This is a genomic window from Winogradskya consettensis (assembly GCF_018332715.1).
GTDB classification, from domain to species: Bacteria; Actinomycetota; Actinomycetes; order Mycobacteriales; family Micromonosporaceae; genus Actinoplanes; species Actinoplanes consettensis.
Genome location: NZ_BOQP01000035.1, coordinates 54770 through 110646 on the forward strand (window position 1 = coordinate 54770; position 55877 = coordinate 110646).

Below are 55877 nucleotides of genomic sequence, written 5' to 3' on the forward strand. Positions count from 1 at the left end.
CGCCGCGGGCCTGATCGTGGCCGGCACCGCGTCGTCGATGCCGGTCTTCGTGGCGGGCCGCTTCCTGCAGGGCCTCGGCGCGGGCGGGGACACCGTTGCGCTGTACGTGCTGGTCGCGGCCGTCTACCCGACCGAGCTGCACATCAAGATCTTCGGCGCGTTCGCCGGCGCGTGGGTCATCCCGTCGATGGTCGGCCCGTTCGTCGCCGGCCTGGTCGCCGCGGCGCTGAGCTGGCACTGGGTCTTCCTCGGGGTGGTGCTGCTCGTCGCGATCGCCACGATCATGGTGCTGCCGTCCGTGCGGGGGAGGGACAAACCACCCGCGGAACGTACGCCGATGTCCGCCGCCGACTGGCGACGGCTGGCCCGTGCCGTGGTGGTCGCGGTGAGCGTGGTCGCGGTCAGCTCGTACCCCATTGTGCTGGTGGTTGCGGGGTTTGCGCTGGTGGGGCTGCTGCCGAAGGGCACCTACCGGGCCAAGCCGGGGCTGCCGGCGAGCGTCCTGCTGGTCGGGGTCGCTGCCGGGATCTACTACGGCACGGACGTCTACCTGCCGTTACTGCTCCAGGAGAGGTACGGGCTGCCGACCTGGCTCTCCGGCATCACCCTGACCACCGGCGCGCTGGCATGGGCGGGAGCGTCCGCGATCCAGGCCCGGCTGGCTGATCGGGTCGACCCGGGGGCCAGCGTTCGCCTCGGCGCGGTCCTGCTGGCGAGCGGCGCGGCGGTGGAACTGGTCACGGTCATCCTGCATCTGTCGCCGGTTGTTGCCGCTGCCGGGTGGCTCGTCGCGGGCGCGGGGATGGGGACGCTGTTCCCGCGGATCAGCACGCTCGTCCTCGCCTATTCGAAACCGGGCGAGGAGGGCTTCAACACGGGCGCCAAGAGCATCACCGACGCGGTCGGCGGCAGCGCTTCACTGGCGGTGGCCGGCCTGCTGTTCTCAGCGGCCCCGTTCATCGGCCCGTTCGCCTTCACCACCCTGCTCGGCCTGGCGGCAATCCTGATCAGCCGCCGGGTCATGGCCCCCATGCCGGTCGCCGCCTAGTGCTCTGTCCATGAATGTTGGCCGGGTTGGACACGCCCGGCCACGTTCATGACCGTGGCGGTGGAACAGGGCAGGCTGTCGGGATGGCAGATCCTGTTCGGGCACGTCGCTTGACGCCGGACGAGGGCCGCCGGTTGCAGCAGATCGTGCGGCGTGGCACCGGTTCCCCGATCCGATTACGAAGAGCCATGGTCATCATGGCCTCCGCCAGCGGAAACACCATCGCGGCGATCGCCCAGCTGGTGCAAGGCGATGAAGACGCCATCCGTCAAGTGATCCACCGGTTCAACCAGATCGGGCTGGACTGCCTGGACCCTCGATGGGCGGGTGGCCGTCCCCGCCGCATCAGTGACCACGACGAAGCGTTCATCGTCGCGACGGCCAGAACCAGACCCCAAGCCCTCGATCAGCCCTTCACCCGGTGGAGCCTGCGCAAACTCGTCGACTATCTGGCCTTCAACCACGGCCCGCACCGCGTCACCGTCGGCCGGGAACGATTACGGCAGTTCCTGCACCACCACAAGATCAGCCTGCAACGGACCAAGACCTGGAAAGAGTCCAACGACCCGGGCCTCGAAGCGAAACTCGCCCGCATCGAGGAAGTCACCAACGCCTTCCCGGACCGGGTGTTCGCCTTCGACGAGTTCGGCCCGCTCACGATCCGCCCGCACCTCGGTGCCACGTGGAAAGACCAGCGACACCCGGACCGGCTACCGGCGAACTATCACAAACTCCATGGTGTCCGGCAGTTCCACGGCTGCTACTCCGTCGGTGACGACACCCTCTTCGGTGTCGTCCGGCACCGCAAATCCGCTGGTAACAGCCTCGCTGCCTTGAAATCGATCCGTAAGGCCCGCCCGGACGGGGCACCGATCTACATCATCTTGGACAACCTGTCGGCGCACAAAGGCATCCGGATCAGGGCCTGGGCGGCCCGTAACCGGGTCGAGTTGTGCTTCACCCCGACGTATTCGTCGTGGGCGAACCCGATCGAGGCGCACTTCGGGCCGCTACGCATGTTCGTGGTGGCCGGCTCGAACCACCCGAACCACGTCGTCGCGACCCTGGCCCTGCACGATTACCTGCGCTGGCGTAACGCCAACGCCCGCCACCCCGATGTCCTGGCCGCCCAACGCCGGGAACGAGCCCGCGTCCGCAGCGAACGCCAACACCGCTGGGGTCAGACCACCGCCCGAACAGCGGCCTGACCGACCCGGCCAACAATCATGGACAGAGCACTAGCCGCGTCTAGCCGAGGTTGGCGACGGCCTGGTCGGTGATGGACTGCAGGGGGTTATCCGGCACGGCGGTCAAGGCTTCCGCGTGGGAACCGTGCATGATTCCGCCGGTCGAGAGGCCCACGGTCACCTGCAGGCTGTTGTTGGTGTCGCCGCCCTGGTGGTAGTAGCAGTTGCGGTGCTTGATGTTGTCGAACGCGCCGCAGGCGTTGTCGTCGGGCAGCGGTGTCGCGATCAGCACTCCGGTGCTGCGGCGGGGGACCGGGTGGCTGGACATTCGGACATTGAAGCAGGTGGGGTTATCTCAGCGCGGGGAAGACCGAGCCTGCGATGGCAGCCCCGACGAGTGCCCCGGCGATCACCTGGGCTGTGGTGTGGGCTGAGAGGTGGATGCGGGACCAGCAGGCGAGCGCGACCAGGGGGAGCGTGAGCAGGGCGATCGGGCCGTAGAGGGCGATCAGTGTGGCTGCGGTGCCGGCGGCGACTCCTGCGTGGATCGACATCTTCCACCAGTGGGTGACCGCGGTGTAGACGAGCAGGCCGGCGCCGCCGGCTCCCAGCAGGGCCAGGACGTCGCGGGGCGCGCCCAGCAGGAAGAGCACCGCCAGGCCGAGGGTGACCGAGGCGATGCCGAAGAGCAAGGGGGCGCGGCGGTGTTCGCGTTCCGGGATGTGGTGGTTGGTCAGGTGACCTTTTCGGACGCCGCGGAGGATGTACGCCATCGGGATGCCGACCGCGATGGCTGCTCCCGGGAGCCCCCACCAGCGGGACACGCCAGGGGTGTCGCCGGCGTGCCAGCCGACCACCAGCAGCAGCAGGGCCACCAGGACCGCCGGGGCCAGGACTTCGGTGGCGATCCGGGCTACTCGGTCGGCAGTCACCCGATGATCATGGCAGCTCGGCCGGGGGGCGGTCGGTCCAGGCCTGCTCGTAGCCGCTGAGCCAGTCGTGGATCGGCTTCAGGGGCTCGGCGTTGAGGCGGTAGAGCCGTTGCCGGCCCTCGTCGCGGACGTGCACGAGGTCGACCTCACGCAGCACCCGCAGATGCTTGGAGACCTGGGGCTGGGCCAGGCCGAGTCGTTCCACGAGGTCGTTGACCGGACGTTCGCCGGCCGCCAGGAGGTCGAGGATCTGCCGTCGCCGGGGCTCGGCCACCGCGTTGAACGCGTCTGTTGTTGTCGCTGCTCGTGCCATGGGTAGCAGCGTATGCTCATAACGGAATGCGAGGGAGTTATCCGGCCATCGATTCCATGGCCTTGGCGAGCGCGACGAGGTCGACGTCGCCGAGGTGGTCGAAGATGCGGCGCCGCACGCTGGATAGGTGGGCCGGCCAGGCTTCCCGGAGTCGGGCGAGACCTGCTTCGGTCAGTAAGGCGTTGGAGCCGCGGCCGTCCGTCACGCAGGGGGTGCGCCGGACGTAACCGAGCGTCTCCAGCTTGCCGGCGAGGCGGGTCATGCCGCTCAGGGACATGTCGCACGCCGCGGCGAGCTCGCTCATCCGCATGATGCCGCCCTCGGACTCGGAGAGGTGGCGCAGCACGGAGTATTCGCTCAGCGACATGCGCTGGTCGCGCTCGAGGTCGGTGTCGAGCATCCGGGGCATGACCAGCATCAGCCGCCCGAACGCCCGCATGACCGCCATCTCGTCGTCGCTCAACGGAAGGAGCGGATCGGGGTCGAGAGGCGGATCGGTAAGGGGTGCCGCGGACATGACAAAGATCCTACGACCTTGACACCTCTGCCGCGAGAGGTATTTCCTTGACGAAGCAAATTACTTTCTGTCGCGACGGAGTTCTCATGACGAAGATCGGCATCATCATCGGCAGCACCCGCCCGGGCCGTAACGGCGAGGCCGTGGCCAAGTGGGTGCTGGAGCTCGCCTCCCAGCGCACCGATGCCGAGTTCGAGCTGGTCGACCTGCTCGACTACAAGCTGCCGCACCTCGACGAGGCCATCCCCGCCTCGATGGCGCAGTACCAGCAGCCGCACACCCTCGCGTGGGCCGAGAAGATCGCGTCGTTCGACGGCTACATCATCGTGACCCCGGAGTACAACCACTCCACCTCGGGTGCGCTGAAGAACGCGATCGACTTCCTGTTCGCCGAGTGGAACAACAAGGCCGTCGGCTTCGTCGGCTACGGCTCGGTCGGTGGCGCGCGCGCCGTTGAGAGCCTGCGCCTCATCGTCGGCGAGCTCATGATGGCCGACGTCCGCGCCGCGGTGACCCTGTCGCTCGCGACCGACTTCGTGAACTACAGCCAGTTCACCCCGGGTGCGCACCAGGCCGGCGCCCTGGCCACCGTCCTCGACCAGACCGTCGCGTGGAGCAAGGCCCTCGAGCCGGTCCGCAACCCCGTCGCCTGACGTCGAGCATAGAAACGGCGGCCGTCGGGGCAGGCAGAGTGCCCCCGGCGGCCGCTTTTTATCAGTACGCGCTCAGCAGCCGACCCAGACCCGATTCTTCTTGTACGCGTACGAGCACGTGTCGAGCTGCTTCCCTGATTTGTTCCTGAGCGTCGCCTTGTCCCCGTCGTTGTTCCACACGTAGTTCCCGCTGCCCCAGTACCGGTTCTTGGCGGAGTTCGTGCCGCTGCCGGTGTGCAGCCAGATCCGGCCGCCATTGCCCGCGATGGTGACGTTGCCGAACTTGTAGACGTGGTTGGACGCGTCCCGGATCGTGTAGCCGTTCAGGTTCACGGCCTTCTTCCCGCTGTTGACCAGCGAGATCCACTCGGCGTTGCGGCTCGCGTTGCTGCGGGTGTCCTTGCCCGGCGAGTCGTACTGGGCGCCGTGGAAACGCAGCGACGGCGTAGCGGCCGAGGCGGGGCCCCCGACCGCGACGGATCCGGCGAGGGCGATAACTGCCGCAGCGAGGATGCTGACCGTTCTGCGCACCGTGCCTCCAGGGTGTTGTCGATGTGTTGACCGCATTCTGGCCCGGTCAGGGCCTCCGGCGAAGCGGAGCCGGACGGCGGGTCGGGTGGATCTCGGCTACCGGAGAGTCCGGTTCTGGTCATCCGTTCGGGTGCCGCGATGTTGGTGCCGGTGGCGTTCCCCCGCACAATGCTCTGGTGCTAAACCAGACATCTAGTGATTCCTGGCAGCATTTACTCCTAATGCCGCAGAAGTCTCGCTGGGCTCGGTTGTCGTTCGGGGTCCGGATGGCCACGGCGGCCCTCGCCGCCGTCGCGCTGTTGTCGGGCACGGCCGGCGGAGTCGTCGCGCTGACCAGCGCCGACCCGGCCCAGAAGACCGCAGCCCAGCAGGCAGCCCAGCACGCCGCCCAGGAGACCGCCGCCCGGGAGACCGCAGCCCGGGAGGCGGCGGCCCAGGAGACTGCGGCCCAGCGCGCCGCCCAGGAGGCGACTGCGCGAGCCGCCCGGGCGCTGTCGGGGCGGGCGGCCGGAGAGACAGGCCAGCCCACGCCGCCGGCCACGCCCGTGACCACGGGCCCCGGACCGATCGGCGCGGCCGGAACACTCGCGCAACAGGCCGGCGGGACCGAGGGACAAGCCGCAGGGCCCGAGGGGCAAGCCGCGGGGGCTGAGGGGTTCGCGCGACAAGCTGGAGGGGTCGAGGGATCCGCCCAGCAGGGCGGGGGAACCGGGGAGTCCGCCCAACAGGACGTATCGGTCGAGGTGCGCGAGCAGCAAGGCGCATCGGTCGAGGGGCAGCAGGCCCAGCCGGCAGCCGGGCAGCGACCGGCAGCGGCGACGCCGGAAGCGGTGGTACGCCAGGTGCGCGTCGCCCAGCCCATCCCGTTCGACACCACGACCGTCGGCGACCCGGCCCTGCCCCGCGGCAGCAAGCGCGTCCAGGCCGAGGGCGCCCCCGGGGAACGGGTGCTGAACTACCTCGTCACCCTGATCGGCAACCGCGAGACGAGCCGCCGGCTGGTCGACTCCACGGTCACGCTCCGCCCCCGGCACCGCGTGATCGCCGTGGGCAGCCGCCCCGTCCGCCCCGACGCCGGTCAGAACAACGCTGCCCGCCCCGATGTCGGTCACAAAGAGGACCAAAACGACCACGACGTCTCCCGCCCCGACGCCGGTCACAACCAAGCCGACCGCAACAACGCCGACCGCAACAAAGATGACCGCCGCCGGAGCGACGAGAGGCGTAGTGCGGTCTGTGCGGACACCACGAAGTCTCAGCAGGAGCGGGATCTCGACCTGATCAGCGATGCCGGCCTCGACGCGAAGCAGCTCACCGCCCGGTGCGACAAGCCGTAGGGCTGCATGATGGCGTGATGATCAGTGATGTGCGGCTGGCCGGGCTCGCCGAACGGCTGGTGGCGGTGCCGGGGGTGGCCGGGGTGGTGCTGGGTGGCAGCCGGGCCCGGGGCACGCACACCGCGGACTCCGACACCGATCTCGGCCTGTACTACCGCGGGCCGGTCGACGTCGAGGCGCTGAATCACCTCGCGCGCGAGGTGGGTGGCCCGGCGGCAAGGGTCACCGCGCCGGGCGAGTGGGGGCCGTGGGTCGACGGCGGGGGCTGGTTGACCGTCGACGGCGGCGCGGTGGACTGGATCTACCGTGATCTCGACCGGGTCGCCGGCTGCTGGGCGCGGGCGGAACGGGGTCACTACGCGTTCCACGCTCAGGTGGGACATCCGCTGGGAGTGGCCGATTTTGCGTACGCGGGGGAAATCGCCCTCGCCCGGATCCTGGCTGATCCCTCGGGTGAGCTGGCCCACCTGCGGGAACGTGCCCGGGTCTATCCGCCCGCGCTGCGCGAGGCCCTCGTGGAGGGCCTGTGGGAGGCCGACTTCCTGGTCGGTGTGGCGGGTAAGGCCGCACCGCGCGGCGATTCCGCCTATATCGCCGGGTGTCTATTTCGGGTCGTCGGTGTCTGCGTCCACGCGTTGCACGGCGCAGCCGGGCGCTGGTTGATCAACGAGAAGGGCGCGGTGGCGTCGGCGGCGGCGCTGCCCGGTGCCCCCGAGCAGTTCAGGGAGCGGGTCGACGGGCTGTTCGCCGGTGTCGACGGGGACCCGGTGCATCTGAGCGCCGCGCTGGCCACCGCCGCAGACCTCGTGCTGGAGACGGCCGACGCGTGCGCCATGATGACGCGATGACTGCTGCGGAACCCACGATCCTCGCCACCAGCGCCGGCTTCGAGCGCGGCAGGCACGGAGCCTTCGACATGCGACCCGGTGCGATCCACCATTTCGCGGCCGAGCTCTCCGGGGCGGGTGACACCGCCAAGTTCTGTTTCCTGCACCAGGCGCTCGGTGATCCCGCCGATTGGATCGGCGCGACGTATGCGGCGTTCGCCCGCACCGGTTACCGCGCGTCGCATCTGCAGCTCTTCCCGATGCCGAATCACGACGACATCCGCGCTCACCTGCTCGACCAGGACGTCATCTGGGTCAACGGTGGCAGCGTCGCGAACCTCGTCGCGGTGTGGCGGGTGCACGGCCTCGACGAGATCCTGCACGAGGCGTGGCAGGCGGGGGTCGTGCTCGGCGGCGTCTCGGCCGGCTCGATCTGCTGGCACACCGGCGGCAGCACGGACAGCTACGGCCGTGACCTGCGCGCGTTCACCGAAGGGCTGGGCTGGCTGCCGTACAGCAACGGCGTGCACTACGACAGCGAGGATCAGCGCCGCCCGAAGATGCACGAGTTCATCTCCGACGGCACGCTGCCCGACGGTTATGCGACCGACGACGGCGCCGGCCTGGTCTTCCGCGGCACCCGGATGGCCGAGGCGGTCGCGGACAAGGAAGGCCCCTTGGCATACGAGCTGAAGCGGGCAGCGGACGGCTCAGTGACCGAGACTCCGCTGCCCACCCGCGTCCTCAAGTACTAGATACGCTGCTCCCATCGCTGGTTGGCGGCGCCCAGGCAGTCCCAGATGTGGATCTGCTGGCCGTTGGCGGGGTTGTTCTCGCTCACGTCCAGGCAGCGCCCGGACTGCGGGTTGCGGATGCTGCCGTCGGTCGCCGCGGTCCAGTTCTGGGCAGCGGTGCCGTTGCAGGTGTGGAGCTGCACCTTGGTGCCGTTGGCGGTCGCGCCGCCGGCGACATCCAGGCACTTGCCCAGGGCCTTGATCGTGCTGCCCGGGGTGAAGGTCCACTGCTGCGCCGCGCTGCCGTTGCACGTGTAGAGCTGGATCTTCGTACCGTCGGCGGTGGCCCCGCCGGCCACGTCTAGGCATTTGCCCGCGAGGCCGGCGAGCGGCCCGGTGCCGGCGGCCGGTGGGACACCACCGCCGAGCTCCTTGATCCGCACGTTGCGGAACGAGGCGTTGTCGCCGTCGCCGTGGTTCTGCAGGCCGATGTGGCCGGCGAGCGAGCGGGCCGGGTCGGTGTTGGTGAAGTCGTTGATCTTGGCGCCGTTGAGGAACACCTGCAGGTGCTCGCCTTCCACGCGCAGCTCGTAGGTGTTCCATTCACCGGGCGGGTTCAGCGCGGCGTCGCGGGCGGCCAGGTCGGCGGCCTTGAACGTGTAGACCGAGCCGGTGGTGCGGTCGTCGGCGTCGGTGGCGTCGATCTGCACCTCGTAACCGTTGTTCACCGCGGACCACGGGTCGTCCGAGGCAGGGAAGCCCACGAAGACGCCGGAGTTGTCGTCACCGGCGAGCTTCCAGTCCAGCTTGAGCGAGTAGTCCGTGAATTCCTTCGTCTCGTACCAGTAGAGGCCGAGGCCGCCGGTCGAGCTGAGGGTCGCGTCGGTGTTGGTGAAGCCGCCCGGGCCCGCCTGCGACCAGCCGGTTGTCGTGCCGTTGTAGAGCGCGGTGTAGCCGGTTTCGGGGCGGCAGTCGGCGTTGGTCTGCCCGGCTGCGTAGCGGATGCCGCCGAGCAGGTGGGTGCGGAAGGCCGGGTCGGCGTACGACTCGATGGTGTGCCCGCCGCCGGTGTAGAAGGACCGGCCGTCGCCGAGCGTCTTGCACCAGGCGTGCGGATGGTCGGCACCCATGCCACCGCCGGTGTACGTGCCCTCGTCCAGCGAGGCGAGGACGTGCGCCGTCGACCGGGGGTTGGTGCGGTAGTTGTACCACTCGTCGGTCCGGTTCCAGCGCTGCGGCAGGTGCGCGGTAGCCGCGTGCGCACGGTCCTCGACGACCACGTCGGCCGGCTGGATCGCCGGGTGCGAGTCGAACCAGGCGCCGACCAGGTCACCGTAGAACGGCCAGTCGTATTCGGTGTCGGCAGCCGCGTGTACGCCCACATAGCCACCCCCGCCCCGGACATAGCTCTCGAACGCGGTCTGCTGCTCGGCGTTCAGCACGTCCCCGGTGGTGTTGAGGAAGACCACGGCGTCGTAGTTCGCGAGGTTCGCCGTCGTGAAGGCTGCCGCGTCCTCGGTCGCGGTCACCTCGAAGCCGAGCTCCTTGATGGCCTGGACACCCGCCGCGATGGAGTCGTGCCGGAAGCCGGCCGTCTTGGAAAAGACGAGGACGCCGGACGACGCCGGAGAGGCACTGTTGAGCGTGAACGAGTCCACGTCGAACAGGGCGCCGCTGCCCCCGGCGAACGTCAGGTAGAGCGGCCCGGTGCTCGCCGGCGCACCACTGATCGCGCCGGTCACGTCGATGAACGTCTCCCAGCTGCCGGTCACCGGGACCGTCACCGAGCCGATGATCGCGCCCGTCGGCGAGCCGGTGCGGAACTGCAGCGTGCCACCGGCCCTACCGGAGGAGACCCGGGCGGTGAACGACGTGGCCGTGTCCAGCCGGTACGGCTCGAACGAGATCCAGTCCCCGTTGTCCACATTGCCGACCGTCCTGCCACCCTCGGCCTGGGTCTTGCTGATCGGGTCGACACCCGAGGCGGCCTTGTAGTGCTCGGCCTGGCGGTGCCGGGGCTGCAGGGTGTGCTGGGTGTGTGTGGTCAGGCCGCCGGAGTCGGTGTACTGCGCGTCGAAGATCGCGAAGATGTTGGCCGCCGAGTCGTGCTCGCCGTCGACCGGGATCGTGATCTCGCCGGTGCACCCGTTCTGCGACGTGATCTGGTGGCCGTGGCTGTCGTGGCCGAGCACGTAGGTCATCGTCACCTTGGTGCAGTCGACCGCGTCGTCCTCGGGGTCGGTGATGGTGATGTCGAACGGGACGGTGTCGCCGTAGGAGAAGAGTGCGCCGTTCGCCGGGGCGTTGACGGTGACCGTCGGCGCGGTGTTGCCGACCGTGATCGTCACGCTCGACGTGCCCGTCAGACCCTCGGCGTCGGTCACGGTGAGCGCGGCTGTGTGCGTACCCTCCGCTGTGTAGGTCTTTGCAGGGTTGGCTTCGGTGGAAGTGGTGCCGTCGCCGAAGTCCCAGGAATAGGTCAGCGGGCTGCCCTCGGGGTCGGACGAGCCGGCCGAGGAGAAGGCGACGGTCAGCGGGGCCTGGCCGTTGGTGACGTTCGCCGCCGCTGCCGCGGTCGGTGCCCGGTTGGAGCCGGCCAGGTAGTCGAAGCGGTAGAGCGCCGAGTTCGCGTCGCCGTTGAAGTAGCCGGTGCCGTAATCGAGGACGTAGAGCGAGCCCTCGGGGCCGAAGGCCATGTCCATGACCTGCTTGCCCACCCAGGGGAAGGCCGAGATCTCGCCGGGCGAGCCGTCCGCGGCGACGTCGATCGGCTTGATCCAGCCGCGGCCGAACTCGGCGGCGAAGAAGTGGCCGTCGAAGGACTGCGGGAACTTCGTGGGGGAGTCGAGAGCCGGGTCGAAGTGGTAGACCGGACCGCCCATCGGTGACTCGGAACCGCCGCCGAACTCGGGTGGGGTGCCGCTGTCGCCGCCGTACTTGATCCAGGCCGGACGGGCCGCGGGCAGTGTCGCCAGGCCGGTGTTACGGAACGAGTTGTTGGCGGGGCCGCCCGCGCAGTCGTACTTCGCGCCGCTGGTGCCGGTGGCGAAGTCCCATTCGTTGTACGTCTCCGAGTTCGTGTTCGCGCCGGTGCAGTACGGCCAGCCGTAGTTGCCGGCGCTCGTGATCCGGTTGAACTCGACCTGCCCGCCGGGGCCCCGCGCGGGATCCGTCGCACCCGCGTCCGGCCCGTAGTCGCCCAGGTAGACGACGCCGGTCGCCTTGTCGACGCTCATCCGGAACGGGTTACGGAAGCCCATCGCGTAGATCTCGGGACGGGTCTTCGCGGTGCCCTCGGCGAACAGGTTGCCGTCGGGGATCGTGTACGACCCGTCCGCCCCGACCTTGATCCGCAGCACCTTGCCCCGCAGGTCGTTGGTGTTGCCGGCGCTGCGCTGGGCGTCGTACGCGGGATTGCGGTCCGCCCGCTCGTCGATCGGTGCGTAGCCGGCCGAGTCGAACGGGTTGGAGTCGTCGCCGGTGGACAGATAGAGGTTGCCGGCCGCGTCGAAGTCGATGTCGCCGCCGACGTGGCAGCACAGACCCCGATCGGCGGGTACGTCGAGCACGTCCACCTTGCTCGCGGCGTCCAGCGTGAAGTCGGGGTTCAACGCGTACCGGGAGAGCCGGTTGACGCCCTGCCACGCCGACCAGTCGCTGCCGGTGGCCGGTGCGTCGCCGCCGGGGGTGGTCAGCGGCGGGGCGTAGTACAGGTAGATCTGCCGGTTCGTGGCGAACCCGGGATCGACGCCGACACCCTGCAGACCCTCCTCGTCGTGCTGGTAGACAGGGATGGTGGCGACGAGGGTGGTGGTGCCGTTCGCATCGGTACGCCGCAGCGCGCCGTTACGTGCCGTGTGCAGCACCGAGCGGTCGGGGAGAACCGCGATCGCCATCGGCTCGCCGACCTCATCGACTCCACGGGCCAGGGTGACCTGCTGGTAGTCGGCGGGATCGGCGTCGGGAGCGTGGTGTGGAACAACGAGCAGGGCGGCGGTCAGCAGGGCAGCCGCGGGAAAAGAGAGCATGGGCGGGGATCCCTTCCTCTTTGTTACAGGCGTGTGACGCTAGTAACGGAAGGGGCGCTTTCGCCGGAAGAGCATCAACTTTCGTCTATGAAGCAAAAAGGTGCGCCACCCGGTGGGGGTGACGCACCTCATGGGTCAGGATGCGTAGTGCAGGATCACGTTGTGGGCGTGGTGGGTCTTCTCCGAGCCGCGGAACTCGACCTCGTAGGTGTGCTGGCCGACCGTGATCGCGATGGTGCCGGTGGAGAAGTACTGGCCGACGAAGCTCTTGTTGCTGACCACGCTCACCGAGCTGATCTTCGAGTAGGGGATGCTCGTGATCGCGAAGCGCTTCCCGGCGAAGGACTTGTCCTGGATGATCACCCGGCGGGTGGTGAGGCCGAGGAAGCCGGTGCCGACGCCGACCGCGTCGTACACGGCGATGATCTGCTCGCCCTCGAGCAGACCGGACTCGATCTGCTCGAACTGGCCCTTGCTGTCGTACACGGGTGCCGTCATGGCCACCAAGATTACTGAGCCACCGCTACTGCCGGCCCACCACGGTGCGATACGCGTCCTCAATGCGGGCCGCGAGCGTGACCTCACCGTCGGTGATCGCATCGCCGTCGGGTTGCCCCAGCAGGATCTGGGTGTGACCGGCGGTCCGGTTGATCCGGGGCCGCAGGCGCAGCGTGTCCGCCGCTACCTTTATTCTCTCCGTCAGATCGGCGTGCTGACTGTCGTCGCACGGGAGCTCGCGTTTGAGCTGAACGCCGTCCTGCGTCCAGCCGCCGAGCACCGCGAGCGCGTCGCTCAAGTAATCGGAGCGGACACCCCGTGATTTCCTGCTCCGCATGAACCGCACCTCCCTGGCGTCGTTGCAGGCTTGTGGCCAAACTGTCGCCGTGTCGTCATGGTCGGTGCTCTCAGTCTTGTCTTCGTCGTCAACTATGTCCACGCCCACATATCCGTGTTTGCGTGACGATCGGGACGCATCGTTCAACCTGTTCGGTTAACTTTTGTGGCACGCTCTTGGCTCATGCCCCTTGGACAGCCTGCCGGCGGCCGCCAACTACCGAGAGTAATTGTGGCTGCGGTGATCGTCACTGACGGACGTGTACTGGCATGCGAGCGCTCAGCTCCGCCCGAGGCGGCAGGCAAGTGGGAGTTCCCGGGCGGCAAGGTCGAGCCCGGTGAGAGCGACGCCGTCGCGCTGGCCCGCGAGTGCGCGGAGGAGCTGGGCGTGCGGGTGAAGGTGGGGGCCAGGGTGGGCCCGGACGTGCCGCTGGCGCACGGCCGCGCCGTCCTGCGCGTCTTCGAGGTGACGCTGCTGGACGGCGACGAGCCGCGCGCCCTGGAGCACACAGCCATGCGCTGGCTGGCGGCGGACGAGCTGGACAGCGTGCCGTGGCTGCCCGCCGACCGCCCGATCGTGGCCGAGCTGCCGGCGCTACTGGCCGCCGATCGTCCGGCGTAGCTCCCGCTTCAGGACCTTGAAGCTCGGGCCCATCGGGAGCTGCTCGACGAAGCGGACCTTGCGCGGGTACTTGTGCTTGCCGAGCCGCTCCTTGGCCCACTCGATCAGCTCGTCGGCGGTGAGAGCGGTGTTCTCGCCCTGGTCAGGCACGATGACCGCCATGATCTCCTCGCCGTGCACCGGGTCGGCGACGCCGATCACCGCGACCTGGACCACGCTGGGGTGTCGCGCCAGCGCCTCCTCGACCTCGCGCGGGTAGACGTTGAATCCGCCGCGGATGATCAGATCCTTCTTGCGGTCGACGATGGTGATGAAGCCCTCGGCGTCCTTGGTGCCCAGGTCACCGCTGCGGAACCAGCCGTCGACGACCGCCTCCGCGGTGTCCTCGGGACGGTTCAGATACCCGGCGAAGACGTTGTGACCGCGGATCACGATCTCGCCGAGCGCGCCGGTGGGCAGCAGTTCGATCCGGTCCTCGAGCTCCGGCCGGGCGATCTCCACCTCGACGCCCCAGATCGCGTGGCCGATCGTGCCGGGTCGCGTGCCGAACGCCGGCTGGTTGGTGGTGGCGGTCGGCGAGGTCTCCGACAGGCCGTACCCCTCGTAGATCTTCGCGTTGAACGTCTCGCCGAACTTCTCCAGGACCGCCACGGGCAGTGACGCACCGCCCGAAACGCAGAGTCGCAGCGCCGGGAGCTTGTCCGCCTTCGCGGCAGCCTCCAGCAGGGCGATGTACATCGTCGGAACGCCATGGAAGACGGTCACGTTCTCGCGCACCATCAGGTCGACGGCGGCCTCCCCGGTGAACCGCGCGAGCAGCACGAGCGTCCCGCCGAACCGGAAGGTGCCGTTCATGCCGACGGTCTGGCCGAACGTGTGGAACAGTGGCAGACAGCCCATCACCACGTCGTCGGTGCGCACCTCGTTGGCGTCGAAGACGTTCACTGTCGCGTTCATGACCAGGTTGAGATGGGTGAGCAGCGCGCCCTTCGGCTCCCCGGTCGTGCCGCTGGTGTAGAAGACGACCGCGATGTCCTCGGCCTCGCGGGACACATACGTCGGCAACGCCTGCACCGCGGCGGCGGCGTCCTCCAGCCGCTGCGGCGCCCCGGGCAGGTCCGGGGGCAGTGGGCCGACGCTCGCCAGCTTGGTGCCGGCCTTGTGCGCGGCGGTCGAGGCCGTCTGCAGCTGACTGGAGTGCGTCACCAGTAGGTCGGTGCCGCTGTCGCGCAGGACGTACGCCATCTCCTCGGCCGTGAGCAGCAGGTGCACCGGCACGACGCGGGCGCCGACCGCGAGGGCCGCGTAGTAGACCCGGGGGAAGTCGGTGAGGTTGGGGATGAGCACCGCCACGGTGTCGCCGGGGCCGATGCCGAGCTCGCGCAGGCCGGCGGCGTACGCCAGGGACTGCTGCCAGAGCTCGCGATACGTGGTGCGCAACGGCCCGTCGACCACCGCCACCTTGTCCGGATACTTCCGTGCACCCTCGGCCAGTACAGCCGCCAACGACAACATCGTCACGCTAAGTGCCCTCCGATCTTGGTGTACCCGCGCAGCAGGTCGCGAGAAATGATGAGTCGCTGCATCTCGTCGGTGCCTTCGTAGATGCGCATCAGGCGGACCTGGCGGTACCAGCGCTCGATCGGCAGCTCACGGGTGTAGCCCATGCCGCCGTGCACCTGCATGACCCGGTCGACCACGTTGTTGACCATCTGGGCGCCGAAGAGCTTGGCCATCGAGGACGAGTGCCGCATGTCCCAGCCCTGGTCGACGGTCCAGGCCGCGCGCAGGATCAGCCAGCGGGCCGCCTCGATCTCGACCTCGGAGTCCGCGATCATCCACTGGATGGCCTGGTTGTCGCCGATCTTGCGGCCGAACGTCTCACGGGTGTTCGCGTAATCGACCGCCATGCCCAGCGCCCGCTCGGCGATGCCGAGCGCCTGCGACGGGATCAGGTAGCGGCCCTTGCCGATCCACTTCATGCCCAACTCGAAGCCCTGCCCGATCTCGCCGAGAATGTTGCGGGCCGGAACCCGCACGTCCTCGAAGATCAACGAGGCGGGGCCGCCTTCGCCCATGGTCTGGATGAACTCGGAACGCCAGCCCATGTCCCGGTCGACCAGGAACGCCGTGGTGCCGCCGCCGCGCACGCCCTTCTCCCGGTCGGTTACCGCGACGACGATGACGAAGTCCGCGTCGTTGCCGTTGGTGATGAACGTCTTCTCGCCGTTGAGCACCCAGTCGTCGCCGTCCTGGCGGGCGCTGAGCTTGATGTTCGCCGCGTCCGACCCGGCGCCGGGCTCGGTGATGGCGAAGCAGGAGATCCGCTCGCCCTCGATCGTGGGGATCAGGTATTCCTGCTTCTGCGCGTCGTTGGCGTAGTACAGGATGTTGTCGGCGTCGCCACCGAACTTGAACTGGATGAAGGTCCGGCCGACCTCGGTCACGATCAGCGACTGCATGACCGCCGGCAGGTTCATCCCGCCGTATTCCTCCGGGGTCGACAGCCCCCAGAAGCCGAACTTCTTCGCCTTCTGCTGCAGTTCGCGCAGCTCGCTCAGCTCCAGGCCAGGCTGGTGGTTGCGCTCGCGGCGCAGCGCCTCCTGCTCGAGCGGCATGACTTCGCGGGTGATGAACTGGCGAGCTGTGTCACGGACAGCCCGCTCTTCGTCGCTGAGTGAAAAGTCCACGTGCTAAAACTAGCGGTGTAAGTTTTCCGGAGTAAAGAGTTTCAGGAGTGTTAAAACGGTGGCCCGTCCGAGACACACCCTGCTCTCCCGCGATCGCATTGTCGACGTGGCGAGCAAGCTGGTCGACGCTGAAGGGCTGGAGGCCGTCTCGGTCCGCCGACTCGCCACCGAGCTGGGTGTGGCCGGCCCGTCGCTCTACAACCACTTCCCCACCAAGGCCGACATCCTCGACGCGGTGGCCGACGCGGTCGTCGCCCAGGTCGACGTGTCCTTCTTCGCCACCCACGAGTGGCAGGACGCGCTTCGGCTCTGGGCACACTCGTACCACGCGGTGCTCTCCGCGCACCCGAACGTCGTGCCGGTGCTCGCCCAGGGTCCCGGGCGCCGCCCGGCCGCGCTGGCCATGGCCGACACCGTCTACGGCGGCCTCATCGCCGCCGGCTGGCCGCCCGCCCGGGCGACCCACATCGGCGCGCTGATGCGTTACCTGGTCACCGGCTCGGCCCTGGGCTCGTTCGCCCTGGGCTTCGACGAGGACCCGCAGTTGTACGCCGAGCGCTACCCCCACCTGCGCGACGCCCACCTGCTCGCCGAGCATCGCCGCAGCGTGGACGAGGGGGCCTTCGCGCTCGGTCTGGAAACCGTGATCACAGGGCTGACAGCCATGAAGGACGGAGTGCTGCGATGAACCGGGACAGCCTTTACCTCGGCGGCCGATGGGTCTCCGCGAACTCGGGGGCCACCATCGCGGTGGAGAACCCCGCCACCGAGGAGATCATCGCCCACGTGCCGGCCGGTAACGCCGAGGACGTGGAGCGCGCCGTGACCGCCGCGACCGCCGCCTTCGACGACTGGTCACGCACCCCGATGGCCGAGCGCGGCGCGATCCTCGGCAAGCTGCACGAGGCACTCGCCTCGCGCGCCGACGAGATCGCCCGGACCGTCGGGCTCGAGCTCGGCACGCCGCTCAAGGTCGCGAAGGCGGTCCAGGCAGGACTTCCTCTCGCCGTTCTTCGTGGGTACGCCGACCTGGCCGCGAATCCGGCCGCCGAGGAGACGATCGGCCACTCGCTCATCGCGCGGGAACCGGTCGGCGTGGTCGGCGCGATCACGCCCTGGAACTACCCGCTGCACCAGGTCGTCGCCAAGGTGGCCGCCGCACTCGCCGCGGGCTGCACGGTCGTCCTGAAGCCGAGCGAGCTGACGCCGCTCGTTGCCTACCTGCTCCTCGACGCGGCGGACGAGGCCGGCCTGCCCGACGGGGTGCTCAACCTGGTCACCGGCACCGGCGCTGAGGTCGGCGCGGCGATCGCCGGGCACCCGGGCGTCGACATGGTCTCCTTCACCGGTTCCACGGCGACCGGCCGGGCCGTCTCGCACGCGGCGGCGGACCGGATCGCCCGCGTCTCGCTCGAGCTCGGCGGCAAATCCGCCAACATCATCCTCGCGGACGCCGACCTCACGAAGGCGGTGAAGGTGGGCGTGGGCAACGCTTTCCTCAACTCCGGGCAGACGTGTACGGCGTGGACGCGCATGCTCGTGCACCGCGACCTCTACGACTCCGCCGTTTCGCTGGCAGCCGACGCCGCCGCCGGTTACACCACGGGCGACCCGTTCGACGCCGGCACGCGGATGGGCCCGCTGGTCTCGGCCGCGCAGCGCGAACGGGTTCAGGGCTTCATCTCGCGGGCGAGCGCCCGAATGGTCGCGGGCGATTCCGGCGTACCGCGCAAGGGTTATTTTGTGGCACCCACGGTCTTCGCCGACGTCGACCCCGGCAGCGAGCTCGCGCAGGAGGAGATCTTCGGCCCGGTCCTGTCGATCATTCCGTTCGACGACGACGAGGACGCCGTACGCATCGCGAACAACTCCCGCTACGGCCTGGCCGGCGGAGTCTGGGGTACGCCCGACCGCGCCCTCGCCGTGGCCCGCCGCCTGCGCACCGGAGCGGTCGACGTGAACGGCGCGTCCTTCAACCCGGTGGCCCCGTTCGGTGGCTACAAACAGTCCGGCATCGGCCGCGAGCTGGGTGTCCACGGCCTCGCCGAGTTCCAGCAGACCAAGGCGATCCAGCGATGAAGGCCCTGGTCGTACGCGCCGCGGGCCTGGCACCCTCGGTCGAGGACATCCGGCTGCCCGAGGTGGGGCCGGGCCAGATCCGGGTACGCATCCGCGCGGCCGGCGTCTGCCACTCCGACCTGTCCATGGTCAACGGGACCCTGAACCCGCCGTACCCGCTGGTCCTGGGGCATGAGGCCGCCGGCGAGGTCGTCGAGATCGGCCCCGACGTCAACCGGGTCCCGGTGGGCTCGCACGTCGCGCTGAACTGGTCGCCGCCGTGTCGCACCTGCTGGTTCTGCGAGAACGGCGAGCCGTGGCTGTGCGCCACCGCGAACATCGCCGCTCTGGAGAACGGCAGCACGCTCGACGGGACTCCGCTGCAGGTCGCGCTGGGGCTGGGTGCGTTCGCGGAGGAGGTCGTGGTGCCTGCTCACGCGGTGATCGAGGTGCCGTCCTCGCTCGCCTGGGAGAGCGCGGCGCTGCTGGGGTGCGCGGTTCTCACCGGCACGGGAGCCGTGCGCAACACGGCCGGTGTCAGGTCCGGGGACTCGGTGCTGGTCATCGGGCTCGGCGGCGTCGGACTGTCCGTGGTCGCGGCCGCGCGGGCTGCGGGAGCCTCGTCGGTGATCGCGGTCGACGTGTCCGCCGCTAAGAAGGCGCTGGCTGAGGCCGCGGGTGCCACGGACTTCATCGTCTCGGGCGACACGCTGTCCAAGGACGTGCGCGTGCTGACCGGTGGGCGTGGCGCTGACCATTCGTTCGAGTGTGTGGGGCGTTCGGCGACAATTCGGGCAGCGTGGCGGGCTACGCGGCGCGGGGGTCAGGTCACGGTCGTCGGCATGGGCCGCGGCGATGACATGGTTCAGCTGAGCGCGCTGGAGATCTTCAGCTCCGCGCGTACGTTGCGGGCCTCGGTCTATGGCTCTTCCGACCCGGACCTCGAGGTGCCGCAGCTGGCTCAGGATGTGCTGTCCGGGGCACTGAAGCTGGACCATCTGGTCACGGACCGGATCACCCTGGCCGAAGTCCCCGCGGCGTTCGAGCGGATGTCCCGGGGAGAGGGCGCGCGCTCCGTCGTGACTTTCTGACTGTCCGTCGGCGCACCTGGTCAGCCAGGTGCGCCGACGTGACGGTTCTTACGAATCTGAAGCCGCGCTCGTAATGCGGGCTATCGAAACATGTGTGTATCGTCGCGAAGGGGTCACTACCGCTAGGAGGGTGATGACTACTTCAAGTAACGAGACGGTGCTGCGGCGTACAACCGACGCTCTGGAGCACGTCTCGGGGATCTGTTTCAAGACCGGGCCGCCATCGCGGGTCGGTGTTGAACTGGAATGGACCACCCACTACAGCGACCAACCCGCGGCGCCGTTGCGGCTCTCCGATCTTCGGCGGGCGCTCGGGCCGCACGCACCCACGACGCTCGGCAATGCCGATCCTGTGCCGCTCCCGGGCGGCGGCACGGTAACCCTCGAGCCCGGCGGCCAGATCGAGATCTCCTCGGCGACGGCCCACGACTTCGCCACGCTGTACGACGTGGTCGGCAACGATCAGCAGTATCTGGTCGAGTTGCTGGCCCGCGGCGGGCTCTCCCTCGGTGAACGCGGTATCGACCCGCACCGCGCGCCACAGCGAATCCTCGACACCCCTCGATACGCGGCGATGGAGCACGCCTTCGACGAGGCCGGGCGCACGATGATGGGCAGCACCGCGGGCTTCCAGGTCTGCCTGGACGCGGGCACGGAAAGCCAGGTCGGCGCGCGCTGGGACACCGTGCACGCCGTGGGGCCCGCGCTCGTTGCCGCTTTTGCCACGTCCCGGGTGCATGCCGGCCGGGACACCGGCTGGGCAAGCGGGCGGATGGCCGCGTGGTACGGCATCGATCCTCGTCGGAGCGGTCCGGTGGGGGGCAGGGACGACTGGCCGCGTTATGCGCTCGAAGCACCACTTCTCTGCGTACGCAGGGACAGCGGTCGCTGGGAGGCACCCGCGGGCGTCACGTTCGCCGACTGGATCAACGGTGCCCTCGGCAGCAGCCGGCCCACGATCGACGACCTGGACTATCACCTGACCACCCTGTTCCCGCCGGTACGCCCGCGTGGGTATCTGGAGGTCCGCTATCTGGACACGCAACCCGGGCTGGAGTGGATCGCGCCCGCCGCGGTGCTCTGTGCGTTGTTCGCCGACGATGCCGTCACGGACGCCGCTCGTGACCTGGCCGCGCCCGCGGAGGGCCGCTGGGTGGAGGCGGCTCGCGACGGGCTGACCGACCCCGCGGTGGCTGCCGCTGCTTTTGATCTCGCCGATCTCGCCTGCCGTCGTCTGGACAGCACCGGGCTGTCCCGGGAGCTGCAGGACACGGTCGCCGACATCGTGGATCGCCGCCTGCACGGCGTCGGTTCCCCACGGAAGGACCTGCACCGATGACCGACAAGAACAAGGTCGCCGCCGAGCTGGAGCGGGCGCGCCGGCGGACCGTCCTGCTCACCGAGGCGGTCGATGACGCCGATCTCGTACGCCAGCACTCGCCGATCATGTCCCCGCTCGTCTGGGACCTCGCCCACGTGGGCAACCAGGAGGAGCTCTGGCTCGTCCGTGACGTCGGCGGGCGGGAACCGGTGCGCCGCGACATCGACGAGCTCTACGACGCCTTCAAGCACTCACGCCGTGACCGGACAGCGTTGCCGCTGCTCAGCCCGCAGGAAGCACGCAAATACGTGGGGCAGGTCCGGGACAAGGCCATGGACGTGCTCGACCGGGTCCGGCTGGACGGAAGCCGGCTCGCCGCGGACGGATTCGCGTTCGGGATGATCGTGCAGCACGAGCAGCAACACGATGAGACGATGCTCGCGACCCACCAGCTGCGGCTCGGCGCGCCCGTTCTCGAAGCGCCCGCGCCCCCGCGGGCCATCAACAAGATCACCGGTGAGGTCCTGGTTCCGGCCGGTTCCTTCACCATGGGTACGGACACCGAGCCCTGGGCGCTGGACAACGAGCGCCCCGCCCACGCCGTGCACGTCGACGCGTTCTACATCGACGCCGCCCCGACGACCAACGGGGAGTACGCACAGTTCATCGCCGCGGGCGGATACGACGAGCCCCGCTGGTGGAGCGAGCGGGGCTGGGCCCATCGCCAGGAGGCGGGCCTCACCGCGCCTCAGCACTGGCAGCGTGACGGCGACGGGTGGGCGTACACCCAATTCGGTCGCACGCAGCGGATCATCGACGACGAGCCGGTGGTGCACGTCTGTTTCTTCGAGGCCCAGGCGTACGCGACCTGGGCGGGCAAACGCCTCCCGACCGAGCCGGAATGGGAGAAGGCTGCCCGGTTCGACCCGGCCACCGGACGCTCGCGCCGCTACCCGTGGGGGGACGAGCCACCGGAGACGCGACACGCCAACCTGGGTCAGCGGCACCTCGCCCCGGCACCCGTCGGGGCGTACCCGGACGGGGCCTCACCGCTCGGTGTGCACCAGCTGATCGGTGACGTCTGGGAGTGGGTCGACTCCGACTTCTACGGCTATCCGGGGTTCAGCATGTTCCCGTACGAGGAGTATTCGCAGGTCTTCTTTGGCGGCGACTACAAGATCCTGCGGGGCGGCTCGTTCGGCACCGACGCGGCAGCCGTGCGGGGCACGTTCCGCAACTGGGACCACCCGATCCGCCGGCAGATCTTCAGCGGTTTCCGGTGCGCCCGTGATGCGGCCGATGTGTAGGCATCTGGCTTATCTCGGCACCCCGATCAAGCTTTCGGAGCTGTTGTTCGATCCGCCGAACGCCCTGGTGCGCCAATCCTGGGCACCGCGCGACATGCGCGGCGGCGGCACGATCAACGCCGACGGTTTCGGTGTGGCATGGGGAACCACCCGGTTCCGCAGTGCGATGCCGATGTGGTCGGACACGGCACTGCCCCGGCTCGCGGCGACAACCGTGAGCGGGGTGGTGCTTGCCGCCGTACGGTCCGCGACCGAGGGTATGCCCGTGGTCGAGACCGCCTGCGCACCCTTCCAGGAGGGGAACTGGCTGTTCAGCCATAACGGCGTGGTGCGGGGCTGGCCCGGGAGCATCGCCGGGCTCGCGAGCCGGCTGCCGACCACGGATTTGATGACGCTGGACGCCCCGACGGACAGCGCCGTGCTCTGGGCGCTGGTCCGGGACCGCCTGCGGGCCGGGGTCTCCCTGGCCGCCGCGGCTACGGAGGTGGTGGCGCAGGTCGAGGCCGCCGCTCCGGAGTCCCGGCTCAACCTGTTGCTGACCGACGGCTCGCAGATCGTGGCGACTACGGTCGGCCATTCCCTCAGCTTTGGTAGGAGGGCGGGCTCCGTCCTCGTCAGCTCCGAGCCGCTCGACGACGAGCCGGGCTGGGAGCCCGTGCCGGATCGGCATCTGCTCGTCGCAACCCCGTCCGAAGTCACCCGCACCCCGCTAGGGAGAGCCTGATCATGCTCGAGATCCACCTCGACGAGCAGGACATCGACCGCCAGCTGCGCGCCGACGTTCAACTCGGCCTGAGCGCCACACCGAAGTGGCTGCCCCCCAAGTGGTTCTACGACGCACGGGGCAGCGAGCTCTTCGAGGACATCACCCGCCTCCCCGAGTACTACCCGACCCGCTCCGAGCGCACGATCCTCGCCGAACGGGCCGCCGGGATCGCCGCGATCACCGAGGCCAAGACCCTGGTGGAGCTGGGCTCGGGCTCCTCGGAGAAGACCCGGCTCCTGCTCGACGCCCTGCTGTCCCGGGGCACGCTGGGTGCGTTCGTTCCGCTTGACGTCTCGCGTACGGCGTTGGCGGAAGCAGTCGCGGGCCTGACCACCGACTACCCGACCCTGTCGGTGCACGGCGTGGTCGGCGACATGACCGACGACCTGCGCCACATCCCGGACGGCGACAACCGTCTCGTGGCGTTCCTCGGCGGCACGATCGGCAACCTGATCCCCGCCGAACGAGCCGCCTTCCTGACCGGTCTGCGCGCGGTCCTCGGCGAGGGCGAGTGGCTCCTGCTCGGCACCGACCTGGTCAAGGACCCGGCCATCATCGTCCCCGCGTACGACGACGCGGCCGGCGTCACCGCCGAGTTCAACAAGAACGTCCTGCGCGTGGTCAACGCCCGCCTCGACGCCGACTTCGACCTGGACGCCTTCGACCACGTCGCCCTCTGGAACGCGGAGAAGGAGTGGATCGAGATGCGCCTGCGCGCCACCACGGCCCAGCAGGTCCGCATCAACGACCTGGACCTCACGGTCGACTTCGCCGCGGGCGAGGACCTGCGCACCGAGATCTCCGCGAAGTTCCGCCGTCCCGGCCTCGAAACCGAACTCGCCGCAGCCAGCTTCACCCTCCGCCACTTCTGGACGGACCCCCAGGGTCTCTTCGCCGTCTCCCTGGCCCAGGCTGTCAGCGGGTAATCACGCCGGGCGGCGGCGCAGGCCGTCGAGCAGCAGAGTGACGGCGCCGTCCGCGTCGACCTGGGAACCCGGATGGTCGAAGGCCGAACAGATGCCCTGCAGGGTCATCATTACGGCCCCGATCCCCACGTCGTCGCGGATGGAGCCGTCCTCGACGGCGGCGGTCAGCAGGTCGGTGATGGCCTGGCCCAGCGCCTGTCCGCCCTCAGCCAGCGCACCCGAGCGCGTGACCATGAGCGTGGCGAGCGTGCGAGCCAGGCCCTTGTGGGTGTGCAGGTGGATCACGAAACCCCGCAGGAACGCCGCCAAGGCCTCGTCTGCGGTCAGCGTGGCCCGCAGGTCGCGGGTGCGGTCGCACATCGCGGTGAGTTCTTCGCGGTAAACCGCCTCGGCCAGCGCCTCGCGGGTGGGAAAGTGGCGGTAGAGCGTGCCCGTGCCCACGCCGGCCAGCTGGGCGAAGTCGTCGAAGCGCAGGTCGAAGTCGCCGGCGGCGAAAACCTCGCGGGCCTTGGCGATCAGGGCGTCGCGATTTCGCTGGGCGTCGGCGCGGAGCGGCTTGGCGGTGGTCATGCTGGCCTCGCGGTGGTCATGCTGGCCTCACGTTGACAAGTGGAGGTCATCTCCATATCTTGAAAATGGAGACGATCTCCGATTGTAGACCACGAGGTGCGGCATGAAGATCCTGATGTTCGGCCGAGGCGTGATCACCGTGATGTACGGCTGGGCCCTGGAGCGCGCCGGCCACGAGGTCGAGTTCTACGTCCGGCCGGGCCGCGCAGCGACCTACGGAGACGCGATCGACCTCGACCTGCTCGACGCCCGCCGCCGGTTCTGGGGGCAGCCCGTCACCGAGAAATGGCCGGTGCGCTACCGCGAAACACTGGAACCCGAACACGATTTCGATCTGATCGTGGTGAGCGTGCAGCACTACGGTTTCGCGGAGGCCGCGGCTTTCCTGGGCCCGCGCGTGGGCAGGGCGACGGTGCTCGTCTTCAACAACCTGTGGGTCGAACCGCTGACGGCGATCGAGGCCCTCCCCGCTGACCAGGTCGCCTGGGGCTTCCCCGGCGCCGGCGGCGGCTTCGGCGACGACGGCGTGCTGCACGGCTCCCTGCTGCCCATGGTCTTCTTCGGCACCCTCGGCTCACCACCGACCGAGCGCGAGCGGGCCGTGCGTGCGGCCTTCCGCGGGGCCGGCTTCCGCTTCCAGGAGCAGGCCGACTTCCGTGGCTGGCTGATGCTCCACTTCATCCAGAACGCGGGCCTCCACACGCAGAGCCTGAAACTCGGCTCGCTGGCCAAGCTCGCGGCATCGCCGGGCGCTGTCCGCGAGGCGATGCTCGCCACCCGCGAACTGCTACCGCTCGTCGAAGCACGCGGCGTCGATCTGCGGCGGCATCGGCCCGACGCACTGCTGTTCAGGGCGCCTGCCCGGCTCACGGGACCGGCACTCGCCTGGCTGTTCGGCCACTTCGGACCGATGCGCCGGGTGATGGAGGCGCACGCCAACCCCGAGGAGCTGCGCGCGGTCTGCCGCGACACCTTGGCAGAAGCCCGCCGGCTCGGCGTAGCGGTGCCGCGGCTGGAGGCAGCTGAGCCCTACTTCGCCCTAGTTCCCTGAGTCTTTCAACCGTTCGCGGCGGGTGACGAGTGCGGCAGAACCTGGCCGCTGGCACAAAATTGCGTTGAAACCCGCAATGCCGCAATCGCCTGCGGCGTCAGGTGTCAAGCTCGGGCCAATCATGTCCGGCCCGGAAACACATGTTCTGCTGTCAGACACGATTACCCAAATTTGACATAAAGCACCGCATAAAGTTGTCGCATCCTGCCGCCCAGCGCAACATGTGACCTGCGCCCCTGCGCCCCTTAGTCCTTGATCCGTTGGCGGTAGGCGGCGGTAAGGAGTTCATCGGCTGCTGCCAGACCTGCGCACATCGCCTCCTGGGCCTCGGGATCCCAGGGCCCGGAGGCGGTCAGCGGAATCTCGGTCATGAAGCGCCGCTCGGCTTCCGCAATCAGCGCGACGACAAGGCCGGGATTCGTCCTGGCGGTCGCATACAGGTCCGGGCCGTTGCAGATCGCCACCGCCGGCCAGCCTGCGGTGCTCGAACAGCGCGGGGACCTGGAGGGTATGGGCGGCCTGCGAGTACACGGCTGCTGTATACGGACCGGTGGGGTCGAACGGGCTGATCCGTGCGGCGGCCGTGCCGTCGGGGGAGCGGAGGGCGATCGCCCAGTCGCCGGTGCCGCACGGGGTCCATCCGTCACGCAGCAGGTGCTGTTCCACTTCCCGGTGGGTGCTTGTCTTCACTCAGCGGGGGGTGAGCAGTGTGGTGATCGTGCGGGTCAGGGCGGCGCGGGCGGCTTCGGGTTCGAGGCCCATGCCGTCGCGGAGGGTGCCCCAGGAGGGCCACATGCTTGCTGCGGTGAGGGCGTTGAGGAGGTCTTCGTCGGTGCCGATCGCGTCGGGGAAGAGCGTCTGGAGTTCGGCGCGGACCCGGTTGATGTGGGTGCGGCGGTAGGACTGGAGGGTCTGGGAGAACGGTTCTTTCAGGGCGGAGGCCTTGGCGGCGGGGGCGATCTGTTCGAGGAGACGGGCGCGCTGGTGGCAGTAGGCGTCGATGCGGCGGTCGAGGGGCAGGTCGGCCGGGATCGGTTCGTGGGCTTCGTCGCGTTGGTCGAGGATCTGCTGGCCGCTGGCGGCGAAGAGGGCCTCCATGTCGGCGAAGTGGCTCCACAGGGCGCGCAGGGAGACACCGGCCTGTTTGGCGATGCGGTCGGCGGTGGGGCGCAGGTCGCCTTCGCGGATCAGGGTGACGTGGGCGTCGACGATGGCCGCGCGGGTTCGTTCCGAGCGGGCGGTGCGGCCGTCGATCCGCTGCGGGGGGCGGGGTGAAGCTGCTGGCATCAGGCGCTCCGGTAGCGATTGAGTTCGCGGCGGGCCAGGGAGCGCTTGTGGACCTCGTCCGGACCGTCCGCCAGACGAAGTGTGCGGGTTGTCGCCCAGAGGCGGGCGAGCGGGGTGTCCTGGCCGACGCCGGCCGCGCCGTACGTCTGGATGGCCTTGTCGATGATCCACTCGGTGGTCGACGGGACGATGATTTTGATCGACTGGATCTCGGTGTGGGCGCCCTTGTTGCCGACGGTGTCCATCAGCCAGGCGGCCTTGAGCACGAGGAGCCGGGCCTGCTCGATGCGGACCCGGGACTCGGCGATCCATTCCTGGACGACGCCCTGCTCGGCGAGGGGCTTGCCGAACGGGGTACGGGTCAGCGCGCGGGTGCACATCAGCTCGAGCGCGCGCTCGGCCATCCCGATCAGCCGCATGCAGTGGTGGATGCGCCCGGGGCCGAGGCGTGCCTGGGAGATGGCGAAGCCCGAGCCCTCAGAACCGATGAGATTGCTGATGGGTACGCGTACCTCGTCGAAAATCACCTCGGCGTGCCCGCCGTGGTCGCCGTCGTCGTAGCCGAAGACGGTCATGCCACGCTGCACGGTGACGCCCGGGGTGTCGCGGGGGACCAGGATCATGCTCTGCTGGACGTGGCGGGCGGCCTCGGGGTCGGTCTTGCCCATGACGATGAAGATCTGGCAGCGGGGGTTCATGGCGCCGGAGATGTAGAACTTCCGGCCGGTGATGACGTATTCGTCGCCGTCGCGGGCGATGCGGGTGCCGATGTTGGTCGCGTCGGACGAGGCGACCTGCGGTTCGGTCATCGCGAACGCCGAGCGGATCGTGCCGTCGAGCAGCGGCCGCAACCACCGGTCCTGCTGCTCCTCGGTGCCGAACTCCGCGAGCACCTCCATGTTGCCAGTGTCCGGGGCGGCGCAGTTCAGCGATGGCGGCGCGATGATCGGGCTGCGGCCGGTGATCTCGGCGAGGGGGGCGTACTGCAGGTTGGTCAGGCCGGCGCCGTGCGAACCCGGGAGGAAGAGGTTCCACAGCCCGGCCAGCTTCGCCTGGGCCTTCAGCCGCTCCAGCTCGGCGGGCGGCGCCCAGTCCCCCTGGTACGCCTGCTCGTACCCGGCCTCCGCGGGGTAGACGTACTCGTCCATGAAGGCGAGCAGCCGCTTGCGGTAGTCCTCGGTCTTCTCGTCGAACGCGAAGTCCATCAGTGTCCTTCCAGCGATTCGTGTCCCTGGGCTACGAGTGGCCCGACCATCTCCCCGACGGTGTCGAAGCCTTCACCCAGGGTCTGACCGTGGACGTAGCGGTAGTGCACGCCTTCGAGGATGACGGCGAGCTTGAACGCGGCGAAGGCTACGTACCAGTGGAGGTCGGAGACATCGCGACCGGAGCGTTTGGCGTAGTGCGCGGCCAGGTCGTCGAGGGTGGGGTGCCCGTCGACCGAGAGCATCGTGCGACCGCTGAGCAGCGGGCGGCCCGCGTAGACGAGCATCAGGGCGACGTCGCTGAGCGGGTCGCCGAGGGTGGACATCTCCCAGTCGAGCACGGCGTTGACCCGCAGGTCGTCGCTGATCAAAACGTTGTCGAGGCGGTAGTCGCCGTGCACCACCGTGCCCGGGCCGCCGGCGGGGATCTCCGCGGCGAGCCGGGCGTGCAGCTCCTCGATGCCCGGGACCTCGCGGCTGTGCGAGGCGTCGAGCTGCTTCTTCCAGCGGCGTACCTGGCGTTCGTTGAAGCCCTCGGGGCGGCCGAAGTCGGCGAGGCCGATCGCCGCGGGTTCGAGTGCGTGGAGATCGGCGAGCGTGTCCACGAGCGACAGGACGAGGGCGCGCACGGCGTCGGGGCCGAGCTGGTCGAGCACGGCGGCGTCGCGGTGGATCGTCCCGTCGACATGCTCCATCAGGTAGAACGGCGCGCCGATGACGTCGGTGTCGGTGCACAGCCGCACCGGCGCAGGCGCGGGGAAACCGGCGGCGGAGAGCGCGGCGAGGACCTTGTGCTCACGGGACATGTCGTGGGCGGTGGGCAGCACGTGGCCGAGTGGCGGGCGGCGCAGCACCCAGCGGTCGGTGCCGTCGGTCACGGCGTACGTGAGGTTGGAGCGGCCGCCGGCGAACATCGTCGCCGTCAGCTCCCCGGTGCCCAGGTAGTCGCGCAGCCGGTCGAGGTCGAGACCGCGCGGCGAGGCCATCAGGAGCCGGCCGGGAAGAAGTTGCGCTGGATCTTGTTCATGCCGCCCAGCCAGCGGTCGGTCTCGGTGGCGCGGCGCTGGTAGTACTCCGCGACCTCGGGATGCGGCAGGATCAGGAAGCTGTCGCCGTCGAGCGCTTTCGCCACGACCTCCGCGACGTCCTCGGGCTCCAGCGCACCGGCGGCGAGCAGGCTCCGGCTGGCGCTCTCGCCGTCGCCGGACATCATCGCCGTGTTGACACCCTGCGGGCAGAGCGCCTGGACGGTGATGCCGCGGTGGGAGTAGGTCGCGCGCAGCCATTCCGCGTAGCCGAGCGCGGCGTGCTTGGTGACGGAGTAGGGGGCACTGCCGAGCAGGGTGAGCAGGCCGGCGGCGGAGACGGTGAAGATGATCCGGCCGCCGCCGTTCTCGAGGTATCGCGGCAGGAGCGCGCGGGTGGCGTACACATGGGACATGACGTTGACCTGCCAGGCCTTGTCCCAGTCGGCGTCGGGTGCGTCCGCGTCGCCGGTGGTGAGGATGCCCGCGTTGGCACAGAACAGATCCACGCCGCCCAGCTCGGTGTAGGCGGTGTCGACCAGGCGCTGGACGTCCGCCTCGTCCGCGACGTTGCCCGGCACGGCGATGCCGTTGATCTCGGCGGCCACCGCCTGCGCGGCAGCCGCGTCGAGGTCGTTGACGACAACCTTGGCTCCGTCGGCTGCGAACCGCCGGGCCAGCGCGCGACCGATGCCGCCGCCCGCACCCGTGACCACAACGTTCACTGTCCCGCTCCTGTCAGGGTGATGCCGCCGTCGATGACGAGGGTCTGGCCGGTGATCCAGGCCGCGTCGGGGGAGCAGAGGAAGGCGACCGCGCCGGCCACGTCCTCGGGCACGCCGAGCCGGCCCAGCGGGTAGGTCGCCGCGACCTGCTCCTCCCGGCCCTCGTAGAGCGCGGTGGCGAAACGGGTCTTGACCACGGCGGGAGCGACCGCGTTCACACGCACCGAGGGGGCCAGCTCGACGGCCAGCTCCTCGGTGAGGTGGATCAGCGCGGCCTTCGTGACGCCGTAGAAGCCGATGCCGGGGGCGGGGCGTACGCCGGAGATCGACGAGATGTTGACGATCGACCCGCCGCTGTCGGCCAGCCCGCCGCGCAGCGCCTCCTGCACCCAGCCCAGCGTGCCGAGCACGTTGACGTCGATCATCTTGCGGGCCGCGCCGAGGTCGATGCTGCCCAGCGGACCGTACGCCGGGTTGATCCCGACATTGTTGACCAGCACGGACACCGGCCCGAACGCCCCGAGCACGGTGTCGATCACCGCGGCCCGGTGGTCGGCGTCGTCGCCCTTGCCGGGCACCCCGATCGCGACGTCCTCCCCGCCCAGGTCCTTGACCGCGTTCTCCAGCGCCTCGGCGTTGCGGCCGGTGATGCAGACCTTGGCGCCTTCCGCGACGAAGCGCTGGGCGATGGCGAATCCGATCCCCCGGCTTGCGCCGGTCACGATGGCGACGGCACCCGACATTGTCATCCGCGCGAACCCCCAAAAGATATTGCACTTATCGTGCCAAATAGTATCGGGCACGCACCCCGCCGCCAACCCTGCAACGGTTGGCGGCGGGCCGCAAGCCTTACGACGCGGCAGGGATACCGTTCTGCGGCGGGGCGACAGGAGCGGTGGTGTACGCGGTGACAGCCCCCGCGTCGTCATCGGTCGTGAACGGCGTCCCGAAGTAGATCTGCTTGCCGCCTTCGACCTTGCTGAGCTGCTCCCCGGCGTACCCGGAGTGATCGCCCTTGGCAAACCGCACCGGCACCAGGCCGGGGCCCTGGAACCCGCCCTTCTCGACCGCCGCGATCAGCCCGTCACGTGTCAGGTCCTTGCCCGCGGCCTGCAGGCTCTGCACGAACAGGTACGCCACCGACATGCCGTAGACGGCGTTGTTGTCGAGCTCGGCGCCCGCGTTGTACTGCGTGTTGACCTTCGTGAAGAGCTGGATCCACGGGTTCGCCGTGTCGGTGGCGAGCGGCAGATAGTTCGCCGAGATCAGCCCCTCGGTCAGCGGTGCCGCGGCGCCCAGCGACTTGGTCAGCGTGCCCAGATCCGCGCCGACCTGGGAGACCACGAACTGCGGCTTGAACCCGATCTTCGCGGCGGTGCCGATGCTCAGCGCGGTGAAGCCGGGCACGGTGGCCAGCATGACCACCTGACAGCCGGCCTGCTTGAGCGCGCCCATCTGCGGTCCGACGTTCGGGTTGCTGGTGACGTACGACTGCTTGGCCGCGACCGGTCCGAGGACCTTCTCGATCCCGGCGAGGCTGTCCTGCCCGAAGTCGTCGTCCTGGCCGAGGAAGCAGACCTTCTTGCCGGCCTGGGTCTCCTTGACGTGCGTGGCGAGGATCTTGCCCTCGACGGTGTAGTCGACGTTGAACCCGAACGTGCCCGGGTACTTGTCGGGCTGGTTCCAGCTGCGGCTGCCCGACGCGACGAAGAGGTCCGGCACGCGGTTGGTCTTCAGGAAGTCGAGCACGCCGGTGTGTGTCGGCGTGCCGAGCCCGTTGAGCACGGCGAAGACCTTGTCCTGCAGAACCAGCTCGCGCACGACCTGCTGGGTGGTGGCCGGGTTGTAGGTGTCGTCCATGATCTTGTAGGTGATCTTCCGGCCGTGCACGCCGCCGTTCGCGTTGACGTAGTCGAAGTACGCCTTCGAGGCCGGTGCGATCTTCGAGTAGCCGGCTGCGGCGGGGCCGGTGAGCGGCATGTGCGTACCGATGAGAATGTCGGTATCGGTGACGCCGGGGGTGCTGGAACCGCCGCCGCCCCCGCTTTCACTGCAGGCTGTGGTTGCGGCTGCCAGGGCTATGACGGTGAGAACGGACCAGAGACGCTTCACGCTTTGCTCCTTTTCCTGAACGGGCGGAGATTGGCGATGCCGCCGGGGGCGGCGAGCATGACGACGATCAGGGTGACGCCGAAGAGCGCGAGCGGGAGGTTGCCCTCGAGTCGCTGGGCGTCGATGCCCTCGGTCGCCGTGTGGGCGAGGGCGGGAAGGGCGACGAGGAGCACCGCACCCCACGCCGCGCCGGCCAGACTGCCGAGCCCACCGATCACGATGGCCATGACCAGGAACAGCGACAGCGACAGCGGGAAGGCGCCGGGGGAGACGCTCTGGGCGAGCACGGCGAACAGGGCACCGCCGAGACCGGCACAGGCCGCACTGACCACAAAGGCCAGCACCTGGGTACGCGCAACGCTGACCCCCGCGAGCCGCGCAGCGGTCTCGTCGTCCCGGACAGCCTTCAGCTCGCGCCCGAACCGCCCGCCGACCAGCAGTTGCAGCAGCACCAGCACGACCAGCGCGGCGCCCCACGCGAGCCACGCCTGCCACTGCTCGACGGTCACCGTCTCGGGTGGCGGCTCAAGAGCCACCGAGAGGCCCTGATCGCTGTTGAACGTGCCGTCGAACGTGCTGGCGACGGCCGGGACGACCACTGCCACGGCGAGGGTGAGCCCGGCCAGGTAGGGGCCGCGCAACCGGGCGGCGGCGAGCCCGATGACCCCGCCGATCACCGTGGTCACCACGAGCGCGGCGGCGAAGGCGACGGTGAGTGGCCAGCCGGCGTTGACGCTCAGCGCCAGCGTGTACGCGCCGGTCGCCATCAGGGCACCATGGCCGAGCGACAACTGCCCGTTGAGCCCGGTCAGGACGGTCAGACCCGCGGTCACACACAGGTACGCGCCGACCGTGGCGAGCTGGTACGTCCGGAACGGCGGGAACACCAGGGTGAGCACCACGACCACGGCGACACCCGCGACGATCGTGGCGATCTTCATCTTGCCGCTCATACGGTTCTCGCCGCCGACCGCGAGAACAACCCGCCGGGCCGGCCGAGCAGGACCACCACCAGCAGGATCAGTACGGCGATCGGCGCGACCGTCGCCCCCAGATAACCGCTGACGTACGACAGCAGCAGCCCCACGATCAGCCCGCCCAGCACCGACCCGATCGCGCTGTCCAGCCCGCCGACCACCGCCGCGGTGAACGAGGACACGAAGACGATGTCCATGGCGTTCGGGTGCAGTCCCAGCTCGGTCGGGAGCACCAGCATCCCGGCGAGCGAACCGACCGCGGCGGCCAGCGCCCAGCCCAGGGTCAGCATCCCGCTGACATTCACGCCGAGCAGCCGGGACACGTCGGGGGCGAACGCAGCGGCGCGCATTCGCAGGCCGGTGTGCGTACGCGTGAAAAGAAGAGCGAGCAACGCGACCACGATGCCCACCGCCGCGAAGACGAACAGGTCGAAGCGGGACAGCAGCGCGACCCCGCCCACCGTGAACGCGTCCCGGCTGAACGGTGCCTCGGCCGGCCGGAACTCGCTGCCGAAGATCATGCCGAGCCCGCCCTGGATCACCAGCACCAGGCCGAGCGCGACCACCACCCCGTTGAGCGGCGACGAGTGGTCGACGAACCGCATCACCACCCGCTCGGTGACCGCGCCGAGAATCAGGCCCGCGGCGATCGCCACGGCGAACCCGAGCCAGTAGGAGCCGGTCGCCGCCGAGACCTCGAAGCCCGCGTACGCGGTGGCCACGGCCATCGCGCCCTGGGCGAAGTTGACGATGCGCGTGGCGCGCCAGATCAGCACGAGTGCCAGGGCGAACGCGGCGTAGACCGCGCCCCGGCTCAATCCGTCGAAGGTAAGGAACACGAACCGATCCAAAGCGAACTCCCCCAGTCAGAAACCTAGGTACGCGTGCCGCATCTCGTCGTTGATGTCGGTGCCCCGGGTGACCACCCGGCCCAGCGCCAGCACCACCGCCTCGTCCGCGATCGCGAGGGCGCCGCGCACGTTCTGCTCGACCAGCAGCACGGTCAGCCCGGAGCGGTCGCGCAGGGTGCCGAGCAGCGTCATGATCTGCGCGGTGATCTTCGGGGCGAGCCCGAGCGACGGCTCGTCCAGCAGCAGCAGCCGGGGCCGCCCGACCAGCGCCCGACCCAGCGCGAGCAGTTGCCGCTCACCGCCGGAGAGCTGATGACCGGGGAACTTGCGGCGCCGGGCGAGCGGCTCGAACAGCTCGTACACCTCGGCCGTGGCCTTGCGGACATCCGCCCGGTCCTTGCGCCACAGCCCGCCGAGCCGCAGGTTCTCGTCGACGGTCAGCTCGGTGACCACCCCGCGCCCCTCGGGCACGTGCGCCACCCCGCGGCGCACCATCTCCTCGACCCGGACCCCGCGCAGGTCCTTGCCGTCGAGCAGGACCCGGCCGTGGGTGGCCGGAAGCAGACCCGAGAGGGTACGCAGCAGCGTCGTCTTCCCCGCCCCGTTCGCCCCCAGCACCGCGGTGATCGACCCGGTCTCCACATCGAGATCAACCTCGTGCAGCACCGGCGCCGCGCCGTACCCCGCGGTCAGACTCTCCGTCCGCAGCAACGCCGTCATGCTCGGCCTGCCTTGTGCATGTGCTCATGGCCCTCGCCGTCGTGGCCGTCTGGAAGTTGCGCGTGGTGTGGCTCGGTGCAATCGCTCATGCTGCCGCCCCCAGATAAGCGTCAGCTACGGCCTCATCCGTGCGGATCTCCTCGGGAGTCCCATGGGCGACAGGCTTTCCGAAGTCGAGGACCAGGATCTCGTCGCAGACCGTCATCACGAGGTCCATGTGATGCTCGACCAGCAGCACCGAGCAGGAGAGCCCGGTGATGAGCTCGCCCAGCTCCTCGATCTCCTGCACGCCGAGCCCACCGGCCGGTTCGTCCAGCAGGAGCAGCCGGGGATCGGAGACCAGGGCGCGGGCGAGGGCGACGCGTTTGCGGATGGCGTACGGCAGGGAGGCCGGTTTCTCGTCGCGGTAGGAAGCGGCGCCGCAGCGTTCGAGGGCGGCCTCGGCCCTGTCCCTGTCGCTCTCGCCGACCAGGACGTTCTCCAGGACGGTGAGGCTGGGGAAGAGCCCGACGCCCTGCAGGGTGCGGGCGATGCCGCGCTTCTTGAGTTGGTGCGGGCGTGGGCGCAGCGGCCGGCCGTCCAGCGTGAGCTGCCCCGAGGTCGGGGCGACGAACCCGCAGACGACGTTGAACAGGGTTGTCTTGCCGGCGCCGTTGGGGCCGATCACGCCGACCGTCCGGCCCGGCGGGACGCGCAGGGAGACGCCGTCGAGCGCGGTCAGGCCGCCGAAACGGACGCTTATGTCATGGAGGGTGAGGCCATCGGAAGGGGGCTGGTGCGGCATCGGCACCGTCCTCTTTAGAGATCAATATTTACACTCGCAGTGTAATTTCTTGAGACGTGGTGTCAATGGCTACGAAACATTGCCGTTAACTCGCAATACGGGGCTGCTTTCCCCGCCATGTAACCGATATCCTTCGCGCGCCCGACATCGACCGGGCTGAAACAGCGCGGGGGAAGCAGTGACGAACAGCTATGGGCCGCCCGATCACTACCCGGCGGCACGGCGACTCCGCAGGCCCGCCATCCGGGCGAGCATCGCGCTCGGGCTGGTCTCCGCCGCGGCGATCGCCGAATGGGCCGGCTCGCTCATCCTGCTCGGCGTCGACCCCGCCTCGTACGACGCCGACCAGGACACGATCGACCTGCTCGGCGCCGTCTGGGGAGTGTTCTACCTCTATGCGGGCATCGAGTTCATCGGCTGGCTGCGCGTCGCCCACGACAGCATCGGCGAGCTCGGCATCAAGCTGAGCTGGACCCGCGGCTGGACCATCGGCGCCTGGCTCATCCCGCTGGCGAACCTGGTCATCCCGCTGCTCATGCTCAGCGAGATGGACCACGCGGCCGAACAGCGCGTGGACCCCGCCGCGAGGCGCCTGGGTCGATGGGTCTTCCTGCTGTGGGCAATCCTGTGGACAGCGGGCGATCCGTTCCTGGACCCGTCAGCCTGGGACGACTACCTGTCCAGCGAGGTGGTGGCGGTTATGCTCGGCCTCATCCTGGTGATCGACCTCGCGGCGGCGGTCTTCGCGGCACTGCTGATCTGGCGGATGACCGGAAATATCCGGATCTCCGTCGGGCTCGCCGGCCCCCACGGCGCTACGCCCGTCGCCTGGGACCCGACGGCCCCCTACGCGCATTACCAGCAGCCACCCGTGCCGCCGGCCTTTCCCCCGCCGCCCTCGCCGCCCGATCTCACGTCCGCGCCGGATCCCACGTCCGCGCCGGATCCCACGTCCGCGCCCGATCCCACGTCCGCGCCCGATCCCACGTCCGCGCCGGATCCGTGGTCGCCGTCCGTGCCGAGGCCGCGTCCTCCGGCCGACGACCAGATCTGACACTTCGGATGATCAACTCGGCTCCCGGGGTGTCGTAGCCTGCTGATCGTCGTGCTCCCGGCGCGGCGATCACGGGGGAGTCCTGCACGTCGTGCGTACCAAAATTGTCCGGTCTGCGATCGCAGCTGTCGCCCTCACCGGCACCGCCGCGGTCTGGGCCCTCTCGACCGGGTCGGCGTCAGCCGGCACTCAGCCCGAAACGATCGTGCTGGCTGCCGCCGACCAGCATCCGATCAGCGGTTACGCGTCGGACGATCTCGTCGTCGACGGCTTGCACAAGCACCTGCTGAGCAGCCAGACACCGGACAACACGGTCAAGGTGTTCAAATACGACGGCACTCTCGCGGCGACCCTGAAGCCGGGACCCGGGCTCGGCGTGCAGGCCCCGGTGCTGTCCGCGGACTCCACCAGGCTGTACGTGGCATTGGCGGCCGGCAACGAGATCGTTGAGTACGACGCCGCGAAGCTCACCGAGACCGCGCGCTATCCCCTCGGCTACGGGCACTCGCCCGAGCGACTGGCCTTCGCCGGGGGCAGGTTGTGGTTCTCCTACCAGGATCTCGGCTACAACGGTCATATCGGATCTCTCGATCTCGCCGACGGCGCAGTCTCGATCTACGAGACTCCGGACGGCAGCACCCTGACGAATGCGGCGCCGATCCTCGCCTCGAGCCCGGCGGCCCCGGACCGGCTCGCCGTCCTGGGCGGCTGGGGCAGCACCCGCGGCCCGCTGTACCTCTTCGACGTCTCCGGCGGCACGGCGAGCCGGCTGGCGAAGGCCGAGTACTACGACGACGCCGTGATCAACTACCGCGAGCTGCTGTTCAGCGCCGATGCCAGCCAGCTCGTCATCGGCGGCTACGGCGGCGTGAAGATCGTGTCGGCCGCGGACCTCTCCTCGATCGGCGTCATCGGGACATACCGCTTCCAGGGCGTGGACGTAACCAGCGGAACCGGCCTGCTGATCTCGGAGCGCCCGGACGCCGTCCTGCCCGAACTCACCCTCTATGCCCCCGGCACCACCACCCCGGTCCGGCAGTGGGATGTTCCGCTCAGCGGCGCCGCCGAGCTGCCGTCGATCTCCGATGTGGCCTGGGAACCGGGTGGCGGCCACGCCTTCGCGATCACCAGCGAGCGCCTCGGCACGCAGACGCTCTGGACGCTCCAGGACCCGGCGGCCACCCCGACCGGGATCAAGCTCACCGCCCCGGCGGCCGCTAACCGCGCGGCGACCCTCACCGTCTCGGGACTGTCCACCGGGATTCCGGCCGGGGCCGACCTCTCGGTGACCCGCAAGGACCTGGAGTCGACCGCAGGCAAAGCGCTACCGCCGGTGAAGGCCGGCACGGCCGGGGCCTTCACGATCATCGACAAGCCGCCGGTGGGTGGCAAGGTCACCTACACCGTTGCGTACGCCGGGAGCGCCACCCGCCGCCCGTCATCCGCGACAGCAACGGTGTCGGTCTCGCTCGCCACCCCGGCGTTGACCCTCAACGGCAACGGCAGCATCCACGCGTACGCCTCCACGTACTCCCTGACCGCCCATCTGGGTACGGCGTACAAGAACCGCACGATCGAGATCTGGGCCGACCCGTGGGGCCCCGACGCGAACCGCCTGCTCAAAAAGGCCACGATCGACGCCAAGGGCAACGTCACGGTCGCCTACCGCCTGACGCGCAACACATCGGTCAGCGCCGTCTTCACCGGAGACGGCCAATACGCTGCCCGCACGGTGAAGTCCACGGTCTACACCCGGCCGAACATCTCGCTGGCGGTGTCGTCGCACTACAAGACGGCGAAGATCGGCTCGACGTCGTACTACTACTTCCACACGACGAAGAACCCGCGCCTCACGACGACGATGACGGCCTACCCGAAGCGCAAGCAGAAAGTCCTGTTCGAGTACTACGCCTCCGGCAAGTGGAACAGCTGGAAGGAAACCTACGTAGCCGTCGACTCGGCGGGCCACTCGACCTACACCCTGACCGGGACCCACAAGATCGGCGTCCGTTACCGCGTCCGCTCGGCCTACATCTCGGGCTCAGCGGGCGACAACGTCAACTACACGACCTACGGCTCCTACGCATACTTCACCTTCACGAAGTAGCCGTCAGGCCACGTTGATCGGGCGGAACTGAACGCTGACCCGCGGGCCCACCGGCCTGGCGGTCTTGGGGATGGCGTGCTCCCAGGTGCGCTGGCAGGTGCCGCCCATGACGATCAGATCGCCGTGCCCCTGGGGGAAGCGCAGCGTCTCCGCCTGCCCCGCGCGGGGACGCAGCATCAGGTTGCGCGGCGAGCCGAACGACACGATCGCCACCATGGTGTCCTCGCGCGCCGAGCGGCCCAGGGTGTCGCCGTGCCAGGCCACGCTGTCCTTGCCGTCGCGATAGAGGCACATGCCCGCCGTAACGAAAGGCTCGCCCAGCTCGGCCGCGTAGTGGGCGGACAGCTGCTCCCGGGCCTCGGTCAGCGTCGGATGCGGGAGCTCCTCGTCGCGGCCGAACCAGCGCAGCAGCCGGGGCACGTCGACCATGTCGTCCCACATCTGCCGGCGCTCGGCCCGCCACCCGATCCGGTCGGCGAGCAGGGTCTCGAAGATGTCGTCGGAGCCGTGGACCCAGCCCGGCAGCACGTCGACCCAGGCGCCCGCGGTCAGGTGGTGCCGGACGATGCGATCGCCGAGCGGCTCGAGGACGGGCGAAGGCCCGCCCATCAGGTCGAGCATCGACGGCTGGTATGCGCTCACCAGGCCAATCTACCCGCCTTCGCACGTACGTGCTAATCCTCCTGGCGTGCCGCGCGCAGCGAGTCCAGGCGGTCCTGGGCGCGCTTGACCGCGGACCGGGAGCGCTCCAGGAACGCGTCGCTGCGGTCGAGCCGGGCCACTTCGCGGGCGAACGCGCCGTCCATCCGGTCGACGGGATCGGCAGGGTCCGTCCCCGGGGTGGTTTGCTGCTGGTCGAGGGCGCGCTCGCGGGCGGTCGCGACGTGCTCGCGGGAGTCGGCGAGCGAGTCGCGCTGGTCGGCGAGCTCCTCGCGTCGTTCCGCGGCGACCTCGCGTTCGGCGACGAGGCGTTCGCGGTTCTCGGTGGTGTCGTTGCGGCTGACCAGGTCTCGTTCGAGGCTGGTGAGGCGCTGCTCGCGGGCGTCGAGCAGGCGATCGCGGGCGTCGAGCTCGCGCGTCCGCTCATCCAGGTGGTGGTCGCGCGCATTCCAGTTGTCGTCAGGGAACACGCCTGATCCTCGCACGCGCGCAACGGTGGCGCCCGCGGAGTCGTTCAGCTGTCCCTGTCGGCGATCCTCAACCCTCTCTTGAGGGCGATCCTCAACCCTCTCTTGAGGGCGATCCCGGGGCCGGATGCTGGTAGGTGATGTCGGTCAGCGGGAACGTCTGGTCGTCACCGAACGGGGACGGCCCGCCGGACTGCGTGGACAGCATCTCGCCGACGTCGAGGTGGGCGTCCGGAGCCACACCGGCCGGCGGGGCCTCGGCGAGCTGGTCCCGGCGGAAGATCTTGCGGCCGAGCCAGACCAGCGGGTCGTAGCGCCGGTCCACCACGCGCTCCTTCAACGGGATGATCGCGTTGTCCGTGATCTTGATGTGTTCGGGGCAGACCTCGCTGCAGCATTTGGTGATGTTGCAATAGCCGAGCCCCTGATTGGCCTGGGCGTACTCCTTGCGGTCGGAACGCGCGTCCAGGGGGTGCATGTCCAGCTCGGCCGCGCGGATGAAGGAGCGGGGACCGCTGAACGCTTCCTTGTTCTCCTCGTGATCGCGTACGACGTGGCATGTGTTCTGGCACAGGAAGCACTCGATACATTTGCGGAATTCCTGCGACCGCTCCACATCGATCTGCTGCATCCTGTACTCGCCCGGAGCCAATCCTTCCGGTGGGCTGAAAGCCGGGGTCTCGCGGGCTTTCGTGTAGTTGAAGGACACATCGGTGACCAGATCGCGGATGACCGGGAAGGCCCGCAGCGGCGTGATCGTGACGGTCTCGCTCTCCTCGAACGTCGACATCCGCGTCATGCAGCCCAGCCGTGGCTTGCCGTTGATCTCCATCGAGCAGGAACCGCACTTGCCGGCCTTGCAGTTCCACCGGCAGGCAAGATCCGGAGCCTGGGTGGCCTGGATCCGGTGGATGATGTCGAGCACGACCTCGCCGTCATTCACGTCGACGTCGTAGTCGCGGATCTCACCGCCGGAGGAGTCGCCCCGCCAGACCCGGAAATGACGGCTCATGAGAGCTCCTCGTCGGTCATGTACTTGGTCAGTTCGCCGTACTCGAAGAGCTCCAGCAATTCCGGCCGCATGGCGGGCAGTGGTTTGCGTTCGAGGTGCACCTCACCCATGTCGTCCAGCGAGCAGACGAGGTTGACCTTGCGCCATTGCGGGTTCATGGTCGGGAAGTCCTCACGGGTGTGGCCGCCGCGCGACTCCTCGCGTTCCAGCGCGGCCTTCGCGGTGCATTCCGAGACCACGAGCATGTTGCGTAGGTCCAGGGCGAGATGCCAGCCCGGGTTGTACCGGCGGCCGCCGGTCGCCCCGACGTTCGCGACGCGCAATTTCAGCTCGTGCAGGCGTTTCAGCGCGTCCGTCAGCTCGCCTTCGCGGCGGATGATGCCGACGAGGTCGCCCATGACCGCCTGGAGATCCTGCTGGAGCGTGTACGGGTTCTCGCCGCTTTCCCGGTGCAGTGGCGCCAGGGCGGCGCCGGCCGCCGCTTCGACGTCGGCGGTGCGGACCTTCGGGCGTTTGTCGAGGCTCTCCGCGTACGCCGAAGCATGCTCCCCGGCCCTTTTGCCAAAGACGAGCAGGTCGGAGAGCGAGTTACCGCCCAGCCGATTGGAGCCGTGCATTCCGCCGGAGACCTCGCCGGCCGCGAACAACCCGCGCACCACACCGGCGGCGGCCGCGGTGTCCGGATCGACCTCGACGCCACCCATCACGTAGTGGCAGGTGGGTCCGACTTCCATCGGTTCCTTGGTGATGTCGACGTCGGCCAGCTCCTTGAACTGGTGATACATCGACGGCAGTCGCCGGGTGATCGTCTCCGCCGGCATCCGGGTCGACACATCCAGGAACACGCCGCCGGATTTGGTGCCCCGCCCCGCCTTGACCTCGCTGTTGATCGCCCGGGCCACCTCGTCGCGGGGCAGCAGCTCCGGTGGGCGGCGGTTGTTGTCCGGGTCGGTGTACCAGCGGTCGGCCTCCTCCTCGGTGTCCGCGTACTGCTTGCGGAACACGTCGGGGACGTAATCGAACATGAACCGTTTCTGGTCGGAATTGCGCAGCACGCCGCCGTCACCGCGCACCGATTCGGTGACCAGGATTCCCTTGACGCTCGGCGGCCAGACCATGCCGGTCGGATGGAACTGCAGGAATTCCATGTTGATCAGCGTCGCCCCGGCCCGTAGCGCGAGTGCGTGACCGTCCCCGGTGTACTCCCACGAATTCGAGGTCACCTTGTAGGAACGCCCCACACCACCGGTGGCCAGCACGATCGCCGGCGCTTCCAGCAGGATGAGTTCGCCGGACTCGCGGTAATAGCCGAACGCCGCGGCCACCCGATCGCCGTCCAGGAGCAGCTCGGTGATCGTGGTCTCGGAGAAGACGCGGATCCGCGACTCATAGTTGCCGGTCTCAGCGAAATCCTCCTGCTGCAGCGAGACGATCTTCTGCTGCAGGGTCCGGATCAGTTCCAGCCCGGTGCGGTCGCCGACATGCGCGAGCCGCGGATACTCGTGGCCGCCGAAATTGCGCTGCGAGATCTTGCCGTCCGGGGTCCGGTCGAAGAGCGCACCGTACGTCTCCAGCTCCCAGATCCGCTCCGGCGCCTCTTTCGCGTGCAGCTCCGCCATCCGGTAGTTGTTGAGGAACTTGCCGCCCCGCATGGTGTCGCGGAAATGCACCATCCAGTTGTCCCGCGAATTCGCGTTACCCATCGCCGCCGCGGCGCCGCCCTCGGCCATGACCGTGTGCGCCTTGCCGAACAGCGACTTGGAGATGATCGCGGTCCGCTTCCCGGCGAGCCGCGCCTCGATGGCCGCTCGCAGTCCCGCTCCGCCCGCGCCGATGACGACGACGTCGTACAGGTGCCGTTCGATCCGTTCTTTCATGTCCCCTTGCTCCCTAACTGATGAAGCGCAGGTCGGGCCACCAGCCGGCCGCGAGCGCCATGACGTAGAAATCGGTCAGCGCCAGGGTCCCGAGGGTCACCCAGGCCAGCAGCATGTGCCGCGCGTTGAGTTTGGAGACGAACGTCCAGAACCGGTAGCGGACCGGATGCTTCGAGAAATGCTTCAACCGCCCACCGGCGATGTGCCGGCACGAGTGACAGGACAATGTGTACGCCCACAGCATCACGACGTTGGCGCTCAGGATGACGTTGCCGAGCCCGAAGCCGGTGCCGAATGATCGGATCGCGTCCCAGGTGTTGATGACGGAGATGATCGTGGCGGCGTAGAAGGCATACCGGTGCAGGTTCTGGAAGACCAGCGGGAACCGCGTCTCACCGGTGTATTTCGCGTGCGCGTCCGGGACCGCGCAGGCCGGTGGCGACAGCCAGAAGGCTCGATAGTAGGCCTTGCGGTAGTAGTAACACGTCAGCCGGAAGAGCAGCAGGAACGGCAGCGTGAACGCGGCTTCGGGGATAAGCCAGAAACTCGGCAACGGGGTCCCGAACTCGGCGGAACCCTCGATGCACCGATCGGTCAGGCAGGGAGAGTAGAACGGCGTCAGATAGTGGTAGTCCGGCACGTAATACCACTTGTGCATGAACACCCGGACGGTCGCGTAGAGCACCCACGCGCTCAGCCCCGCAAAAGTGATCAGCGGCGCCAGCCACCACCGATCGGTCCGCAACGTCCTGGCGGCGATGGCGGCACGCTTCGCCCCAGGCCTGCTTACGGTCGTCGTCATTGACGTCTCCCTGACAGGTAACTCTGCCGGCGGGCGCGCACGAAGAACCGGTCCACAAAGTTTGCGTCCGCAATGTGTGGCACACGTTACAACGAAGGTCACGAACTTGTCTGCGTGAATCTCCGGTGACTCTGGGTTTCTGATCCGCTAGGACGCGCGCCATCGAGCGCCCAGGGCGTTATCGGCCTTGATCAATCCGGCCGGTCCCGGGCCGCGGCCCGGATCTGCAGCAGGTAGTCCTCGACCGGGGCATCGGGCAGCCGGGCCTCGCCCTCGTCGCGGTGGCGGCTGGCGACCCGCAGCAGGTAGCGGCTGGAAACTATTGAGTTCAGAACTGACAGCCGCCCCCCGGCCGGCCGGAAATGGTTCTTGAGCTACCGGCTCCTGATCGATATGCCTGCCCGGTGTGGCGGCCGCGGGGTCCTGCGTGCTGTCAGCCGGAGGCGTTGCCGGTGAGGTTCCAGGAGGACAGGTGGAGGGCGGGGGCCGTGAAGCGGACGCCTGACCAGCGGTCCGGCAGGGCGACCGATTCCGTGCCGACCGCGATGACGGCGCCGGGGCCGAGGGCCTGCGGGTAGGACTGGGTGAAGCGCATGTTGCCCACCGCGGTGGTCACCTGGCCGTCCTCGACGAGCCAGACGCCGTTGCGGGTCAGGCCGGTGATGACGAGGCTCTTCTGGTCGAGGACGCGGGTATACCAGAAGTCGGTGATCAGCAGCCCGCGCCGCATCCCTGAGACCAGTGCCCGAGCGCTGGACGCCGTCGGACCGGTCCCTGCGTCGGCCGCCGGATCATCAACGCCGGAGCCGGAGCCGGAGCCGGAGCCGGCGGCGAGCTGGAGGTTGACGGCGATCGGGCCCCAGGAGCGGGAGGCGGCCGAGGCGTGGCCCGTGGAGGTGGTGCCGGCTTCGGCGGCTGAGGTGCGGTCGTGGCTCACCGCGCGGGTGGTGCCGCCGTCGATCAGGGTGAGCGTGTCGCGGGGGGTGCCTTCCAGGTCGAACGGGAGGATCGCGCCGAGCGGCTCGTCGGTGATGGTGATCTTCTCGTCGAACTGCTGGGTGCCGAGCTGGGCGAAGGACTGGTGCTGCGCGAAGGCCTTGCCGTTGAAACCGAACGTCGCGAGGTTGCTGAGCAGGTCGGAGACGGCGGTGGGCTCGAGTACGACCTCGTAACGGCCGGGCGGGAGCTCGATGGCGCGGCCGGCGGCGCGGGCCTTGGCAGCGGCGCGGGCGCCCATGGGGACGCCCCGGAGGTCGGACAGGCGGCCGCTGGCGTGCCGGGACACCCCGTCGGCGCCGTCGAGCCGGGCGATGCCGTCCATGGCGGCCTCGGCTGTGCGGCCCTGGGCGGAGTGGCCGGTGGTGCTTGCGAACCCACCTGAGGTGTAGCTGGTGCGGCAGAATCCGGCGGTTTCCAGGCCGTCGGCGGCGTCGACGAAGTCCCGGACCCGGTCCGCGCGCTCCTGGGGGGAGGCCGCTGCGGTGGCCTCGTCGAAGCCGGCGTCCGGGCGCAGCTCGGCCGGTGGGGTGAGGCCCGGCCAGGTGACGTCGGGCGGCGACAGGCGGGCCGCGGCGATCGTGCGCTCCACCAGGGACTCGAGGCCGTTGATTCCGGTCACCGTGGTGGAGCCGCCCGCCGTCCGCCCGTCGAGGTGCAGCCGGAGCCGCACCGTCGTGGTGGCTTCGGCGACGTTCTGGTGGATCGCCGAGTTGGCGAACCGGGTCAGCGCGTCGGCCGAGTGCACGGCGACGACCTCCGCCTCGGCGCCGGGGCCGGCGACGCGCCGGACCAGCTCGACGACGCGTCCGGCCAGGTCCAGCTCGGCGCTCATCCGCGGACTCCTACTCGTACGTTGGTGAAGCGGGCCGGGGCCGCGGGGTGACCGGTGTGCCCGATCTGGCCCGGCTGACCCTTGCCGCAGTTGGGGGTGCCCCAGGCGATGCTCTCGGAGGAGAGCATGTCCATCGACTGCCAGAACTTGGGGCCGATCCCGGTGTAGGTGGGGTTGCGCAGCATGCGGCCGCGCTTACCGTTCTTGATCTCGTAGCCGATCTCGCAGCCGAACTGGAAGTTGAGCCGCTTGTCGTCGATGGACCAGGAGCGGTTGATGTCCATGAGGATGCCGTCGTCGGTGGCCGCGATGATCTCGTCGAGAGTGTGCGGGCCGGGCTCGAGGCCGACGTTGGTCATCCGGACCATGGGCAGCCGGGCCCAGCCGTCGGAGCGGACGCTGCCCGCGTAGTCGAGGCCCGCCATCGCCGCCGAGTCGCGGCCGGCGAGGACACCCACCCAGATGCCGTTGCGGACCGCGTCGCGCCGGGCCGCGGGGGAACCCTCGTCGTCGTAGCCGAAGCTGCCCAGCGCACCCGGGATCGTGGGGTCGATGGTGATGTTCATCAGCTCGGAGCCGTAGCGCAGGCTGCCGAGCTGGTTGAGGTCGAGCCAGGAGGTGCCGGCGAACGCGGCCTCCCAGCCGAGGATGCGGTCGAGCTCGATGGCGTGACCGACGGACTCGTGGATCTGCAGGGCGAGCTGCTCGCCGCCGAGGATCAACGTGGTCTCGCCGGCGGGGCAGAGCGGCGCGGTCAGCAGCTCGCGGGCCTCCTGCGCCATCCGGGCGGCGTTGTCGGTCAGCGCCAGCTCGTCGACGAGCTCCCAGCCGCGGGTGCCGTACTGACCTCGGTGGGACGGCCAGGACCGGCGCTGGATCTCGTTGTCGCCGTAGGCGCTGGCGGTGATGCCCGCGCCGCACTCCCGGATGTGCTGGTCGATGCGGTGGCCGTCGCTGGACGCGAACCACTTGCGGGTGTCCCAGATCTGATAGATGCCCTCCGCCAGGTCGGCGCCGGCGTCGCGGGCCGTGGCCGTCGCCGCCACCAGCAGGTCACCCTTGGTGGAGAGCGGCACCGACAGCGGATCGATCTCGCAGGCGCTGGCCCAGCTCGCCGTCACCGCGCCGGCCGGCACCAGGTCGATCTTCGGACCGGGCACCCGGGCGCTGGCGGCCGCGATCTCCGCGGCCCGGCGACCCGCGGCGCGCGCCGCGGCGTCGGAGAGGTCGGGGACGGCGTAGAAACCCCAGCTCGAGCCGACCAGCGCGCGCACCCCGATGCCGGCGCTCTCGTCGGAACTCAGATCCTCGACCTCGCCGTCGCGGGCACTCATCGTCTCGGTGCGGCGCAGCATGACCCGCGCGTCTGCATATCGGGCACCGGCGTCGAGTGCCGCCTGAACGGCAGCCCCCGCTTCGTCGAAGTGATCCACGCTCATGTTCCAAGGGTAGGGGAAGCGTCGGACATTTTTTGACTCATATGTGGTGCGGGGCGGCCGAACGGTACCGTCACGGGGAGATCGACATCCGGATCGAGGTGGGAGGATGGCGACCGACCACCTGCCCGCGCTCATTCTGCCCTTCGGCCCGCACGTGCAGCTCGCGCTGCACGTGCACGATCTGACGATCCAGGGCCGCCAGGCGGAGACGTTGCGCGCCGCGGACGCCGCCGAGGGTGTGGCGACAGCGCTCGGCGATCTGCGTACGGTCCAATCGATCAAACTCGGCCGCATGTACGCCCTGATCGCCCTCGGCCGCCTCCAGGAAGCGCTCACGGTGGGCGAGAGCATCGCCATGGCCGGCCCGCGCAGCACCGACGCCAAGATCCTTGCCGATACCGCCGAGGTGCTGATCCGGATGGGCCGTGTCGACGAGGGCCTGCATCACCTGGCGCGCGCCATGGTCGTTCTCGAGACCGCCCCGCGTGGCAGTGTCCGTTACGTGTCGGCGATGTCGTCGCTCTGTGATGCGGCCCGCGTGGCCGAGCTCTTCGAGCTGGCCGACGAGTGCCTGCGTATCCCCGACGGCATCCTGGACTTCAGCGACCTCTACCGCTCCTCCGCCGACCTCCAGCGAGCCGAGCTGCGCCTGGAGTGGGGCCTGCGACTGGAACAGGTCGGCCGCCCGGACGAGGCCACCCGCCTCTACGAGACCGCGGTGACGCTGCTCGAACGCTGGGCGGCGCCCGACGCCCCGCTCTCGAACGCCCTGCTCTCGCTCGGTCTGGCCAAGACCGGCCGCCACGATGAAGCCCTGAAGATCGTGCACGCCCTCCTGCTGCCGATGCGCCTGGACGGCCAGGACCACGAGGCCCGGCTGCTGCACCTGGCGCACGGCGTGGTGCTGCGTGACACCGGCGACCTGCCCGGTGCCCGGCGGGAGTTCGTCGCGGCGGACGAGCTGGCCGTCCTCCCGGGCGAGCGGCTCATCTACCGCTTCGAGCTGGCGGTCCTGGCCACGCTGGAGGTCCCCGGCGCGGCCGCCCGATCCATGCTCGCGGCCCTGCGCGGCCAGGTCGAGATGCTGTGGCGCCTCCGGCTGGACCGCCGCATGATGCTGCAACAGGCCTACCGCCGCGTGGAGCTCGAGGCGGCCCGCAGCACCGCGGACCTCGACGCGACCTCGGACGCCCTCACCGGCCTGGGCAACCGCCGCATGTTCGACCGCCGCATGGCCTCGATGGCCGGCACCAGAGCCCTGCTACTGATCGACGTCGACCGCTTCAAATCCATCAACGACGACTTCTCCCACGGCATCGGCGACCGCGTCCTCGCCGAGATCGCCGCCGTGTTGCGCGCCCACTGCCGCCACGACGAGATCGCCATCCGCTTCGGCGGCGACGAATTCGCCCTCTTCCTCACCACGGAAGAACCCGAGTCCCGCCAGGCCGCGGAACGAATCCGAAAGGTCATCCTCGCCCGCGACTGGAGCACCATCGCCCCGGGCCTGCGCGTCACCCTCAGCATGGGCCTGGCCGTCTGCCAAGCCGGCGAATCCAGCGAAGACCTCTACACCAGAGCAGACGCCAATCTGTACGCGGCAAAGCGCGCGGGCCGCAACCGCGTCGCCGTCGCCTGACTCAGCCCGGCGATGTGCTGGTGACGCGGCGTCGGCGTGGGCGATATCAGCACACTCCCGTCGAGCAGCTCGACGCGTTGGGGTGTCTCTCCCAGTTGCAGATGTTCGTGCTCGCTGAGTGGCAGGCGAAAAGGCAGCACGCCCCAGGCTAAAGGTTGAGGCCGGTGACGCGGACGAGTTGCATGACGGACTGTTCGACGTAGCCCTGGGCGGAGAGCATGTTGCTGTGCAGGAGGCCTCGCTCGGGGTCGGCGACCAGGTAGCAGGGGATGCGGGCCTGGGCGTATGCGTGCATCTTCAGGGTCCAGTCGACCGTGGTGCTCGCGGCTGAGGTGATTTCGCAGACGAGGCGGACCGAGGTGGCCTCGACCAGGGGGATGTCCGGGTCGATGGTGCCGGCGATGATCAGGTCGGGGACGGCGATGCGGCCGGGGCCGAGGCGGACGGGGACGCCGGTGATGACGTTGAGGTCGGCTCGGCCGGCTCGGAGGGCGTTGGAGAGGGCGTGGAGGATCATCTGGTGGCGGGGGGTGTCGCGGGGGCAGGTGAGGACGTTGCCGTCCCACAGCTCCGAGATGGCCGACGTCTCGCCGAGCTGGAGGTAGTCGACTTCGGTCGTCGGCAGGGCTTCCATGGGCAGGCTGCGGCCGATCAGGGCTGACGTCATGCGCACTCCCGGGTGACGAACTCAACTTCCACGGACAAATCACCAGATTTAGGTACGGTGAGCAGCGCCGGACCGGTCGGCCCCGCGATGTGATGCTCGTAGATTTCGGGGTTGTCGGTGCGCGAACCGAGATACCGCTCGGCGTACGCGGGCGGCAGGTCGGCCCAGTCGAGCACCGGATCGCGGGCGACGCCGCAGCGGAAGACATCGGGGCGGCGCTGCACGGCCAGGGCGGCGAGCCACCCGCCGAGGCCGGTGCCGCGGATCGCCACACGGTCCAGGTCGAGGTCAGGGTGTTTGCCGGTGAGTGCGTGCAGCCCCTCGATCTGGTCGGTCAGGGCGACGTCGGCCAGCCGGCGGTAGACGACTTTTTCGAAACTGGGGGCCACTCCGGGCGTACCCCGGGAATCGACACTGACCACGACGAAGCCGGCGTCGGCCCACCATTGTCTTTCCTGCCAGGCGGCGGGGTCCTGGATGACCTGCTGGCGGCCGGGGCCGTCGCCGAGCTCGACGAGGACGGGCAGGCGGGTGCCGCCGACCCGGCCCGTGGGGTAGAGCACGGCTGACGGCAGGCGGCGGTCGGTGACGCGTTCGAGGACGGGCTTCGGCGCGTACGGAAAGGGCTCCGGGGCCGATGGGAGCAGTTCGTTGTCGATCATCAGGAGGGCGCCGCCGACGATCGCGTGATGCCAGCCGGGCTCGGTGGTGAGCCGCCGGGACTTCGCGCTGCTGCCGCCGATTGACGTGCGGATCGCATAGATGTGCTGTTCAGCTGGTTCGCCCTCGGTGCCCTCGACGATCAGTTCCTGGGTGCCGCCGAGCACCCCCGCGACCCGCCGGACGTAGAGGCCGGGCGGGGTGAGCAGGCTGCCGTCGGCGAAGAGGCAGCGGGCGTCGAAGCCGTCGTGTGCGAGCTCGCCGCCGACCAGGACGCGACCGTCCGGCAGCAGCAGGGGAGTGCCGGGGATCGGTTCGACCCAGCGCGCGTCGGCCAGCTCGGCATGGACCTGGGTCTCGCCCGTACGCGTGTCGACGGAGAGCACGAGCCCGTGCTGCTGGCTGCGGCGGAGCACCGTGATCAGCGGGTTTCCGGAACTCCAGCGCACGTCGGCCAGGTAGGGGTAGGTCTCGCGGTCCCAGTGCACGTCGACCCAGCCGCCGTAGAGGTCCAGCAGGTGCAGGCTGACCGTCTTCGCGCTGCGTACGGCCAGGATGCGGCTGCCGTCAGGAGACCACCACCAGCCACGGGTACGCCCGAACTCCGCCGCAGTGGCGTCCGCGCAGCCCCAGGCGACGCCCGGCTCCCCCGCGAGCAGTTGATCACCCTCGGGCCCGGTCACCCGCAGCGCACCCGCCGGAGTTACATACCCGATGTGTCCCCCGTCGGGGGAGGGCTGGGGGTCGACGACCGGCTCCGAAGCGCTGAAATCGCTGGTGGACCGTAGCGCGCCCGCTACCGTCCAGGCCAGGACGGACAAATCACTGGAGCCCGCGAAGCTCGTCACAGGTCCGGGGTCGATGCGGGTGATGTCGCCACTATCAACCGTACGGACCCACAACGCCGGGTCCGGGTCGAAGGGCCCCGCCGAGCGCAGAAAAGCCACCCGCGCGCCGTCCCCGCCGACCGTCACGGCGTGGGGTGCGCCGAAGCGGAACCGGCCGGTGCGGGCGGCGAGTTCGGGATACTCCACGCCGCTTAGCATCCCTGATCACCAGCCACTCGCGCCCACCAAACCGGGGAGAGCCTCCCCGCGTAAAGTGGCGCGAGTGACGAACGCCCAGCCCGCACGCCGCCTCATGCTCGTGCACGCCCACCCCGACGACGAGGTGACCGGCACCGGCGCCACCATGGCCCGCTACGTCGCCGAGGGCGCCCAGGTAACGCTCGTGACCTGCACCTTGGGTGAGGAGGGCGAGATCCACGTGCCCGCGCTGGCCCAGCTGGAGGCGAAGCAGGCCGACCAGCTCGGCGGCTGGCGCGTCGTGGAGCTGGAACGGGCCTGCGCCGCGCTCGGCGTGAGCGACCATCGCTTTCTCGGCGGCGCGGGCCGTTACCGCGACTCCGGGATGATGGGTCTGGAGACCAACAACCACCCCCGGGCCTTCTGGCAGGCCGATCTCGAGGAGGCCGCGCGGCTCTGCCTGGAGATCATGCGGGAGGTACGCCCCCAGGTGCTGATCACCTATGACGACAACGGTTTCTACGGCCACCCCGACCACATCCAGGCGCACCGCGTCGCCATGCGCGCGGCCGAGCTCGCCGAGGCCGAGGGTTTCGGGCCCGAGAAGATCTACTGGACCGCCATGCCGCTCAGCGTCCTCGAGGGCGGCATCGAGGCGTTCAAGGGCATGGAAGACAACCCGTTCGCCGACGTCGAGAGCGTCGATGACCTGCCGTTCGGTCACCCGGACGACGAGATCGCCGCCCGCGTCGACGGCACCGACTACTACGAGCAGAAGGTCGCGGCGATGCGCGCGCATGCCACGCAGATCCCGGACAACTCCTGGCTCTACGGCATCGCCGGTGACTTCGGCGGTGAGTTCATGGGCGTCGAGTACTTCACCATCGTCAAGGGCGAGCGCGGCGAGGTGAGCGGCCCGCACAAGTGGGAGAGCGACCTGTTCAGCAACGTGGTCACGCCGTGACGTCCGTGTTCAAGGTCGGCGGGGTGCTCGTCTCGCTGGTACTCGTGGTGCTGACCGCCGCGCTCGAGCTCTATCTGACGCCGCTGCGCGCCGGGGGCGTACCCATCGGGGTTGCGGTCCTGGTCGCCGCCGTAGCCAACTGGCTGATCTCCTGGTTCGCGACCGAAACGGTCGGCCGCCGCTGGGCGGTCGGCCCGGCCTGGGCGCTCTGGACCGTGCTCATGTTCATCGCCGCCGGCACCCGCACCGCCGAGGGCGACTACCTCATCAGCGGCAACGACTGGGTGGCGCTGGTGATGATCCTCGTCGGCAGCCTGACCTTCGCGGTCTACGTCTATCGGGCGATCTTGAAGCCCGCCCCCGTCACGAACCAATGACAACCCCTCGCGTCGCTTGGCCGCTCTGACCAGCCCATGCACACTGGTTCTTTTCGCCGCTGACGACGAAAAGGACCACGTTGACCGCCGTTTCCGAGCAAGCCCCGGCCGAAGTGACTGAGGATTCCACGCCGCTCAACCGCAAACGGATCATCGTGGTGGGCACGGTCGCCGCTGTGCTGATCGCGGCGGCGGGTGTCACCGCCTGGGTCTACGGCGGCGACGTGCCGCGCGGCACCCGGGTCCTGGGCCTGGACCTGGGCGGCAAATCGCGCTCCGAGGCCGAGCGGGCGCTCGCCGAGGGCTTCGGTGCCAAGGTCAGCGCCCCGGCGAAGATCGACCTCGACGGCGAGCCGGTCACCCTGCAGCCCGCGGAGATCGGGCTCAGCCTCGACGTCACCCGCACGGTCAGCAAGGCGATGAAGGGCCACCCCACGATCGTCGGCGAGCGCTCCGTCGACCCCGTGATGCAGCTCGACCGGGCGAAACTCGAGACCGCCCTGCGCGACCAGCTCGACCCGGAAAAGGTCACGCTCAAGAAGCCCGCGCTCACGTACGCCGGCCTCAAACCCGAGCTCACCTATCCCGCGCCCGGCGAAGGCCTCGATCCGGCCCAGGCGGCCACCGCGGTCAGCACGGCGTGGCCGCTCGGCGAGACGGCGAAAGTGCCGCTCGTGCAGGTCGCGGCCACCACCGACGCGGCCCAGCTCGACGCGCTCGCCAAGGACCTGGCCGAGCCCGCGGTCGCCGCGCCGGTCACGATCAACGTCGCCGGCAAGTCGTTCACCCTGACCCCGGCCGCGATCGCGAAGGGCCTGATCTTCAGGTCGGACGACGCCGGCCTCCTGACCCCCACCATCGACGCCAAAAAACTGCACACCGCCGCGGCCAAGGAGTTCGCCAAGGTCGAGAAGGCCCCCACCGAGGCCGCCATCAAACTGGTCAAGGGCAAACCCAAGATCTCCGCGGGTACGCCCGGAGACCTCGTCGACCTGACCGCCCTCGCCCCGGCCCTGCTCGCCGTCCTGCGCGACCCGGCGCCCCGGGAGCTCGACGCGACCCTCAGCAAGCAGGATTCCGACGTCACCGCCGCGAGCCTCACCAAACTGGGCGTCAAGGAGAAAGTCTCGACGTTCACCACGAACTTCACCGGCGGCGCCAGTTCACCCCGCAGCCAGAACATCATGACCGTCGCCCGTGCGGTGGACGGCGCGGTCGTCCAGCCCGGCGCGACGTTCTCCCTCAACGGCCACACCGGCGAACGCGACTACGCCGCGGGCTACCAGGACGCCCCGGTCATCGTCGGCGGCAAACTCGAACCGGGCGTCGGCGGTGGCGCCTCGCAGTTCACCACCACCCTCTTCAACGCTGCCTACTACGCGGGCCTGCAGGACGTCGAGCACAAACCCCACTCGTTCTACTTCTCCCGTTACCCCGCGGTCATCGAGTCGACGATCTTCTACCCGACCCTCGACCTCAAATTCAAGAACACCACTCCGTACGGCATCTTCGTCGACACGTCCTACACCAGCAGCTCCGTGACGGTGACGATGTGGAGCACCAAGATCTACGACAGCGTCAAAACGGTCTACGGCCCCCGTCGCAACACCACCTCACCGCCCACGGTCCACCGCGAGCCGGGCCCCAAATGCATCACTAGCAGCGGACTCCCAGGTTTCACCCAGGACGCATGGCGCGTCATCCGCAAAGATGGCAAAGAGATCGAGCGCAAGAAGTTCACTTGGCGCTACGATCCCGAACCACGATTCATCTGCGGCGAAGAGCCGGAGTAAGCCCCGAAGGAGAACCGGCATGAGGCAGCGCTGGGTGTCGATCGCAACAATCGCGGCAGCCCTCTTCGCGATCAACGTGATCGCCAGGCTGATCAGCCACTTCGGCTACCCCGACAACGACACCGCCGAAAGCCGCATCTCCATCGTCATGTTCGCGGTCATCGGCATCGTCCTCGCCGTCCTCACCTACCTCCGCAGCCAACGCCTCCCCGCCGCCCAATGGCTCCCCGACCTCGCCGCAGCCGCCGTCGCCGGCATGCTCCTGACGATCCTCATCGGGCCCTTCGCCAGCGGTGACTACCCGTTCTCCTCCGGCGCCGGCAACTTCTTCTCCCAGATCTGGCTCTACAGCGGCTTCGCCATCGTGGGCACCCTGCTCGGCTACTGGGTCGCCACCATGCTGGGGCGGGACTACCGGTCCAAGTCCTTGAAAGCTTTCTCGCAGGCTCGGGCGGGTAGGCCTCGTCGGGTTGTTCGGCGATGAGTTTTCGGAAGCCCGTTGTGCTCGTTCTTTCACCGACCGGTCACTCTCTGGGCCGCCTGAGTCTGCTCGTTACGGCCTCGCGTGTACCCGTTCGTTGATCGCGCGACTTTGCTGGGCAGGCGGCTTGGCTGGTGGATCGGTCAGAGGGCCGGCCAACCGGGCGTGCCGTCCGCGGCCGCAGTGAGGCCGGCGCCTCGTAGGGCCATTCCACAAGTTTCGGATCGGTCGCGTTCGGGGCGCCGTCTTTAGCCCTTTTATCTGGCTTTTCTGGGGCTGGGTGGGACCGTTCTCAGGCTGTGATCTCCACTCCTGGGCCGGTGACCGAGGCCCGGGGCCGGCCCTGGGTAGGCCGGCCATCGTCCGGGGCGCCCTGCCAGGGCGCATCTGAGGGATCACGACGGCCTGCGCCGGGTTCAGCTTTCGTCTCGCGGCGCGCGATACAACGCCGTTCGCGGGTGCGGCGGTCGGTGGCTCGGGTTGCCGGCTCAGGGTCAGGGCGGACTTCAGTCAGGGTGGGGCGGGCGGCCAGGGGCCATTAGAGGGGGGCTTCGCGGGTCAGGTAGGTGTGGTGGGTCCGGAAGGTGAGTTTCTGGTAGAGGGCGACGGCGGCGGTGTTGCGTTCCTCGACCTGGAGGTAGGTGCGGGGGGCTTGTTGCTGGAGGGCCCAATGGCCGACTGCGCGCATGACGTGGGCGGCCAGTCCGCGGCGGCGGGCGGAGGGGGCTGTCTGGATGAGGGAGAGGCCCAGCCAGCGGTCGGGGCCGGTGATGACGCCGCGGGCGACCGCGATGGGGGTGCCGCCGGGGTCGAGGACCGAGGCGAAGACCGCTTCCCGGACGCCGGTGATGATGCGTCGGCCGGTGGGGGGCAGGCCGCCTTTGTGATCGGCGACCATGGCGTACCAGGCGTCGGTGGGGGTGTCGGCCAGTTCGACGGTGGGCAGGTCGGGGCGGGCCGTGGTGGCTTCGAGCATGGTGGTGACCCGGGTGGTCTGGACGAGGGTGAGGGGGCGGGCTGTCCAGCCCCGGGAATCGAGGGCGGCGTTCACGGGTGCGGCCAGGGGCATCGGGGTGTTGATCATTGCGCGCTGGCCGTGGGCTGCGTACCACTGCTCGACCGCGTCGATGGCTGCTTCGAGGGTGCGGTCGGGGTCGCCGATCGGGAGGGCGGAGTTTGCCCGGCCCGTCCAGTTGTCGGCGGCGCGCAGGATCCAGGAGCCCAGGGTGGCTTGCGTCGGGGCGGGCCAGGCCTCGTTGGCGGCCAGTTCCAGGGCCACGACGTCGGCGGCCGGCGGGCGGCGCGCGGCGGGCACCCGTTTTGCCCGGTGAATCTCATTGAGCGGTACGCGCAGAGTCCCCTTGGGCGTCGCCAGAGTGAGATCCGTCTCGGTTAGTTCGACCAGCTCGCCGAGCGCATCTGTGAAGAGCGGGCGATCCTGGGAAACACCTACAATTCGACGAACGACAACCCGGTGTCCCACATCCTGCCGTCGGAGCACGTGCCACCCCCCTCCGGCGAGATACTAGGCTCTGCCCGTAACGTCGCGCTCTCCTGCGGCGTGGCTCTGGAAGGGAAAGACCAGTGACTTACATCATCGCTGAGCCCTGCGTCGATGTGCTCGACAAGGCATGCATCGAGGAGTGCCCGGTCGACTGCATCTACGAGGGCAATCGGATGCTCTACATCCACCCCGATGAGTGTGTCGACTGCGGTGCGTGTGAGCCGGTCTGCCCGGTGGAGGCGATCTTCTACGAAGACGACGTCCCGGAGCAGTGGAAGGACTACACCAACGCCAACTACGAGTTCTTCGAGGACCTGGGCTCGCCCGGTGGCGCCTCGAAGGTTGGCAAGATCGACAAGGACACGCCGTTCGTGCTGTCCCAGCCGCCGCGCGGGGATGCGCACTGACCGTGTTGTCCGCGGCGCTGCCTGATTTCCCCTGGGACCTGCTCGAGCCGGCCAAGGCCGTTGCCGCCGCGCACCCCGACGG

Annotated in this window: 56 protein-coding genes (2 of these 56 running past the window's edge); 24 read left to right on the plus strand and 32 right to left on the minus strand. The window is 69.2% G+C overall.

Annotated elements, in window-relative coordinates:
* Window positions 1–1048, plus strand: the 3' portion of a protein-coding gene (locus tag Aco04nite_RS30460) for an MFS transporter (protein ID WP_213000681.1). Its footprint begins 248 nt before the window's first position; 1048 of the gene's 1296 nt are visible here — the last part of the coding sequence; its start codon lies beyond the left edge, outside the window; the stop codon is at window positions 1046–1048.
* An 83-nt stretch (window positions 1049–1131) separates the two neighbouring features.
* On the plus strand, window positions 1132–2256 hold the full coding sequence (locus Aco04nite_RS30465) for an IS630 family transposase (RefSeq protein WP_213000682.1): 1125 nt from the start codon (window positions 1132–1134) through the stop codon (window positions 2254–2256).
* Window positions 2257–2296: 40 nt separating this feature from the next.
* Here the strand turns inward: Aco04nite_RS30465 and Aco04nite_RS30470 are convergent, their stop codons facing one another.
* Genes Aco04nite_RS30470 through Aco04nite_RS30485 form a run of 4 tightly spaced genes read right to left on the minus strand, consistent with a single transcriptional unit; the run spans window position 2297 to window position 3997 of the window.
* Window positions 2297–2563 carry a hypothetical protein gene (locus Aco04nite_RS30470; RefSeq protein WP_213000683.1) on the minus strand — a complete coding sequence of 89 codons (267 nt, stop codon included), beginning with the start codon at window positions 2561–2563 and terminating at the stop codon, window positions 2297–2299.
* A 22-nt stretch (window positions 2564–2585) separates the two neighbouring features.
* Complete coding sequence (locus Aco04nite_RS30475; RefSeq protein ID WP_213000684.1) at window positions 2586–3167, minus strand: phosphatase PAP2 family protein; 582 nt, start codon at window positions 3165–3167, stop codon at window positions 2586–2588.
* 7 nt (window positions 3168–3174) lie between these two features.
* Entirely contained in the window at window positions 3175–3480 is a 306-nt protein-coding gene (locus Aco04nite_RS30480; RefSeq protein WP_213000685.1) for an ArsR/SmtB family transcription factor, read from the minus strand.
* A gap of 37 nt (window positions 3481–3517) precedes the next feature.
* Window positions 3518–3997: a MarR family winged helix-turn-helix transcriptional regulator gene (locus Aco04nite_RS30485; RefSeq protein ID WP_244876412.1), complete on the minus strand. Its 480-nt coding sequence runs from the start codon at window positions 3995–3997 to the stop codon at window positions 3518–3520.
* Window positions 3998–4083: 86 nt separating this feature from the next.
* On the opposite strand from Aco04nite_RS30485, the gene Aco04nite_RS30490 reads away from it, so the two are divergent.
* Entirely contained in the window at window positions 4084–4650 is a 567-nt protein-coding gene (locus tag Aco04nite_RS30490) for an NADPH-dependent FMN reductase (protein WP_203838385.1), read from the plus strand.
* Between the two features lie 72 nt (window positions 4651–4722).
* Here the strand turns inward: Aco04nite_RS30490 and Aco04nite_RS30495 are convergent, their stop codons facing one another.
* Window positions 4723–5181, minus strand: coding sequence for a lamin tail domain-containing protein (locus tag Aco04nite_RS30495; protein ID WP_213000686.1), 459 nt, complete (start codon window positions 5179–5181; stop codon window positions 4723–4725).
* Window positions 5182–5402: 221 nt separating this feature from the next.
* Here Aco04nite_RS30495 and Aco04nite_RS30500 point away from each other — a divergent pair, with 221 nt between their 5' ends.
* From Aco04nite_RS30500 to Aco04nite_RS30510, 3 genes are read left to right on the plus strand one after another with little or no spacing between them, the layout of a single operon-like run.
* The gene (locus Aco04nite_RS30500) at window positions 5403–6518 is read left to right on the plus strand and encodes a G5 domain-containing protein (protein WP_213000687.1); all 1116 of its coding nucleotides are present in this window, start codon (window positions 5403–5405) and stop codon (window positions 6516–6518) included.
* A gap of 17 nt (window positions 6519–6535) precedes the next feature.
* Entirely contained in the window at window positions 6536–7366 is an 831-nt protein-coding gene (locus Aco04nite_RS30505) for a nucleotidyltransferase domain-containing protein (protein ID WP_213000688.1), read from the plus strand.
* The gene (locus Aco04nite_RS30510) at window positions 7363–8100 is read left to right on the plus strand and encodes a Type 1 glutamine amidotransferase-like domain-containing protein (RefSeq protein WP_213000689.1); all 738 of its coding nucleotides are present in this window, start codon (window positions 7363–7365) and stop codon (window positions 8098–8100) included. Before Aco04nite_RS30505 ends, Aco04nite_RS30510 begins: the two co-directional genes overlap by 4 nt.
* Here the strand turns inward: Aco04nite_RS30510 and Aco04nite_RS30515 are convergent.
* From Aco04nite_RS30515 to Aco04nite_RS30525, 3 genes are all read right to left on the minus strand, one after another.
* Entirely contained in the window at window positions 8097–12107 is a 4011-nt protein-coding gene (locus tag Aco04nite_RS30515) for a ThuA domain-containing protein (RefSeq protein WP_213000690.1), read from the minus strand. The two genes, Aco04nite_RS30510 and Aco04nite_RS30515, sit on opposite strands and share 4 nt — an antisense overlap.
* A gap of 135 nt (window positions 12108–12242) precedes the next feature.
* Window positions 12243–12605, minus strand: a complete 363-nt coding sequence (locus Aco04nite_RS30520; RefSeq protein ID WP_203838392.1) for a PH domain-containing protein — start codon at window positions 12603–12605, stop codon at window positions 12243–12245.
* A 25-nt stretch (window positions 12606–12630) separates the two neighbouring features.
* Entirely contained in the window at window positions 12631–12942 is a 312-nt protein-coding gene (locus Aco04nite_RS30525) for a pterin dehydratase (protein WP_213000809.1), read from the minus strand.
* 183 nt (window positions 12943–13125) lie between these two features.
* Between Aco04nite_RS30525 and Aco04nite_RS30530 the strand changes: the two genes are divergently transcribed.
* Window positions 13126–13563, plus strand: coding sequence for a (deoxy)nucleoside triphosphate pyrophosphohydrolase (locus Aco04nite_RS30530; protein ID WP_213000691.1), 438 nt, complete (start codon window positions 13126–13128; stop codon window positions 13561–13563).
* On the opposite strand, the gene Aco04nite_RS30535 is transcribed toward Aco04nite_RS30530, so the two are convergent.
* Window positions 13537–15078 carry a long-chain-fatty-acid--CoA ligase gene (locus tag Aco04nite_RS30535; RefSeq protein WP_244876422.1) on the minus strand — a complete coding sequence of 514 codons (1542 nt, stop codon included), beginning with the start codon at window positions 15076–15078 and terminating at the stop codon, window positions 13537–13539. The two genes, Aco04nite_RS30530 and Aco04nite_RS30535, sit on opposite strands and share 27 nt — an antisense overlap.
* A 2-nt stretch (window positions 15079–15080) precedes the next feature.
* Complete coding sequence (locus tag Aco04nite_RS30540; RefSeq protein WP_213000693.1) at window positions 15081–16253, minus strand: acyl-CoA dehydrogenase family protein; 1173 nt, start codon at window positions 16251–16253, stop codon at window positions 15081–15083.
* Between the two features lie 58 nt (window positions 16254–16311).
* Between Aco04nite_RS30540 and Aco04nite_RS30545 the strand changes: the two genes are divergently transcribed.
* The 7 genes from Aco04nite_RS30545 to egtD all read left to right on the plus strand — a co-directional run bounded on the left by Aco04nite_RS30545 (window position 16312) and on the right by egtD (window position 23722).
* Window positions 16312–16941 carry a TetR/AcrR family transcriptional regulator gene (locus Aco04nite_RS30545; RefSeq protein ID WP_213000694.1) on the plus strand — a complete coding sequence of 210 codons (630 nt, stop codon included), beginning with the start codon at window positions 16312–16314 and terminating at the stop codon, window positions 16939–16941.
* Window positions 16938–18332: an aldehyde dehydrogenase family protein gene (locus Aco04nite_RS30550; RefSeq protein WP_213000695.1), complete on the plus strand. Its 1395-nt coding sequence runs from the start codon at window positions 16938–16940 to the stop codon at window positions 18330–18332. The genes Aco04nite_RS30545 and Aco04nite_RS30550 overlap by 4 nt, the downstream gene beginning before the upstream one ends.
* Window positions 18329–19402 carry an alcohol dehydrogenase catalytic domain-containing protein gene (locus Aco04nite_RS30555; protein ID WP_213000696.1) on the plus strand — a complete coding sequence of 358 codons (1074 nt, stop codon included), beginning with the start codon at window positions 18329–18331 and terminating at the stop codon, window positions 19400–19402. Before Aco04nite_RS30550 ends, Aco04nite_RS30555 begins: the two co-directional genes overlap by 4 nt.
* A gap of 133 nt (window positions 19403–19535) precedes the next feature.
* Window positions 19536–20741, plus strand: a complete 1206-nt coding sequence (gene egtA / locus Aco04nite_RS30560; RefSeq protein ID WP_213000697.1) for an ergothioneine biosynthesis glutamate--cysteine ligase EgtA — start codon at window positions 19536–19538, stop codon at window positions 20739–20741.
* A complete protein-coding gene (gene egtB / locus Aco04nite_RS30565) occupies window positions 20738–22030 on the plus strand; it encodes an ergothioneine biosynthesis protein EgtB (RefSeq protein WP_213000698.1) in 1293 nt (430 codons plus the stop codon). The genes egtA and egtB overlap by 4 nt, the downstream gene beginning before the upstream one ends.
* Window positions 22023–22754: an ergothioneine biosynthesis protein EgtC gene (gene egtC / locus Aco04nite_RS30570; RefSeq protein ID WP_213000699.1), complete on the plus strand. Its 732-nt coding sequence runs from the start codon at window positions 22023–22025 to the stop codon at window positions 22752–22754. The genes egtB and egtC overlap by 8 nt, the downstream gene beginning before the upstream one ends.
* Before the next feature lie 2 nt (window positions 22755–22756).
* Window positions 22757–23722, plus strand: coding sequence for an L-histidine N(alpha)-methyltransferase (egtD, locus tag Aco04nite_RS30575; RefSeq protein WP_213000700.1), 966 nt, complete (start codon window positions 22757–22759; stop codon window positions 23720–23722).
* On the opposite strand, the gene Aco04nite_RS30580 is transcribed toward egtD, so the two are convergent.
* On the minus strand, window positions 23723–24292 hold the full coding sequence (locus Aco04nite_RS30580; protein ID WP_213000701.1) for a TetR/AcrR family transcriptional regulator: 570 nt from the start codon (window positions 24290–24292) through the stop codon (window positions 23723–23725).
* Window positions 24293–24395: 103 nt separating this feature from the next.
* On the opposite strand from Aco04nite_RS30580, the gene Aco04nite_RS30585 reads away from it, so the two are divergent.
* On the plus strand, window positions 24396–25343 hold the full coding sequence (locus Aco04nite_RS30585; RefSeq protein WP_213000702.1) for a ketopantoate reductase family protein: 948 nt from the start codon (window positions 24396–24398) through the stop codon (window positions 25341–25343).
* 245 nt (window positions 25344–25588) lie between these two features.
* Here the strand turns inward: Aco04nite_RS30585 and Aco04nite_RS30590 are convergent, their stop codons facing one another.
* The 11 genes from Aco04nite_RS30590 to Aco04nite_RS30640 form a co-directional block, all read right to left on the minus strand.
* Window positions 25589–25807 (minus strand): hypothetical protein, encoded by a 219-nt coding sequence (locus Aco04nite_RS30590; protein WP_213000703.1) that lies wholly within the window; start codon window positions 25805–25807, stop codon window positions 25589–25591.
* A gap of 226 nt (window positions 25808–26033) precedes the next feature.
* Window positions 26034–26630, minus strand: a complete 597-nt coding sequence (locus tag Aco04nite_RS30595) for a TetR/AcrR family transcriptional regulator (RefSeq protein WP_213000704.1) — start codon at window positions 26628–26630, stop codon at window positions 26034–26036.
* Window positions 26630–27835 carry an acyl-CoA dehydrogenase family protein gene (locus Aco04nite_RS30600; protein ID WP_213000705.1) on the minus strand — a complete coding sequence of 402 codons (1206 nt, stop codon included), beginning with the start codon at window positions 27833–27835 and terminating at the stop codon, window positions 26630–26632. Before Aco04nite_RS30600 ends, Aco04nite_RS30595 begins: the two co-directional genes overlap by 1 nt.
* Window positions 27835–28821 (minus strand): phosphotransferase family protein, encoded by a 987-nt coding sequence (locus tag Aco04nite_RS30605; RefSeq protein ID WP_213000706.1) that lies wholly within the window; start codon window positions 28819–28821, stop codon window positions 27835–27837. The genes Aco04nite_RS30600 and Aco04nite_RS30605 overlap by 1 nt, the downstream gene beginning before the upstream one ends.
* The gene (locus tag Aco04nite_RS30610; RefSeq protein ID WP_213000707.1) at window positions 28821–29585 is read right to left on the minus strand and encodes an SDR family oxidoreductase; all 765 of its coding nucleotides are present in this window, start codon (window positions 29583–29585) and stop codon (window positions 28821–28823) included. The genes Aco04nite_RS30605 and Aco04nite_RS30610 overlap by 1 nt, the downstream gene beginning before the upstream one ends.
* Complete coding sequence (locus tag Aco04nite_RS30615) at window positions 29582–30334, minus strand: SDR family oxidoreductase (protein WP_244876413.1); 753 nt, start codon at window positions 30332–30334, stop codon at window positions 29582–29584. The genes Aco04nite_RS30610 and Aco04nite_RS30615 overlap by 4 nt, the downstream gene beginning before the upstream one ends.
* 100 nt (window positions 30335–30434) lie before the next feature.
* On the minus strand, window positions 30435–31697 hold the full coding sequence (locus Aco04nite_RS30620) for an ABC transporter substrate-binding protein (RefSeq protein WP_213000708.1): 1263 nt from the start codon (window positions 31695–31697) through the stop codon (window positions 30435–30437).
* Window positions 31694–32650 (minus strand): branched-chain amino acid ABC transporter permease, encoded by a 957-nt coding sequence (locus tag Aco04nite_RS30625; protein ID WP_213000709.1) that lies wholly within the window; start codon window positions 32648–32650, stop codon window positions 31694–31696. Before Aco04nite_RS30625 ends, Aco04nite_RS30620 begins: the two co-directional genes overlap by 4 nt.
* Window positions 32647–33525 carry a branched-chain amino acid ABC transporter permease gene (locus Aco04nite_RS30630; protein ID WP_213000710.1) on the minus strand — a complete coding sequence of 293 codons (879 nt, stop codon included), beginning with the start codon at window positions 33523–33525 and terminating at the stop codon, window positions 32647–32649. Before Aco04nite_RS30630 ends, Aco04nite_RS30625 begins: the two co-directional genes overlap by 4 nt.
* 15 nt (window positions 33526–33540) lie before the next feature.
* Window positions 33541–34245, minus strand: coding sequence for an ABC transporter ATP-binding protein (locus tag Aco04nite_RS30635; RefSeq protein WP_213000711.1), 705 nt, complete (start codon window positions 34243–34245; stop codon window positions 33541–33543).
* A gap of 85 nt (window positions 34246–34330) precedes the next feature.
* Entirely contained in the window at window positions 34331–35029 is a 699-nt protein-coding gene (locus tag Aco04nite_RS30640; RefSeq protein ID WP_213000712.1) for an ABC transporter ATP-binding protein, read from the minus strand.
* 178 nt (window positions 35030–35207) lie between these two features.
* Here Aco04nite_RS30640 and Aco04nite_RS30645 point away from each other — a divergent pair, with 178 nt between their 5' ends.
* Window positions 35208–36083, plus strand: a complete 876-nt coding sequence (locus Aco04nite_RS30645) for a DUF4328 domain-containing protein (protein WP_213000713.1) — start codon at window positions 35208–35210, stop codon at window positions 36081–36083.
* 91 nt (window positions 36084–36174) lie between these two features.
* Window positions 36175–38190 (plus strand): YncE family protein, encoded by a 2016-nt coding sequence (locus Aco04nite_RS30650; RefSeq protein ID WP_213000714.1) that lies wholly within the window; start codon window positions 36175–36177, stop codon window positions 38188–38190.
* A gap of 3 nt (window positions 38191–38193) precedes the next feature.
* On the opposite strand, the gene Aco04nite_RS30655 is transcribed toward Aco04nite_RS30650, so the two are convergent.
* The 7 genes from Aco04nite_RS30655 to Aco04nite_RS30685 form a co-directional block, all read right to left on the minus strand.
* Complete coding sequence (locus Aco04nite_RS30655) at window positions 38194–38835, minus strand: alpha-ketoglutarate-dependent dioxygenase AlkB (protein WP_213000811.1); 642 nt, start codon at window positions 38833–38835, stop codon at window positions 38194–38196.
* 29 nt (window positions 38836–38864) lie between these two features.
* Window positions 38865–39320: a hypothetical protein gene (locus Aco04nite_RS30660; RefSeq protein ID WP_213000715.1), complete on the minus strand. Its 456-nt coding sequence runs from the start codon at window positions 39318–39320 to the stop codon at window positions 38865–38867.
* A gap of 91 nt (window positions 39321–39411) precedes the next feature.
* Window positions 39412–40329 carry a succinate dehydrogenase/fumarate reductase iron-sulfur subunit gene (locus tag Aco04nite_RS30665; protein WP_213000716.1) on the minus strand — a complete coding sequence of 306 codons (918 nt, stop codon included), beginning with the start codon at window positions 40327–40329 and terminating at the stop codon, window positions 39412–39414.
* Window positions 40326–42206, minus strand: a complete 1881-nt coding sequence (locus tag Aco04nite_RS30670) for a fumarate reductase/succinate dehydrogenase flavoprotein subunit (protein ID WP_213000717.1) — start codon at window positions 42204–42206, stop codon at window positions 40326–40328. Before Aco04nite_RS30670 ends, Aco04nite_RS30665 begins: the two co-directional genes overlap by 4 nt.
* A gap of 13 nt (window positions 42207–42219) precedes the next feature.
* Entirely contained in the window at window positions 42220–43008 is a 789-nt protein-coding gene (sdhC, locus tag Aco04nite_RS30675) for a succinate dehydrogenase subunit SdhC (protein WP_213000718.1), read from the minus strand.
* A gap of 433 nt (window positions 43009–43441) precedes the next feature.
* The gene (locus Aco04nite_RS30680; protein ID WP_213000719.1) at window positions 43442–44839 is read right to left on the minus strand and encodes a TldD/PmbA family protein; all 1398 of its coding nucleotides are present in this window, start codon (window positions 44837–44839) and stop codon (window positions 43442–43444) included.
* Window positions 44836–46272, minus strand: coding sequence for a TldD/PmbA family protein (locus Aco04nite_RS30685; RefSeq protein ID WP_213000812.1), 1437 nt, complete (start codon window positions 46270–46272; stop codon window positions 44836–44838). The genes Aco04nite_RS30680 and Aco04nite_RS30685 overlap by 4 nt, the downstream gene beginning before the upstream one ends.
* Before the next feature lie 112 nt (window positions 46273–46384).
* Between Aco04nite_RS30685 and Aco04nite_RS30690 the strand changes: the two genes are divergently transcribed.
* On the plus strand, window positions 46385–47917 hold the full coding sequence (locus tag Aco04nite_RS30690; RefSeq protein ID WP_213000720.1) for a GGDEF domain-containing protein: 1533 nt from the start codon (window positions 46385–46387) through the stop codon (window positions 47915–47917).
* A 148-nt stretch (window positions 47918–48065) separates the two neighbouring features.
* On the opposite strand, the gene Aco04nite_RS30695 is transcribed toward Aco04nite_RS30690, so the two are convergent.
* Entirely contained in the window at window positions 48066–48584 is a 519-nt protein-coding gene (locus tag Aco04nite_RS30695) for a Uma2 family endonuclease (protein ID WP_213000721.1), read from the minus strand.
* A complete protein-coding gene (locus tag Aco04nite_RS30700) occupies window positions 48581–50290 on the minus strand; it encodes a prolyl oligopeptidase family serine peptidase (protein ID WP_438874957.1) in 1710 nt (569 codons plus the stop codon). Before Aco04nite_RS30700 ends, Aco04nite_RS30695 begins: the two co-directional genes overlap by 4 nt.
* A 94-nt stretch (window positions 50291–50384) precedes the next feature.
* On the opposite strand from Aco04nite_RS30700, the gene mshB reads away from it, so the two are divergent.
* The 4 genes from mshB to Aco04nite_RS30720 all read left to right on the plus strand — a co-directional run bounded on the left by mshB (window position 50385) and on the right by Aco04nite_RS30720 (window position 53887).
* On the plus strand, window positions 50385–51233 hold the full coding sequence (gene mshB, locus Aco04nite_RS30705) for an N-acetyl-1-D-myo-inositol-2-amino-2-deoxy-alpha-D-glucopyranoside deacetylase (RefSeq protein WP_213000813.1): 849 nt from the start codon (window positions 50385–50387) through the stop codon (window positions 51231–51233).
* Window positions 51230–51610 (plus strand): hypothetical protein, encoded by a 381-nt coding sequence (locus Aco04nite_RS30710; RefSeq protein WP_244876414.1) that lies wholly within the window; start codon window positions 51230–51232, stop codon window positions 51608–51610. The genes mshB and Aco04nite_RS30710 overlap by 4 nt, the downstream gene beginning before the upstream one ends.
* 113 nt (window positions 51611–51723) lie before the next feature.
* Window positions 51724–53403, plus strand: coding sequence for a VanW family protein (locus Aco04nite_RS30715; protein ID WP_213000724.1), 1680 nt, complete (start codon window positions 51724–51726; stop codon window positions 53401–53403).
* A gap of 19 nt (window positions 53404–53422) precedes the next feature.
* Window positions 53423–53887: a hypothetical protein gene (locus tag Aco04nite_RS30720; RefSeq protein ID WP_213000725.1), complete on the plus strand. Its 465-nt coding sequence runs from the start codon at window positions 53423–53425 to the stop codon at window positions 53885–53887.
* A gap of 535 nt (window positions 53888–54422) precedes the next feature.
* Here Aco04nite_RS30720 and Aco04nite_RS30725 read toward each other — a convergent pair.
* On the minus strand, window positions 54423–55385 hold the full coding sequence (locus Aco04nite_RS30725; RefSeq protein WP_213000726.1) for a GNAT family N-acetyltransferase: 963 nt from the start codon (window positions 55383–55385) through the stop codon (window positions 54423–54425).
* 83 nt (window positions 55386–55468) lie between these two features.
* Here Aco04nite_RS30725 and fdxA point away from each other — a divergent pair, with 83 nt between their 5' ends.
* Together fdxA and dapC are read left to right on the plus strand one after the other, a co-directional pair.
* The gene (fdxA, locus tag Aco04nite_RS30730; RefSeq protein WP_106316083.1) at window positions 55469–55795 is read left to right on the plus strand and encodes a ferredoxin; all 327 of its coding nucleotides are present in this window, start codon (window positions 55469–55471) and stop codon (window positions 55793–55795) included.
* Window positions 55796–55797: 2 nt separating this feature from the next.
* Window positions 55798–55877: the start of a succinyldiaminopimelate transaminase gene (gene dapC, locus Aco04nite_RS30735; protein ID WP_280519392.1), read on the plus strand. It continues 1009 nt past the right edge of the window; the window shows 80 of its 1089 coding nt (coding positions 1–80); it begins with the start codon at window positions 55798–55800; the stop codon falls past the right edge of the window.

Bases quoted from the DNA above. Each gene is read 5' to 3' on its own strand.
- Aco04nite_RS30635 (WP_213000711.1), bottom strand. From the start codon at position 34,245: ATGACGGCGTTGCTGCGGACGGAGAGTCTGACCGCGGGGTACGGCGCG.
- Aco04nite_RS30600 (WP_213000705.1), bottom strand. From the start codon at position 27,835: ATGGACTTCGCGTTCGACGAGAAGACCGAGGACTACCGCAAGCGGCTG.
- Aco04nite_RS30665 (WP_213000716.1), bottom strand. From the start codon at position 40,329: ATGAGCCGTCATTTCCGGGTCTGGCGGGGCGACTCCTCCGGCGGTGAG.
- Aco04nite_RS30530 (WP_213000691.1), top strand. From the start codon at position 13,126: ATGCCCCTTGGACAGCCTGCCGGCGGCCGCCAACTACCGAGAGTAATT.
- Aco04nite_RS30510 (WP_213000689.1), top strand. From the start codon at position 7,363: ATGACTGCTGCGGAACCCACGATCCTCGCCACCAGCGCCGGCTTCGAG.
- Aco04nite_RS30525 (WP_213000809.1), bottom strand. From the start codon at position 12,942: ATGCGGAGCAGGAAATCACGGGGTGTCCGCTCCGATTACTTGAGCGAC.
- egtD (WP_213000700.1), top strand. From the start codon at position 22,757: ATGCTCGAGATCCACCTCGACGAGCAGGACATCGACCGCCAGCTGCGC.
- Aco04nite_RS30625 (WP_213000709.1), bottom strand. From the start codon at position 32,650: ATGAGCGGCAAGATGAAGATCGCCACGATCGTCGCGGGTGTCGCCGTG.
- Aco04nite_RS30605 (WP_213000706.1), bottom strand. From the start codon at position 28,821: ATGGCCTCGCCGCGCGGTCTCGACCTCGACCGGCTGCGCGACTACCTG.
- Aco04nite_RS30680 (WP_213000719.1), bottom strand. From the start codon at position 44,839: ATGAGCGCCGAGCTGGACCTGGCCGGACGCGTCGTCGAGCTGGTCCGG.
- mshB (WP_213000813.1), top strand. From the start codon at position 50,385: ATGCTCGTGCACGCCCACCCCGACGACGAGGTGACCGGCACCGGCGCC.
- Aco04nite_RS30550 (WP_213000695.1), top strand. From the start codon at position 16,938: ATGAACCGGGACAGCCTTTACCTCGGCGGCCGATGGGTCTCCGCGAAC.
- Aco04nite_RS30580 (WP_213000701.1), bottom strand. From the start codon at position 24,292: ATGACCACCGCCAAGCCGCTCCGCGCCGACGCCCAGCGAAATCGCGAC.
- Aco04nite_RS30465 (WP_213000682.1), top strand. From the start codon at position 1,132: ATGGCAGATCCTGTTCGGGCACGTCGCTTGACGCCGGACGAGGGCCGC.
- Aco04nite_RS30470 (WP_213000683.1), bottom strand. From the start codon at position 2,563: ATGTCCAGCCACCCGGTCCCCCGCCGCAGCACCGGAGTGCTGATCGCG.
- Aco04nite_RS30505 (WP_213000688.1), top strand. From the start codon at position 6,536: ATGATCAGTGATGTGCGGCTGGCCGGGCTCGCCGAACGGCTGGTGGCG.
- Aco04nite_RS30515 (WP_213000690.1), bottom strand. From the start codon at position 12,107: ATGCTCTCTTTTCCCGCGGCTGCCCTGCTGACCGCCGCCCTGCTCGTT.
- Aco04nite_RS30700 (WP_438874957.1), bottom strand. From the start codon at position 50,290: ATGCTAAGCGGCGTGGAGTATCCCGAACTCGCCGCCCGCACCGGCCGG.
- Aco04nite_RS30500 (WP_213000687.1), top strand. From the start codon at position 5,403: ATGCCGCAGAAGTCTCGCTGGGCTCGGTTGTCGTTCGGGGTCCGGATG.
- egtC (WP_213000699.1), top strand. From the start codon at position 22,023: ATGTGTAGGCATCTGGCTTATCTCGGCACCCCGATCAAGCTTTCGGAG.
- Aco04nite_RS30615 (WP_244876413.1), bottom strand. From the start codon at position 30,334: ATGACAATGTCGGGTGCCGTCGCCATCGTGACCGGCGCAAGCCGGGGG.
- Aco04nite_RS30520 (WP_203838392.1), bottom strand. From the start codon at position 12,605: ATGACGGCACCCGTGTACGACAGCAAGGGCCAGTTCGAGCAGATCGAG.
- Aco04nite_RS30695 (WP_213000721.1), bottom strand. From the start codon at position 48,584: ATGACGTCAGCCCTGATCGGCCGCAGCCTGCCCATGGAAGCCCTGCCG.
- Aco04nite_RS30485 (WP_244876412.1), bottom strand. From the start codon at position 3,997: ATGTCCGCGGCACCCCTTACCGATCCGCCTCTCGACCCCGATCCGCTC.
- Aco04nite_RS30535 (WP_244876422.1), bottom strand. From the start codon at position 15,078: ATGTTGTCGTTGGCGGCTGTACTGGCCGAGGGTGCACGGAAGTATCCG.
- Aco04nite_RS30555 (WP_213000696.1), top strand. From the start codon at position 18,329: ATGAAGGCCCTGGTCGTACGCGCCGCGGGCCTGGCACCCTCGGTCGAG.
- Aco04nite_RS30480 (WP_213000685.1), bottom strand. From the start codon at position 3,480: ATGGCACGAGCAGCGACAACAACAGACGCGTTCAACGCGGTGGCCGAG.
- Aco04nite_RS30490 (WP_203838385.1), top strand. From the start codon at position 4,084: ATGACGAAGATCGGCATCATCATCGGCAGCACCCGCCCGGGCCGTAAC.
- Aco04nite_RS30640 (WP_213000712.1), bottom strand. From the start codon at position 35,029: ATGCCGCACCAGCCCCCTTCCGATGGCCTCACCCTCCATGACATAAGC.
- egtB (WP_213000698.1), top strand. From the start codon at position 20,738: ATGACCGACAAGAACAAGGTCGCCGCCGAGCTGGAGCGGGCGCGCCGG.
- Aco04nite_RS30720 (WP_213000725.1), top strand. From the start codon at position 53,423: ATGAGGCAGCGCTGGGTGTCGATCGCAACAATCGCGGCAGCCCTCTTC.
- Aco04nite_RS30690 (WP_213000720.1), top strand. From the start codon at position 46,385: ATGGCGACCGACCACCTGCCCGCGCTCATTCTGCCCTTCGGCCCGCAC.
- Aco04nite_RS30670 (WP_213000717.1), bottom strand. From the start codon at position 42,206: ATGAAAGAACGGATCGAACGGCACCTGTACGACGTCGTCGTCATCGGC.
- sdhC (WP_213000718.1), bottom strand. From the start codon at position 43,008: ATGACGACGACCGTAAGCAGGCCTGGGGCGAAGCGTGCCGCCATCGCC.
- egtA (WP_213000697.1), top strand. From the start codon at position 19,536: ATGACTACTTCAAGTAACGAGACGGTGCTGCGGCGTACAACCGACGCT.
- Aco04nite_RS30585 (WP_213000702.1), top strand. From the start codon at position 24,396: ATGAAGATCCTGATGTTCGGCCGAGGCGTGATCACCGTGATGTACGGC.
- Aco04nite_RS30595 (WP_213000704.1), bottom strand. From the start codon at position 26,630: ATGCCAGCAGCTTCACCCCGCCCCCCGCAGCGGATCGACGGCCGCACC.